This is a genomic window from Citrifermentans bremense R1 (genome assembly GCF_000426865.1).
Taxonomy (GTDB): Bacteria; Desulfobacterota; Desulfuromonadia; order Geobacterales; family Geobacteraceae; genus Geomonas; species Geomonas bremensis.
On sequence record NZ_KE384581.1, the window covers coordinates 1 to 57,671 of the forward strand.

The window sequence follows — 57,671 nt, forward strand, 5'->3', positions numbered from 1 at the left end:
AGCCCCTAAAGCCCCTAAAGCCCCTAAAGCCCCTAAAGCCCCTAAAGCCCCTAAAGCCCCTAAAGCCCCTAAAGCCCCTAAAGCCCCTAAAGCCCGCCGTGGCGGGGATGTTCGCCCCCTGCAGGATGATGCCGGCGTTCCTTGCGTGGATCACGTCTGGGGCCGCGGCCGGAACCAGTAAGTCGCCCATACTCGTTCTTTGGGTGATAGAGGTGTATCACTTTACTTGGGCTGAAATCATCAAACAGAATCTATGACATAAAATCCCTCCTCTTTGTTGATCGGCGGTCCTTTGAGCGAACCCGTAACGTCTATTATCTCAAATTGGTGTCGCAATGACTGCATTTCAGTTTTCTATGTCAGAGATGCCGGCTGTTTCTTTGAACACCCTCCTTTGATTTTGTTGTTTTCTCGATGTGAAATGGTACAGTGGGGGGCAGCTGAAATTACAGGGGTATTCAGATGAGTTCCACAAAGTGTTCCAGATGCGGAAGACAGATAGATGCCGGCCAGCCTCAGTGCATCTGGTGCGGTGCGCCGCGTCCAAGCTTCGGCGCCAGGTTCAGAGAAATGCTGCGAGGAGGGCTCGATGCCGGCTTTGTGGTGCAGGCGATCATCGCTGCCAACGTGCTCTTCTACCTTCTCTCGCTGCTGGTAAGCGGCAGACGCGGGTTCGACATGAACCCCCTGAGCTTCCTGTCGCCGGACCAGAACAGCTTGCTGCTTCTGGGTGCTACGGGCACGATACCGGTGCTGGAGCTTGGGCGCGTATGGAGCCTCATCTCCGCCAACTACCTGCACGGGGGGCTGCTGCACATCCTTTTCAACATGATGGCGCTGCGTCAGATCGGCCCTTGGGTCAGCGCGGAGTTCGGCGCGAGCCGCATGTTCGTCATCTATACCTTGAGCGGCGTTGCCGGCTACGTCGCCTCATTTTTCGCCGGGATCCAATTCACCATCGGCGCTTCCGCCTCCGTCTGCGGCCTGATCGGGGCCCTTTTCTATTTCGGCAAGAGCCGCGGCGGCAATTACGGCGCGGCCGTCTCACGCGAGGTGAGCGGCTGGCTGATCAGCCTGGTCCTCTTCGGCCTGATCATGCCCGGCATCAACAACTGGGGGCATGGCGGCGGCGTAGTGGGGGGGATCGTGCTGGCGAAACTCCTGGGGTACCAGGAGCGGAGCCGCGAGAACACCGCTCACCGCCTGCTGGCGCTAATCTGCGTGGTCGCCACCGTGGCCGTCCTTTGCTATGCCGCCTATTTTTCCCTCGCCTACCGGTTCAGCTGACAGGCTACTTTTTAAAAACAAAAAGTAGCCTGTCCCCCTTTTTTCGCCGCCCCTCCCGACTGTGCCCAATTGGTTGCGTCTAATGCGCAACTGCTTGTTTGTATGGATGAATTCCGGTATGGTTACATCAAAATTTTTGCCGGGAGATCCTGATGAGTGTCCACGAAGTAAACCATCCGTTGGTGAAGCACAAAATCGGCCTGATGCGCGAGGCCGGGATCAGCACCAAGAAGTTCCGCGAACTCACCTCGGAGATCGCCTGCCTGCTGGCTTACGAGGCCAGTAGGGATTTCCAGATCGAACCTAGAACCATCACCGGCTGGGACGGCAGCAAGGTAGCGATCCAGCAGTTGAAAGGGAAGAAGGTGACGGTGGTCCCGATTCTGCGCGCCGGCATCGGCATGCTGGACGGCGTCCTGGATATGATCCCCAACGCCAAGGTGAGCGTGGTGGGACTGGCCCGCAACGAGGAGACGCTGGAGGCGCACACCTATTTCGAGAGGTTCGTCGGGAGCCTGGACGAGCGCTTGGCCCTCATCATCGACCCCATGCTCGCCACCGGCGGTTCCATGGCCGCCACCATAGAGATGCTCAAGAAGAACGGCTGCCTCCAGATCCGCGTCCTCTGCCTCGTCGCCGCTCCGGAAGGGCTGGCGAAGATCACCGCTGCCTACCCGGAGATCGACATCTACGTCGCCGCGATCGACGAGCGGTTGAACGAGCAAGGGTACATACTCCCCGGGTTGGGAGACGCTGGCGACAAGATCTTCGGCACCAAGTAACGCACCCGGCTGCAACCAAAGCGGGGGCGTTCCCTCCCGTATCACTTTCCTAGCGAGGTCAACTGCATGTCAGAAGCAAAAGAACCGGTATGGCGCCAGGCGCTTTCCGGAGCGCAGATCCTTTTTGTCGCGTTCGGGGCGCTGGTGCTGGTGCCGATTCTCACCGGGCTCAACCCGAGCATGGCGCTTTTGGGCGCCGGCGTGGGCACCCTCATCTTCCAGCTCTGCACCAAGCGCGAGGTCCCCATCTTCTTAGGCTCCTCCTTCGCCTTCATAGCGCCCATCGTCTACAGCGTCCAGACCTGGGGGATGCCGGCGACCCTGGGGGGGCTCTTCGCCGCGGGATGGCTCTACCTCGCGCTATCCCTGGTGATCTACCTGCGCGGTGCGGATTTCATCCACCGCATCATGCCTCCCGTGGTGGTGGGCCCCATCATCATGGTCATCGGCCTGGGGCTTGCCGGCGTCGCGGTCAACATGGCGATGGGCAAAACCGGAGACGGCAAGGGTGTCCTGGTCGATTACGAGACCGCCATCCTGGTGGCGGCGGTCTCGCTTGCCACGACCGTCGCGGTGGCTGTGCGCGCCAAGGGGATCTTCCGGCTCTTGCCGGTACTCTCCGGCGTCGCCGTCGGCTACGTCCTCTCCATCTTCCTGGGGCTGGTCGATTTCACCAAGATCGCGGCCGCCCCCTGGATCGAGGTGCCGACCTTCGTGACCCCCCAGTTCAACTGGGCGGCTGTCCTGTTCATGATCCCTGTGGCGCTCGCCCCGGCCATCGAGCATGTCGGCGACATCGTCGCCATCGGGGCTGTGACCGGCAAGGATTACACCGTGAAGCCGGGCCTGCACCGCACCATGCTGGGGGACGGGCTCGCCGTCTGCACCGCCGCGCTGATCGGCGGCCCACCCGTCACCACCTACGCCGAGGTGACCGGGGCGGTGATGATTACCCGTTGCTACAACCCGGTCATCATGACCTGGGCCGCAGGCTTCGCCATCGTCATGGCCTTCTTCGGCAAGTTCAACGCCATCCTGCAGTCGATACCGGTGCCGGTTATGGGGGGGATCATGATGCTCCTCTTCGGCTCCATCGCATCGGTCGGTCTCAACACCCTGATCCACGCCCAGGTCGACATGCACCGCCCGCGCAACCTGGTCATCGTCTCGCTGGTTCTGGTCTTCGGCATCGGCGGCCTCAGCCTCAACGTTGCCGGGCAGCACCTGCACGGCGTCTCGCTCTGCGGCATCGCGGCAATCCTGCTCAACCTCGTCCTGCCCAAAGGCGAGGCACCACCGATGGGAGCCGAGACGGACGAGGCGGAGCCGGAGACGGTCCCCTGATTTCATTCATCCTGGCGCGCCGGCCTCTGCCGCCGGCGCGCCAGCGCTTTACCTGTGCCCCCTCCTTCCTGGTAACTTCCCCAACCCGTGTAGCGTGCCCCTCAGGTACCTCTATATTGCGATCTCCCCCATCTCTCCTGTGTTACGCTCCATCGCCTTCATTCTGTAACCATCCTTTATTGACAGCAGTGAATCCTCCCTCACAGCACCACCTATTGGCATTGCCAATCGGTTCTCGCTCGATATACTCGTATTCGCTTTAAATTAGAGTGTATTAATGTTTGCCGGGCGGCGTAACGCCAAGGGTGTCGAGGCGTCGAGCGGTCCGGCGGCTGTCAACTCGCAGATAAAAGGAGGTCTTCCATGAAGGGGAATGAAAGGGTGATTGAACAGTTGAACGTGCGCCTGGCCGAAGAACTGACTGCGACCAACCAGTACATGGTCCACGCGGAGATGTGCGAGAACTGGGGCTACAAGCGGCTGCACGCGAAGATCAGGGAGAGGGCGATCGTGGAGATGAAGCATGCCGAGAAACTGATCGAGCGGATACTCTTCCTGGAGGGGAGGCCCATCGTCAGCAGGCTGGACCCGATCCATATCGGAGGCGAGATCCCTAAGATGCACCAGTTCGACCACGCCCTCGAGGAGACCGCCATAAAGGGGTACAACGAGAGCATCAGGCTTGCGGCGGAGCTGGGGGACAACGGGACGCGCGAGTTGCTGCAGTCGATCCTGGACCAGGAAGAGGAGCACATCGACGATATCGAGGCTCAGCTGGACCAGATCGCCCAGATGGGCGTGCAGAACTACCTGATCGACCAGGTGGGGTGAAGACGCACCTCCTTACCATCTCGGCCGTAGAAAGGGCTCCGGAGTCAAACCCGGAGCCCTTTCTTTGTTGATGGCTCAAACGTGTTGTACCGGCCTCAGCTCTGGCCCAGTTCCTTTTCCAACTCGGCAACCCTCGCCCGCAGCGACTTTTCCTTTTGCCACTTGGCCGTAACGTCCCGCATCACCGCCGCAGTCCCGGCCACTCGGCCGTCTGCGTCCCTGATGATGGTCATGGAGAATTCCGACGAAATGCGGGTACCGTCCTTGCGCAGGGCGGGGGCCGCGAGGAGGTCGGTCTGATAGTGGGTGTAGCCGGTCTCCATCACCCTGAAGTACCCTTCCCAGTGGCGGGCGCGCTGGTTCTCCGGGATGAAGATGTCCAGCGAGCGGCCGAGCGCCTCCTCCGCAGTGAACCCGAGCATCCGCTCGGCTCCCTTGTTCCAGAGCCTGATTACCCCCTGCCGGTCAGAGAAGATGATGGCGTCGTTGCACTCTTGCACCAACTGCCGGTGCAGTTCATCGTCTTGTAACTGATTCATGGAACACCTCCGCGTGCTTTTATAAGAGCATATCACCACTTGCACTGGCAGGCCTTGATTCAGGTCAAATAGAGGAAAATAGCAGCGTCTGTCTGAAATAAGGCAAGAGAGAGTTGAGGCAAGGCAATTGTGGCGATTGTGCCTGAATCAAATCTGTCCGGAAGGAGCTTGTGATGATTAAAATAAAATAATTGTAAACGCAGTCTCTAAAGTAGAAAGACAGGTTGCCGATACTCCTACCAAAGAGGCATTGGAAAAGGATTATCCGGGGGAGGCCTGATGTTCAAGAACAAACTGATGCACAAAATCCTGTCGATAGTAGGGATCAACCTCTTTATCGGCATCACCATTGTCGGGTGCCTCGCCATTTGGCTGCAGTACCGATCGAGCATGGAGTTGCAGGCCAAAAACAGCCGTAACATGGAAGCCGTCATCGCGGAGGAGGTCGCAGCCTTCATGATGAAGGATGATTCCAAGTCGGTGGTGAACCTGGCCAAGGTGGCCAAGGAGAAGCAGTTCGGCTTCGACGTCAAGGTCTACAACAAGGAAGGGAAGGATAGCGTGTCGGAGAAGGTGGACCGGCAGGTTGCTGACAGTCTCGCCTCCGGGAAGCGGATCGAGGTCAGGCAGGTCCTGGACGGGATACATACGCTTCGCTCGGCGGTCCCGCTTCTGAACGAGGAACGCTGCAAACAGTGCCACGACGGCTCTGACAAGTACTTGGGTGCGCTGCTCCTCACTTCTTCCCTGGAGGAGGGGTACAAGAGCGCCGTCAGGATGATAGCGATCCTCCTCGTCGCCGGGATCCTGTTCTTCCTGGGCATGATGTTTTGCATGTACCTCTTCTTCAAGAAGACAGTGGTGCGCGATCTGCTCTTTTTCTCAGAGAAGCTCAAAGACATAGCCGAAGGGGAAGGGGACCTCACCAAGGAGATTGCGGTCCGCTCCGGCGACGAGATTGGGGATCTGGCGCGGCACATCAACCACCTGGTGCGAAAACTCAGGGAGACGGTCACGGTGCTGTACGACCTGGCCGAGAACATCTCCATCTCCCTTTGCCATGTCTCCAACCGGGCGCAGAAAACGGTGGGCTACTCGGCCGAGCAGAAGGACCGTTCCGAGACGGTGGCGGTGGCTACCGAGGAGATGGCTGCCACGCTCAACCTGGTCGCCGGCAACACGCACCAGGCTGCGGGCTTCTCGGCTGAGGTGGATGCGGCCGCCAGCCGGGGGATGTCGGTTGTGGACGATGCCTGCCGGAGCATCGTTTCGGTGCGGGAGAACGTGGTGCAGACCCTGGAAACGGTGGGGAAACTGGAATCCTCGTCGGCGCAGATCGGGGACATCATCAACCTGATCGAGGACATCGCGGACCAGACCAAGCTGCTCGCGCTCAACGCGGCGATCGAAGCGGCCCGGGCCGGGGAACATGGACGCGGCTTTGCTGTCGTCGCCGACGAGGTTAAGATGCTCTCGGAAAAAACGGCGACCTCCACCAAGGAAATCGCCAAGATCATCACCAACATCCAGCTGGAAAGCCGCGAGGCGGCAAGATCCATTTCGCAGGAACAGGAACGTGTGGAAGACGGCGTCGCCAAGTCGACGGCTGCCAGGGAGTGCCTGGAGAAGATCCTCGGTCTGGCAGGCGAGACGGCGCAGCTGATAAACCAGATCGCCTCGGCCACAGAAGAACAAAGCGCCACCACCAACGAGATCGCCGACAAGATCCACAACGTCTCCGAATCCGCCTCGAAGGTGCATTCGGACATGACTCAGAGCGAAAAGGCGTTCATGGAGCTGACCGGGGTGGCGGAGCAGATCTTCTCCACCGTCGGCAAGTTCAGCGTGGGCAACCGCCACGATGAGATGAAACGCGAGGTCTGCGAGTTGCGGGACCGGTTCCTGGCGGCCATAGAAGCGGGGGTCGCCGCCGGGAGGATCACCATGGCCGACCTGAGCGACAGGAACTACCGCCCCATCCCGAACACGTCGCCGCAAAAGTACAACACCGCCTTCGACAGTTTCTTCGACCAGTTCATCTCCCCGCTCCAGGAGGAGACGCTTGCCAAAAACGGGGACATATTCTTCGCCATCTGCGTCGACGACCGCGGCTACACAGCGAGCCACAACCTGCGCTATTCGAAGCCCCTGACCGGCGATCCGGATGTCGACAGGGTGAACAACCGTACCAAGAGGATCTTCGATGACAAGACCGGGCTCAAGGCGGCCCAAAACGCCGAGCCGTTCCTGCTGCAGACCTACATGAGGGACACCGGCGAGGTCATGAACGACATCTCCACGCCGATAAGCATCAACAACCGCCACTGGGGCGCCGTGCGCCTCGGTTACCGGGCGGAGTAGCTTTACCCCTGCAGGTAGGAAAACCGGGAATAAAACAGGCCGTACCTTCTTTTGGTGCGGCCTGTTTTTATGGCCAGAGGGGGCGCTGGCTGCGCTTCGTGGCCCTTTGGCAGCGTTTCTGTTCTATTTTGGAGTGGATCGGGCGCGCGTTGGTCGCGATACGGCGTTTGCTCTTTCCGATAAAGGTAACCCCTGCAGCATAGCCGCAGAGGCTGGTGCTGGATCTGACAACTGCGGCTTGTACTACGGTGGAAAAGAACACTCTTTGGCCGTAGTTTCAAGGGTGTAAATGCTATATGCCGGAGTGATACCTCGAAGGGCGAACTGTCTGGTATCACATAAAAAATGCACATGACTGGAAAGGAACGGTATCGCCGTAATACACGAAACATTTTTTTATTCTTGACTGCAACGGCGCGTTCAGATTAGATTGCATACTGTATACATCGTATACGGGTTAAGTTAAGACAGCATTAACCAGCTCCAGTCGCAGTCAAAGCTGGTAGCGGGGGCTGGGTAAAGCCTTGGGTTATTACCGCTTGACTCTCTTTGTTCTCTTCAGTAGAATCCGGTTCTAATTTTCCCCAGACACATGCCTGCGCGTCACAGGGTCAGTCAGTCAACCGGCTCGGCATCTGTGACAACCCCATATAATTTATCAGCTTAGCGGCTGATCGTAGTCGTAGACACCAAAACAGAACAGGAGGAAGTTATGTCCCAGTACGGCACACTGCAAGACCGGGTAAAATGCAAACAACTATTGAACAAGGTCATGGCTCCCGAGCAGACCATTGAGTTCTTCAAGAACGGGATGAACCTTGGCTGGTCCGGTTTTACCCCGGCTGGTTACCCGAAAGTGGTGCCTATCGCCCTGGCTGACCATGTTGAGAAGAACAACCTGCAGGGCAAACTGAGATTCAACCTCTTCATCGGCGCTTCCGTCGGCGCCGAGACCGAAGACCGTTGGGCGACTCTGGACATGATCGACCGCCGCTGGCCGTACCAGACCGGCAAGAACATCGCCGCAGGCATCAACGCCGGCCGCATCCGCATGGGCGACAAGCACCTCTCCCTGTTCGCGCAGGACCTGGGCTACGGCTTCTACACCAAGGACTCCGAAAGCGGCAAGCTCGACCTCGCCATCATCGAAGTCTCCGCCATCAAAGAAGACGGCTCCCTGGTTCCGACCTCTTCCTGCGGCGTCATCCCCGAAATCCTCATGATCTGCGACAAGATCATCGTCGAGGTGAACACCGGACAGCCCTCCTTCGAAGGGATCCACGACCTCTTGACCCCGCTCACCCCGCCGAACCGCCAGATCCTCGGCATCACCCATGCCGGCGAGAGGATCGGTTCGACCTCGATCCCCTGCGACCCGAGCAAGATCGTCGCCGTGGTTGAGTCCAAGCTGCGCGACCAGGGGCGTGCCTTCGCCGAGCAGGACGACACTTCCGAGGCGATCGCAAACCACATCATCGACTTCTTCACCCACGAGGTGAAAGCCGGCCGTCTGCCGAAGAACCTCCTCCCGATCCAGTCGGGCGTAGGCTCCATCGCCAACGCCGTTATCGGCGGCCTCGCCAAGGGCCCCTTCTCCAACCTGACCGTCTACACCGAGGTGCTCCAGGACACCATGCTCGACCTGTTCGATTCCGGCAAGCTCGACGCGGCCTCCTCCTGCTCGCTCTCCCTGTCGGCGACCCCGGGCTTCCCGCGCTTCTTCGAGAACATGGACAAGTACTTCGACAAGATCACCCTGCGTCCGCTCTCCATCTCCAACGCTCCTGAGCCGATCCGCCGTCTCGGGTGCATCGCGATGAACACCCCGGTCGAGATCGACATCTACGCGCACGCCAACTCCACCCTAGTCGGCGGTACCCGCATGATCAACGGCTTGGGCGGCTCGGGCGACTTCCTCAGGAACGGCTTCCTGAAGATGATGCACACCCCATCCTCCCGTCCGAGCAAGACCGACCCCAACGGCATCTCCTGCGTTGTGCCGCACTGCTCGCACATCGACCACACCGAGCACGACCTCGACTGCGTCATCACCGAGCAGGGGCTTGCCGACCTGCGCGGCATGGCTCCGAAAGAGCGCGCCCGCCGCATCATCGAGAAGTGCGCGCACCCGGACTACAAGCCGCAGCTCACCGAGTACCTCAACATCGCCGAGAAAGATTGCCTCGCCAGGAAGGTCGGCCACGAGCCGCAGCTTTGGGACCGCGCCTTCAAGATGCACCTCAACCTCGAGAAGAACGGCACCATGAAGCTCAAGAACTGGGACGTCAAGATCGACCTCTGCGAGTAATCGCTCCCACCTTGACTGCAGTAAAAAAAAGCCCCGCCGGTTTCCGGCGGGGCTTTTTGGGTCTCCGTGTCAGGGTCAGCCGCGGGTGAGCATCTCGTGTTTCATCCCCCGGCCGGTGCCGAGCAGGCGCCTGACCGCCAAGAGCAGGGGGCGCGGCTGGCAAGGCTTGGCGAGGAAGCTCCCCTCGGGCAGAACGGCCCGGCCGGCGTCGACCTCTTCGGGGGGGTAGGCGCTGGTGAAAAGGACCTTGAGGTCGGGGTTGCACTTAGCGATCGCGTCGAAGGCGTCGCGGCCGTTCATCCTCGGCATCACCAGGTCCATGATCACCAGCTTGATCTGGTCCTGGTGGGCCAGGAACTTTTCCAGCGCCTCGCGCCCGTCGGCCGCCTCGATAACGCGGTAGCCGTGCTGCTGCAGCAGTTCGGCCGTCACCCTCCTGACCTCCAGGGCATCTTCGGCCACGAGGATGGTTTCGCAGCCGGCGCAGGGGAGAAGCGCGGCTTGGGGCGCCTGTGCGGGCGCGGAGATCTCCTGCAGCAGGGGGAGGTGGATGAGGAAGCAGGACCCTTCCCCTGGGGTGCTTTCCACCTCTATGAACCCCCCGTTTTGCTGCACGATCCCCTGGACGATAGCGAGCCCCAGCCCCGTCCCCTGCCCGGTCTCCTTCGTGGTGAAGAAAGGCTCGAAGAGCCGGCCCCGCGTCGCCTCGTCCATTCCCCTCCCGGTGTCTCTGACCGAAAGCCTCGCGTAGCGCCCCCCCCTTTTTACGCCGTGCCCCCTGTCGGAGTCGGGGGTGAATGCCACTACCGCGGTTTCTATGGTGAGCACGCCTGCGTTGTTCATGGCGTCGCGTGCGTTGGTGGCCAGGTTCATCACTACCTGGTCCAACTGCCCGGGGTCGGCCAGGACCGTGGGCGACTCATGGCAGAGCGAAACCTTGAGCTCGATCTGCCTGGAGATGAGGCGCCCCAGCAGCTTCTCCATCTGCCCTACGATCCGGTTCAGGTCCACCGGTTGGGGATGGGCGGCCTGATTCCTGCCGAAGGCGAGGAGCCCCCGGGTAAGGTAGGTGGCGCGCTCGGAGGCGTTCAGCACCTCGTCGAGGTACTGGAAAGGTATGGTGCCGGGATCGAGGTTCGCCTGGGCCAGGCTGGCGAAGCCGATGATCGCGGTGAGCAGGTTGTTGAAGTCGTGCGCGACGCCGCTGGCCAACTCGCCTATGGCCTCCCTTTTCTGCGACTGCCGCAACTGCTCGGTCATGCTCCTCTCGTTATCGATGTAGATCGCGTTCCGGATGCTTATCCCGATTACCGGCGCCACCCCCATCAGCAGGCTCATGTCGCTGCCGACCAGGGGCCTCTTGGTCCGCACGTTGTCCATGGCGAGGACCCCAAGCGATTCCCCCTCGCAGACTATGGGGCAGCAGATGAACGACTGTGCCCCCATCTGCTGCGCGAAGAGCACGCTATGTGGGGAGTGCAGCGAGGCCACCCGGGAGAAGTCGTTGATCAGGTAAGGTTTATGCTGGGTGAAGCAGGTGGCGAAGACCCCCTGCGAATCGGGGTTGTCCAGGCTGAAGCAGGCCTCCTGCAGGGTCTTCAGCTGGGCCTCGTCGTAGCCGAAGCCGACGCGGAACTTGAGGGTCGCCCGGTTGGCGTCGGCCAGAAGTATCATCCCGCGGTCGTAGCCGAGCCTCATTTCCAGAGCCGCGACGATGTTGTCGAGCATTTGGTCCTTGTTCGTCTGCTTGCTGACTGCCTGGCCGACCTCGTTGACCATCAGGGCGTTCTGGTAATTGGTGGCAGTCTGTTCCAGGAGTTCGTCCGTAGACTCTTTAAGGTTGACCAGCGCCGCATGCAGTTCCCGTTTTTCCAGGTGCGAGGCCAGGTGGCTCAAGGCGAAGAAGAAGGCCAGGAACAGCGGGCCCAGCGACAGGGCGGTCCAGGGGAACGGATGATGGAAGACCAGGGCGAGGGCCACCATCCCCGCGGTGAATAGGTTCCGGGTCGTGCGCAGCCGCCGCGGCAGGCTGTTGCGCCACGAGATGACGTAGCGGCAGCAGGCGCCACCCTTGAAGGTGCACTCGGAGTGATCGATGAGGGGGGATTCGCAGTTGAAGCTCGCCAGTATGGCCTCGAAGAAACCGATGCGGTTCTCGCACTGGAACGGGCGCTCCTTAACCCCGGGAAGCGGGGTGACCGTGATCTCCACCTTGTTGGCTGCGAGTTTCCTACACTCGAAGCGCGAAGACCTGGTGAAGTTGGAGCTGGATTGGTTGATGGTGAAAAAGGCGTTGCCGGGACCGATCAGCCCTAGGACGTACTTTCCTATGAAGCCCAGCGAGTCGCGGGAGGCGGCGTACCTCCCCCCCTCGCGCGCGATGCCGGGATTCCCGGTCAACTGCACCAGCCGTTCGTTGAACCGGTCCACTTGGGACTGGGTGAACCAGTGGGCGGCGTCGGTCACTTGATATGGGCTGATTCCGGCGTAGTCGAGGATGTCGGCGTGGTCGACCTCGCCGTACCTGCTGTTGAGCAGATTGAGGTAAGTGAGCAGTATCCTGCTGTTGTAGAGCTGCTTCTTCGTCATTGGGGCGGGCTCCATCAGTGTTCTGCTGTTGGGTCCAGGCTGCGGATGGTGGGGGCTGCCTCATTCTGAGGCGCGCGCCGTGCAACTTACAACGTATTGCGACGCTGTGCAAGGTTCTGTTTACTTAAATATATGAAATTAAAGGTAATTAACCGCACGAGGGGTGGGAATTACTCGCGCGCCTTGGGGTGGGCCTTGTCGTAGACCTCCATCAGCTTGTCGATGCTGACGTGGGTGTATTTCTGGGTGGTAGAGAGCGAGGCGTGCCCCAATAGCTCTTGGATGGCGCGCAGATCGGCGCCTCCTTCCAGCAGATGGGTGGCAAAGGTGTGGCGCAGAGTGTGCGGTGAGGCCTTGCGCATGGCGGCGATCATGAGCATGTGGGCGTCGACGATGCGCGCCACGCTGCGCCGGGTGAGCCGCCCCCCCCGGGCATTCAGGATCAGCGGCTCGGCAGGCCCCGGGTTCGCGCGCTCGGAGAGGTAGGCGGCAAGGGCGCTTCTGGCGCAGGATCCAACCGGGACCAGCCGCTCTTTCCCCCCTTTGCCCATGACCCGTGCAAGGCCCGCTGCAAGATCCATGTCGCCCACGTTCATGCCGGTCAACTCGCTCACCCTGGTGCCGCAGGAGTAGAGCGTCTCCAGGACGGCGCGGTCGCGAAGCGGCAGTCCGGAATTGCCGGCGGGCGCGGTCACCAGCGCGCTGACCTGGTCGATGTTGAGATGGAACGGGAGCCGTTTCTCCTTCTTCGGGGTGTTCACCAGCTCGGCCGGATTTTTCCCCAGCCTCCCCTCGCGCATAAGGTACCGGAAGAACGCCCTGATGGCGGAGAGCTTGCGGCCGATGGAGCTCTTGGCGCATCCCTTGTGCAGCTGCGCCAGGTAGCGCCTGATGGCCAAGTGGTCCACCTCTTCTGCGCGCGGCTCCTCCCGCTCCCTGGCCAGGAACGAGAGGAACTGCTCCAGGTCGCTTCGATAGGCGGCGAGCGTGTGGGGGGAGACGTTGCGCTCGGTCTCCAGGTAGCTATAGAATTGCTCCAGTTCGGCTTTCATGGTATGGAATCTTACTCATGAAGGCGCCGCTTGACAACGAATTTCCGGAGGGGGCATGCACCAGGTTGCGGTAGAGGAGGTGGAGGATTACCGGCGGGAGCTGGTTCAGGAAGGGGTGGCGCGGCTTCTGGCAAGGCTCGGGGGGATGGAGCGCTTCGTGAAGCCCGGCGAGCGGGTGTTGATCAAGCCGAACCTACTTTCCGCGAAGCCCCCCGAGGCCGCCGTCACCACGCACCCGGAACTGTTGCGGGCCGTGATCCTGGAGGTGCAGCAGGCGGGGGGGATAGCGCTCGTCGGGGACTCCCCGGGAGTAGGGAGTGCCGCAAAGGTCGCCAAACGGTCGGGGATGCTGGCGGTGATCGAGGAGACCGGGGCCGGGTTCGTCCCCTTCGTGGAGAGCCGCGAGGTTCGAGGTTCCGGGGTTTACCGCCGCTTCGAGCTGGCCGCCCCCTACCTGGAGGCGGAGCGCCTGATCAACCTCCCCAAGTTGAAGACCCACGAGATGATGACCATGACCTGCTGCGTCAAGAACCTCTTCGGCGCCATAGTGGGGACGCAGAAGGCGGCCTGGCACCTGAAGGCCGGCGCGGACAAGGATCTTTTCGCCCGGATGCTTTTGGAGGTGTACCGGCTGCGCGAGCCGGACCTGAACATCGTCGACGCCATCGTAGGGATGGAGGGAAACGGCCCGGGTAGCGGGGACCCCTGCCAGGTCGGCCTCCTTCTGGCCGGGGATAACGCCCTCGCGGTGGACCAGGTCGCAGCGGAGGTCGCGGGCATCCCCAAAAAGCTTCTCTACGTGGAGAACGCCGCGCGCCGGATGAAGCTTCCCGGAGCCGAGCGTGCGGAGGTCGAGTGTCTGGGGGTGGATCCTAATGAAGTCCCTTACCGGAGCTTCCGGCTCCCCCATCTGTCCGACGTCCAGTTCGGACTCCCGCCCTTTTTGAAGCATCGGCTCAGAAACCAGTTGACCTCCCGCCCCGAGGTGGTGGAGGGGGCCTGCCGGCTCTGCGAAATCTGCGTAAAGACTTGCCCTCCGGGCGCGATCAGGGTGGAGGGGGGGAGGCTGCGCTTCGATTACCGGCGCTGCATCCGCTGTTTTTGCTGCCGCGAACTCTGTCCGCACGCGGCGCTGAGGCTAAAAGACGGCTGGCTTCTTTCTCTAATAAAAAAGAGTGGCACCTCCCTTTAATTCGCCCCGGGGGCAGGTTGACTTTGAAGAACCCGAGTATTATATTTGCAGCATCCTCCGGGAACCACACAGCGAGGGATGGAAATCCAACAGGGAAAAGGAGACTCATTATGTGGACTAATTTTTATATGATTCGCCCCGTAACCCACTGCAAAGAGGGTTGCCCTAGTCAGCCCGCCGGGTAAAAGCGGCGGGCGTTCCAGCAAAAAGCCCCCAGCCATGCCGGCAGGGGGCTTTTTCATTTTTAGCGGCGGTTGCCTTTGCTGCCGGCGCCTTTCCTCCGATTACCGATTGTTCCCTCCCCCTTGCCTCGTCTGCTTTTTTGCCTGCAGTTCCGCAGCTTCTTTCCGATAGGTTCCGGTAGCCGGCATCGCGCCGCCCCCCTTGGACCACCCTGCCGAGGCGGTACGGAAAGCCCGTTTGAATTGACAACTCCGCTAAATTCCGGTACTCTGCGCCCCTGTGTGTTCGCCAGCGGTACAACCCCGTAAACAGGTATTGAATGATCAAAACGACCCTTATCATACTGTCACTGTTGTTCTCTACCACCGCTTTCGCCGCGCCGGCCAGCACGGCCGCCGAACAGCGCGACCAGCGCGACCTGGCCCGGGCCATGCGGGTCGCCTCCAACTCCTCCGACGTCACGCTCTCCAAAGGGCTCGGCCTCACCCCTACGGATTTTTCCGACGACGAAGATTTCAGCGACGATTCCCAGGACTACGACCTTAAGCTGCCGGAGATGGACCTTCCCGACTCCGACATTCCGCTTACCTTCAACACCAAGGTGGACTATTTCGTCCGCTACTTCCAGGGACCGGCGCGCCCGGTCTTCGCCAAGTGGCTCTCCCGCAGCGAGCGCTACATCCCGATGATGAAGACCGTGCTCAAGAAGGAAGGGCTCCCCGAGGACCTGGTCTACCTGGCCATGATCGAAAGCGGATTCATGACCCACGCGGTGTCGGTGGCGAGCGCGGTCGGCCCGTGGCAGTTCATGCCGGCAACCGGGAAGCGCTATGCGCTGAGGATCGATCCCTGGGTCGACGAGAGACGCGATCCCCTGAAGGCCACGGTCGCCGCGGCGCTTTATTTAAAAGAGCTCTACGCCCTGTTCAACAACGACTGGTACCTGGCGGCGGCAGGGTACAACGCGGGTGAGAACAAGATCCTGCGCGCCATCAACATGTACAACACCCGCGACTTCTGGGAGATCTCCAAGGGGAGCTATCTGGCCCGCGAGACCAAGGATTACGTCCCGAAGCTTCTGGCCGCAGCCATCATCGCCAAGGAACCTGCCAAGCACGGCTTCGCAGACGTGGCCTACCTCCCACCCATCGAATTTGACGTGGTGAAGATCCCGTCGCGCACGGACCTGGAAGTGGTGGCGAAGGCCTGCGGGGTTTCGGTGCAGACCATCCGCGAATTGAACCCTGCGCTGCGCCGCGGCTCCACTCCGCCTGACTACCCGGGGTACCAGCTTAAGGTTCCCAGGGGGGCGGCAGCCTCCTTCGAGGCCGAGTACGCCAAGGTGCCCGAGTCCGAGCGCTACACCGAGAAGGTGAAGCACGTGCGCTACCGCGCCAAGAAGAAGGACACCCTCGTCTCCATCGCCAGACGCTTCAAGACCACGCCGCAGGCCATTGCCGAGCTGAACGACCTGGGGCGCAAGAAGGCCGCGAAGCTCCACGGCAAGGTGCTGACAGTCCCGGTGCTGGTCGCGGCTCAGGGCGAGCAGACATCGACTCCGGCCCTGGCTGAGGCGAAGGCGGAGGCCAAGGAGTTCCACAAGTACTACACCGTGAAGAAGGGCGATACACTTGCCTCCCTGGCCAAAAGGTTCAACGTCACGGCGCGGGTTCTGTCGGCCTGGAACAACCTGAAGACCAGGGTGGCGCTGAAACCCGGCAAGCGCATCATCGTCGCCAAGTACCAGGAGAAGAAGGGCGCCGGGGCACGGGACTCGGGCTAGCCGGCAGCGCACCAAAACCCACACCTAACAATTCACCCCTAAAGCAGCACGAAAGGACAAGCCAGACCATGTATAACCTTCTCATCTCCGCAGGCGCGGCCGTTGCAGTTTTCCTCATCGTCTCCCTCTCCGCAGGCTTCCAGTACTGGTGGGCCGCTGGCCTCGCCGCCCTGGTGATCTTTCTGGGGAGTTTCCTCGTCATCTCCCGGATCGTCACCAAGAAGCTCGAGGCGATCATGGAACCTGCCATGAAGGACATCCAGGCCCAGCGCTTTGAAAAAGGGATCCGCGACCTGAAAAGCGCTCTGCGCTTCGGCAAGTGGCAGATCTACGTGGAAAGCCAGATCAACTCCGCCATCGGCATGGTCTACTTCGTTAGGCGCGATTTCTCCACTGCGTTCCCCTACCTGGAAAAAGGCTTCTTCAAGAACTGGGTCACCATGGGGATGCTCGCCGTCACCTACATGAAGCGCAACAAGCAGGACAAGATGAAGGAGACCTTCGACAAGGCGCTGATGGGCTCGCCCAAGGAGTCGCTCCTCTACGCCCTCTACGCCTACTGCCTGAACGAGATCGGGGAAACGGTGAAGGGGTGCGAGGTGCTGGCCAAGGGGGTTTCCAAGCTCCCGGGGGACGAGAACTTGAAGCACAACCTGGAGCTTCTGCGCGAAGGGAAGAAGATGAAGATGAAGGGTTACGGCGAGATGTGGCTGCAATTCCACCTGGAAAGCCTCGGGACCATTCAGAAACAGCAGATGGCCGCGATGGGCGGAAGACGGCGTATCATAAGAAAATAACTTGTCAAGTGTGGCGAAACATGCCATATTGGGCTGTTTTTAAGACGGGCTCCATGCTCGTCTTTTTATTTTAGGTGTCCAAGCAAAGAGGAGCTGCAACCCATGCAGGAGAAGATCAGAAACATAGCGATCATCGCACACGTTGACCACGGCAAGACTACCCTGGTCGACGCGATGCTTAAGCAGTCCGGCGTATTCAGAGAAAACGAGGCGATCACCGAGAGGGTGATGGATTCCAACGACCTGGAGAAGGAACGCGGCATCACCATCCTCGCCAAGAACCTTTCCATCCACCACGGCGGCTACAAGATCAACATCGTGGATACCCCGGGCCACGCCGACTTCGGCGGCGAGGTGGAGCGCGTGCTGAAGATGGTCGACTCGGTGCTCTTGCTGGTGGACGCCCTCGACGGCCCGATGCCGCAGACCCGCTTCGTGCTCAAGAAGTCGCTCGACCTGGGCCTTAAGCCGATCGTCGTGATCAACAAGGTCGACCGTCCCGGCGCCCGCCCCGCCGAGGTCGTGGACATGGTGTTCGACCTCTTCTGCGAACTGCAGGCCTCCGACGCCCAGCTCGACTTCGCCATCTGCTATACCAGCGCCAAGATGGGTTACGCCATGCGCGAAATGGAGCATCCCTCCGAGAACATGGAGCCGCTTTTCGAACTGATCAAGGAAAACGTCCATCCCCCCGAGGGGGACGCGACCGCGCCCTTCCAGCTGCTGGTCACCAACATCGACTACAACGACTACATCGGCCGCATCGCCACCGGGAAGATCTTCAACGGCAAGGTGAGCTCCGGCGAGACCGTCGCCCTCATCAAGCGCGACGGCACCATCTCCAAGGCGCGCGTCACCAAGCTCTTGGGATACGAGGGGCTGAAGCAGGTCGAGATCGCCGAGGCGTTCACCGGGGACATCGTCACCATCGCTGGGTTCACCGAAGTGGGTATCGGCGAGAGCCTGGCTGCGGCCGACAACCCGATCCCGCTTCCCTACGTCGCCATCGACGAGCCGACCCTCTCCATGAACTTCATCGTCAACTCCTCCCCCTTCGCCGGGCGCGAGGGGAAGCTGGTCACCTCCAGGAACATCCGCGAACGCCTGGACCGGGAGCTTAGGACCAACGTGTCGCTGCGGGTTTCCGACACCTCCAACGCGGACACCTTCCAGGTTTCCGGCCGCGGCGAGCTGCACCTCTCCATCCTGATCGAGAACATGCGCCGTGAAGGGTTCGAGATGGCGGTCTCCAAACCCGAGGTAATCATGCGCATGGTGAACGGCGTGCGCCACGAGCCGATGGAATACCTGGTGGTGGACGTCCCCGCCGAGTACCAGGGGGCCATCATCGAGCGCATGGGACCCCGCAAGGGGGAGATGGCAGCAATGACGCCGATGGGCGATACCATCCGTCTTGAGTTCATCGTTCCGGCCCGCGGCCTGATCGGCCTCAGGGGCGAGTTCCTCACCGAGACCCGCGGCACCGCGGTGATCACCCACACCTTCCACGAGTACGCCCCCTACAAAGGGGAGATCCCCGGCAGGAAAAACGGGGTGCTGATCGCCATGGAGCAGGGGGAGACCACGGCCTACTCGCTCGACGCGCTGCAGCCGCGCGGCATCCTGTTCCTCGGCGCCGGCGTCGAGGTGTACGGCGGCATGATCGTAGGCCAGCACGCGAAGGACAACGACCTCGAGGTGAACCCCTGCAAGGGGAAGAAGCTCACCAACGTGCGCGCCTCCGGCTCCGACGACGCCATCAAGCTCACCCCGCCGAGGCTTCTCACCCTGGAACAGGCGTTGGAGTTCATCGACGAAGACGAGCTGGTCGAGGTAACCCCTATGTCCATCCGCCTCCGGAAGAAGTTTCTCGACCCCAACATGCGCAAGCGCGCCAACCGCAGCTAGAGAAAAATAGGTCCCCGGGGCACGAGCCGTCCCGGGGACCTTTGTCGCTGGGCCACCACCACCTGGAAAGGAGTCACCTCATGCAGCTTCGACCCCTGCGTCACCTTGCCCTTTGCTCCGCACTTTGCCTGATCAGCGCCTGCGCCTCGACCCCTGCACCGGTTAAAAGCGCGGACGCCCATTTCAAGGAAGGCGAGGCCGCCTACGCCTCGCGCAACTACGCCGAGGCGATCGAGAGTTGGAAGAAGGTGAAGGAGAGCGACACCGTCCCGGGGTTGACCAGCCAGGCGGAGCTGAAGATCGCCGACGCCCATTTCGAAAACAAGGCATACATCGAGGCGGCGGCAGCCTATGAAGACTTCCGCAAACTCCACCCGACCCATCCCCAGGCACCTTACGCGCTTTACCGGCTTGCCTTGAGCCACTACCAGCAGATAGCCGGCACCGATACCGACCAGACTCCGGTGAAAAACGCGGTGGCGACCCTGGAGGCTTTCCTGGGGCAATACCCGCGGTCTGAATATGCCCCCGAACTCTCCGGAAAGCTTGCCGACTGCCGCGACAAACAGCTCGCCTACGAAAACTACGTAGGGAACTTCTACCTGAGGACCGAGAAATACCAGTCGGCGATCAAACGGCTGAACGAGGCGCTGGTGCGTTTCCCGGGACTGACCAGGCTGGACGACACCCTTTTTTATCTGGGGAAGGCATATCTTAAGGCGGGTGATGTGAAGCAGGGGAAGGTTGTTTTACAGAGGCTGGCCGCCGAGCATCCAGGAAGCCCCAGGAACAAGGAAGCTGCCGCACTGCTGCAAAAAGGCTTCGCCGGCTACTCCTCTCAGGGGGGGTAGCCGGCCAGGTTCGGCCGCAGTGAAGCGGTGAGCGGCGATCAGCCTCAGACGCTTATGTGGCGCTGCCTGAAGTGGGGAGTGCCGGCGCTGCGCCCTTTTTTCTCACGGTACATCCTTTGGTCCGCAACGCGCCAGGCGGCGCAGAGCTCCTCGCCGTTTAAAGCGGTAGCCGCCCCTATCGAGAGGCTTAAGGGGAGGGGGAAGCCGTGGTGTTCCTTGTTGCTTAGCAGCAGTTGCTGCTGCAGCCGCTCCATCGCCTCGACCAGGGCCGCCTCGTCGGTGTTGGGGAGCAGCGCCGCAAACTCGTCCCCGCCGATCCTCGCCGCCACGTCCTCCCTCCTGAAAGCGCTCTTCAACACCTCGGCAGCTTGTTTCAGCAGCTCGTCCCCCGCGGCGTGGCCGTACCGGTCGTTGGCCTCCTTGAGGCAGTCCACGTCCGCCATGACGATGCTGACCGGGAACTTGCGCCCCTTCTTAAGGCGCTCCAGCTCCTCATCGAAATAGGCGCGGTTGTAGATGCCGGTAAGCATGTCGTGGGTGCTTAAGTAGCGGAGCTTGGTCTCGGCGCGTTTTCTCTCGGAGATGTCGAGCAGCGCGCCGACGACGCCGCCGTCTGTAGAGCCCGAGTTGCTGAAGGAAGCGCTGTAGAAGATGACGTCGCGCTCTTCGCCGTCGGCGCAGGTGATGGTCCCTTCGAAGCTGCGCGGTCCGCTACCGCTTTCTGCCACCTCTTCCCCCCGGGTGTACAATGCCGCCAGGTCCGGCGGGAGGATGTCATAGATGCTCTTGTTGATGCTCTCGCCACGCTTCATCCCGATCTGCTCCTCGAAGGCCTTGTTGCAACCCAGATAGAGGCCGTTGGGGTCGTTGTAGAAGATGGGGGTGGGGAGGGTGTCGATCAGTACCTGGATGAAGGAGAGTTTGTCCTTGAGTTCCTGCTCGTGGCGGCGGTTTTGTTCGCGCAGTGCCGCGTCAGCGAGCCCCCTCTGCACGGCGGGTACCAAGCCGGTGAGGTTCCCCTTGAGCAGGAATCCGTCGGCGCCGCAACGCATGGCCTCAGCCGCGGCCTCTTCCCCGACCTTGCCGGAGATCATCAGGAAGGGGATGTCGGTCCCTTTCTCCTTGAGGATTTTCAGAGCCTGCAGGCCGCTGAAGCCAGGCATGACGTAGTCGCAGATGATGATGTCCCACGGAGAGCCTTCCAAGGCGTCGCACATGGCCTGGGCGCTGTCGACCCGCTGGAACTGGACGTCAAAACCTCCCTGTTCCAGCCGGATCACGATGAGCTGCGCATCGTCAGGGGCGTCTTCCACCATCAAAACTCTGAGCAATCTTCCCATGGAATGCTTCTCCCTAGAACGCGATATAGACCCGAAACATCGGAGACACAGGATTGTACTTTATTAATGTGTAAAGGCAAGTGCTAATATTTATGTTCGTTAATGTAAAGGCTGCTGCGAAATCCGTAAGCACCTGGCTTATCATGGCTTGCTCCTCTGATGCAGGCTGAAGCATTGACTGAATTGACAATAATTTTTTAATTACCTCGGTTGATGAAAAAAATATTCAGCAAATGACGTGCCACCTCTCAGATGGGCGGGGTAGGACAGTGTTGCCTCCGTTGCAGAAATGGCGGCATTCGAGGAGTTCAGATGGATCAGGAGCGTTTTTTCGCCACCACTGCAAAAGGGGTGGAAGAGGTTCTCGCTGCCGAGTTGACGCGGCTGGGTGCAAGCGACGTGGCGGTCGACAGCGGCGGGGTCCGTTTCGGCGGGGGAATGGAAGCGGCCTACCGCGCCAATCTCTGGCTCAGGAGCGCGAGCCGCGTGCTGATGCCTCTGGGGGAGTTCCCTTGCGAGACGCCGGAGCAGCTCTACCAGGGGGTGCGGGGGCTGTCTTGGGTCAAGTATTTGACGCCGGCAATGACGCTGGCGGTCGACTGCAGCCTGAGGGATTCGGCGCTCACCCATTCAGGATTCGTGGCGCTGAAGGCGAAAGACGCCATCGTGGACGTTTTGCGGGACCATTTCGGCAGCCGCCCCAATGTCGACACCACGGACCCTGACCTGCGGGTGAACCTGCGGCTGTTCCGCAACCGCTGCACGGTGAGTCTCGACTGCTCCGGTACACCGCTGGACCGGCGCGGTTATCGCTTGGACCGGCACGAGGCGCCGCTCAAGGAGAACCTGGCCGCGGCCCTGGTCGAGCTTTCCGGGTGGGACGCAACCACGCCGCTCATCGACCCCATGTGCGGCACCGGCACCATCGTCATCGAAGCGGCCATGAAGGCGCTGCGCATCCCCCCCGGCCTGTCGCGCCAGGGGTTCGGCTTCCAGCGCTGGAGAGGGTTCGACCGGGCGTTATGGGAGCGCGTTGTCTCCGAGGCGCGCAGCGGCATGCTCACCTCTCTCCCCGCGCCGGTGCAGGGGACGGACATCTCGCATTCCGCCGTGGGGATGGCCGCCCAGAACGCCAAGCGCGCCGGCGTCCTGGAGCAGATCTCCCTGGGGCGGCAGCAGCTCTCCGAGCTCGCCCCCCCGCCGGGGCCGGGCGTCATCATTATGAATCCCCCCTACGGCAAGAGGCTTGGGGAGGAGGAGGCGCTCCGGCCGCTCTACAAGGAGATCGGCGACGTGCTGAAAAAGCGCTGCAAGGGATATACGGGCTACCTCTTCACCGGCAATCTTGAGCTTGCCAAAGCTGTAGGATTGAAGGCCGCCAGGCGCATCGTACTCTACAACGGGCCTATCGAGTGCAGGTTGCTCAAGTATGAGATGTATTAGCAAAAGCGGCGGTGATCATTATAAATTGAAGCTTGACACGTTAATCCTTTTACTATATGTTGAAATTTCGCTTTTCGGGCCTATAGCTCAGTTGGTTAGAGCTACCGGCTCATAACCGGTCGGTCCCAGGTTCGAGTCCTGGTGGGCCCACCACCTTACAATTAGGATGATGTAGGGATGCCCTTAAAGCACCTGGTCAGACGAAAAAATACACCTAAAGTGGGGAGAAAGAGTGCACACCAAGCGGTTGCACTCTTTTTCTTTTGTGTGCGATGATTACTCCGAGAGTTTCAGATATATCCGGAATCACTGGCAAAATTGCCCCATCCCACCTCGCCGAGTCCTGGGACAACGTGGGGCTGCAGCTTGGGGATCCCTCCAGCCAGGTCTCGCGGATCATGGTCGCCCTGGATCCCGGCCGCCCCGCCGTCGAGGCCGCGGTCGAGACCGGCTGCCAGCTTCTGATAACGCATCATCCCTTCATCTTCACCCCGCTCAAAAAGATCTCCACCGTCGATGAAACCGGCCGCCTCGCCATCCTCGCCCTCAAAAACGACCTCTCCATCATCTCGCTGCACACCAACTTCGATATAGCCCCGGGGGGCGTCAATGATCTCCTGGCCGGACTGCTCGGCATCCATGGGGCGCAGCCGCTCAGGATCACCGGCGGCGACGAGTACGTGAAGATGGTTCTTTTTGCGCCGCGCGGCTGCGAGGAGAAGCTTTTAGCAGCGATGTCCCCCTTCATGCCTCACATCGGCAACTACCGCGACTGCTCGTACCAGGGGGGGGGGACCGGGAGGTTCACCCCGCTTCCGGGGGCGCGCCCGTTCGTGGGGGAGGTTGGGGCAAGCCACGCCGAGCCCGAGAGCAGGCTGGAGTTCTTGCTGGTCAAGGAGCGCATCGCCCAGGCGGTCGCGGCGCTTAAGGGCGCGCATCCCTACGAGGAGGCGGCTTACGACCTCTACCCGGTGCTGAACCGGGGCGAGGCGTACGGGCTCGGTAGAATCGGGAAGCTGGCGGAGCCGGTCACTGCCGGCGCCTATGCGCTGCAGGTCAAGGAGCGGTTGGCGGCGACCGGGGTGCGCCTGGTGGGCGACCCGGCGCGGCTGGTGAAGAAGGTGGCACTTTGCGGCGGCTCCGGCGCGTCGCTCATCCACGAGGCGCAGCGCAAGGGGGCCGATCTTCTGGTCACCGCGGATGTGAAGTACCACGAGGCGCGCGAGGCTGAAGCGTTGGGGCTGGCTCTGCTTGACGCCGGGCATTTCTCGACCGAATACCCCATGGTTCAGGGGTTGGCCGGGCAGCTCAGAGCCGCACTGCAGGCAAAGCGGTTCGAGGCAGAGGTTTTGGAGTACCAAGGAGAGCGCGAACCTTTCAGTTTCTGGTAGGTCGCGCTCTTTGTGCACATAAAACAGGAAGTTGGGGAGGCGGATTTTGCGTAACAGTCTGAAGTCGTTATACGAATTGCAGGAAATCGACCTGAGGATCGACGGTCTGGACAGCGAGAAAGAGCAGCTTCTGAACGAAGCCCAGGCACTCGAAGCGAAGCTTGCCGATGCGCGCGAGAAGATCGCGGCCAGGCGCGAGGAGGCGCGTACCCTGGAAGAGGAGAAGGGGGCGCTGGAGGCGAATCTGCAGGCCGAGGGCGAGAACATCGCCAGGTCCGAGGCGCACCTCAAGGAGATCAAGACCCAGAAGGAGTACCAGGCGGTCTCCAAGGAGATCTCCACCGCGAAGAAGCTGATCGCCGAGTTGGAGGACCAGATCCTGCAGAAGATAAACGCGATCGAGGAAGTGAACGCCGACGTGACCAAGAAAGAGGCGGATCTCTCCGAGCTCGAGGGTAACGTTGCCGCTCAAAAAGGGGAAGTCGAGGCCAAGGTGCAGAGTCTCGACTCCGGCATCGCGCAGGACGTCGCCACCCGCGAGCAGACCGTCAAAGGGCTTCCCGCTTCCGTGATGAAGCGCTACAGCAGGCTGCGCGACCAGCGCCGCGGCGTGGCCGTCGTCGAGGCGAGAGAAGGGAACTGCATGGGGTGCAACATGCAACTGCCGCCGCAGCTCTACAACACCCTGTTCCGCGCCGACGACGTGATCACCTGTCCGCACTGCCAGCGGATCCTGATCATGAAGCAGGAAGTGCAGGACTGAGAAGCCGTTCAACGTTCAAGGTTCAAGGTTCGGTGATCCTGGCTGCGCTGTTCGTCAGCGCAGGTACGGCCCCCGTAGCTGTAGAGGCGGCCGGAGAGGAAAGCAGAGTCGAACGTTGAACATTGAACGTTGAACCGATTTTAGGCTTTGGCCGAAGCAGACCAGATGGCCGCCGTCCACCGTAGCCTTTGGCGAAGGTGGAGGGAGGAAAGTCCGGGCTCCACAGGGCATGGTGCTGGATAACGTCCAGCGAGGGTAACCTCAGGGAAAGTGCCACAGAGAGAAGTCCGCCCCCCACACCCTGGCGACAGGGTCCGCCGAAGCCTCGGCGAAGGCGGAAGGGGGGTAAGGGTGAAAGGGTGAGGTAAGAGCTCACCGGGTTCGGCGGCGACGCCGGATGCCAGGTAAACCCCACCAGGAGCAAGACCAAATAGGGAAGCGTTAAGGACGGCCCGTCCGTGCTTCCGGGTTGGTTGCTTGAGGGCGCCGGTAACGGCGCTCCTAGATGAATGACCATCGCCCGCCTCCGGGTAACCGGCTGCGGGAACAGAACCCGGCTTACGGGCTGCTTCGGCCAATTTTTTCAAAACCGGTTCTACGTTCTATGTTCTACGTTCGTCCAGCTCTTCTCTCCGGCCATCTTTCCGGTGACGGAGCCGTAGCTATGTTGACGATCAAGGAAACCAAGCCTCGCGAACATTGAACGTTGAACGTTGAACCCTTCAGGCGACAGCCTGAAGGGCTTTTTTTAAGGGTAGGTGCAGATGAAGTGGGAGAGGGAATGGGGCAAGGCTGTATCCGCGGTGAATGCGGGTTTCCTCGCCCTGCCGCTGGAAAAGGCGCACCGGTTGCGCGAACTCTCCCGCTCCATGGTCGCGCTAAAGGACAGGATGCAGCACCTGGTGGCGCAGGTGGACGCCGCGGAACTCTGCGCCGGTTGCGGCGGGGCCTGCTGCGTTTGCGGCAAGTACCACTTCACCGCGGTGGATCTCCTGGTCTACCTGGCGACGCAAGAGCCGCTTTTAACGCCCCGCTTCGACAACGGCCTCTGTCCTTACCTGGGGGAGCCGAACTGCCTGGTGCCGGCCGGCTACCGCCCTTTCAACTGCATCACCTTCAATTGCGAGCTGATCGAGGACCGGCTGGCGCATAGCGAGGTCTCCCGCTTCTACCTGATGGAGCGCGAGTTGAGGGAACTCTACGCCGAGATCCGCTCGTTGTTCCCCCGCGGAGCGATGGACGGCTCCCTGCTGAGGGACGCCGCCCCGTCCCCTATACTCCGCACCACTACCGCTTTCTGACCGGAGGAAACAACTGATGTCTACCGTAAACGACCTGGTGCTGGTCCACATCGACAACAAACCCTCTTTTTACGCGAGGATCGAGGACATTTCCCCGGATGTGAAGCAGGGATGGTGGAAGGTGCAGCTTCTCGTACTCACCGTGCCCCTGCAGGTCTACACCTGGATCCTCGATGAGAGCCAGGTGAACGGCTCCCCCTTCACCATGGCCGGCACCCCGATCATGCTGGAAAAAGTGGTCTCGCCGGAACCGCCCCCCAGACCGCTCGCCTCGGTCGGCAAGGAAGGCAAGGGCGCAGGCAAGGATGCTCCCCGCAAAGGGGGAAATGTCGTCTCTCTCTTCGACAGGAAAAAGTGACGCAAAGAACTCGGCCATACCCGGCGGAGGGTTCCTCCCTCCGCCCCCCTCTCCAACCACCCGAACTTGCAATTAGAAGAGCGACGCACCCCGTTCTGCCACTTCTTGCCACTTCCCCGCTGCAGCGCCGTTAAATCCCCGTAAAACCTCCAAAAAATTCCCTATTTGGCGCTAATTTTGCCTTGACAACCTGTATCCCCTACCGTATAGTTCGTGCACGAAAGTGGTATATTGTGGTATGAAGTGGCAACCGGTGCCGGGGTAAGCATGTTTAGAGGGAAATTCGATACTACGATCGACGCCAAGGGGCGCACCAGTATCCCCGCGAAATTTCGCGAGGTTTTGCTGGACACCTTTGGAGACGAGCGTTTTTTCCTCACCAAATCCAGCCCGGTGCGGCTGGACGGGGACGAGGTCTGCTATGGCCTGGTGATCTACCCCTACCACGAGTTCCTGGCGCTCGAAGAGAAGCTGAAGGACGGCACGGCCTTGGGGCTCACCGTAAACCAGCTTGCCGCGGTACGGCGCACCGTACTGGTCCCCGCCGTCGAGTGCGTGGCGGACAAGCTGGGGCGCGTGCTGGTTCCCAACGACCTGAGAAAAACGGCGCAGCTGGAGCGCGAGATTCATTTCGTAGGCATGCAGAACAAGGTCGACATCTACAGCCAGTCGGTCTGGGCCAGGGTCTGCGAGCAGGACGAGCAGAACTTCCCGGTGGATTCCGCAGCCCTTGCGGGACTCGGCCTCTAGATGGAAGACTTCCACCACATATCGGTACTGCCGGACGAGGTGCTGCAGGCGCTCTCCCCGAAGTCGGGGGGGGTGTACGTGGACGGCACCTTGGGGGGCGCCGGGCATGCGGGGCTCATACTCACCGCAAGCGCCCCGGACGGCCAGCTGATCGGATTCGACCGGGACGAGGAAGCCATAGCCGTGGCACGTGAGCGGCTCTCGGTTTTCGGCGGCCGGGTCCGGATCTTCCACCGCAACTTCGCAGGTATCGCTCAGGCACTGGCGGAAATAGGCGTGGACGGGATCGACGGGTTCGTACTGGACCTTGGGGTGTCGAGCCATCAGCTGGACCGCGACGAGCGTGGCTTCAGCTTCATGCACGACGCGCCGCTCGACATGCGCATGGACCGAAGCTCCGGCCAGAGCGCGGCGGACCTGGTGAACACACTCCCCGAGGCGGAGCTTTACCGGATCATCTCCGAGTACGGCGAGGAGCGCTGGGCCAAGCGGGTCGCCTCCTTCATAGTGAAGGCGAGGGACGGGCGCCCCATCGAGACCACGCTGGAGTTGGTGGACGTGATCAAGGGGGCGATACCGAAGGCAAAGTGGGAGGAGCGGCTCCATCCCGCGACCCGGACCTTCCAGGCCTTGAGGATCGCGGTAAACGAGGAGTTGAAGAGCCTGGAAGAAGGGCTTGAGGGGCTGCTCTCCCTGCTGAAGCCGGGTGGACGCGGCGCGGTGATCTCCTTTCACTCGCTGGAAGACCGTATCGTGAAGGAGGGCTTTCGCGCGGCGGCCGCCGGTTGCACCTGCCCCAAGGAACTCCCCATCTGCATCTGCGGACGGGTTCCGCGGTTCAAGCTGGTGACCAGGAAGCCGATAACGGCAGGCGAGGCCGAAGTGGCAGCGAATCCGCGCTCCAGGAGCGCGAAGCTGCGGGTAGTGGAGAAGATTTAGAGAGGTAGCATCATGTCGCAAAGCAAGGTTGCCTACGGCAAGGTCGCCGCACCGGCAAGGCCGGGCGCGGTCCCCAGGGAGAGCTGGATCAGCTTTCCCTATCTCACGGGAGTGATGGTGCTCCTGACGCTGGTCTCGATCTTTCATGTCTGGTCCCGGGTCGAGTTGATCGACATGAACCTGAAGATCGGAGAGGCGTCCAGGCAGTTGAAGGAACAGCAGCAGGAAAACAAGCGCCTTCGGGTCGAGGTGGCTTCGCTCAAGGCGCCGGCCCGGATCGAAGCGCTTGCCAAGGGTGAACTTGGCATGGCGCTCCCCTCCGATCAGCAGGTGGTCCTGGTCAAGTGATCGAGAAAAAGGAGAAATGGGCCAGAGTCCGCATGCGTTTCGTGGCCCTCCTGTTCGTGGTCGTCTTCGTGGCTACCACGGGTCGCGCCTTTTACCTCCAGGTGCTCAACAACGACCGGCTGGTGAAACTCGCGGAAAAACAGCACCAAAGGATCGTGGCGCTCACGCCCGCCCGCGGCGCCATCTACGACAGGACCAACGCTCCGTTCGCCGTCTCGATCGAGATGGATTCCTGCTACGCCGAGACGCGCAACATGGAAAACATCCCGCAGGAGGCGGCGCAGCTCGCGCCCCTTCTGGGGTACGGCGTGCAGGAGCTCGAGGCGAAGCTCAAGGGGGCCAAGAATTTCGTGTGGCTTGCGCGGCGCATCCCGCCGGAGCAGGCCCATAAGGTGAAGGCGCTGGGGCTTGAAGGGGTCGGCTTCGTCAAGGAAAGCAAGCGCTTCTACCCGAACTCCCAGGTGGCAGCCCACGTGGTAGGTTTCACCGGTGTCGATCCCGGCGGCCTGGAGGGGGTGGAGAAGAAGTACGACGCCACCATCCTCGGCAACACGGGATTCCTGGTCACCGAGCGCGACGCCCTCGGGCGCGACATAGCACTCAAGAAGGGGAGTGAGGGCAAAAGCGGTTCCAAGGGAAACAACGTCGTCCTCACCCTGGATAAGAACGTTCAGTACATAGCGGAGAAGGAGCTGACCAACGCGGTGGTGAAAAACGGCGCCAAGGCCGGCATCGCCATCGTGATGGATCCCGACACCGGGCGGGTTTTGGCCATGGCCAACTACCCCTCCTTCAACCCGAACAGCTTTGCCGAGTACGGGCAGGCGGCGCTCAGAAACCGCGCCATCGCCGACAGCTTCGAGCCCGGCTCCACCTTCAAGATCTTCCTGGTAGCTTCCGCACTCGAGGCGGGGGTGATCAGGCCCGGCGACATGTTCAACTGCGAAAACGGCAGCTACAGCGTGTACGGTAGGACCATTCACGACACGCACAAATACGGGGCGCTCAGCGTGCCCCAGATCCTCAAGTTCTCCAGCAACATCGGCGCCGCCAAGATCGGCAGCCGGCTGGGGCCCGAAAGGCTCTACGCGGCCCTTACCGGTTTCGGCTTCGGCGAGAAGAGCAGCATCGATCTTCCGGGAGAGGCCTCCGGGATGTTGCGGCCGCAGTCCAAGTGGTACGGCATCGATCTCGCCACCATCTCGTTCGGCCAGGGGGTGACGGCTACAGCGCTGCAGATCACCAACGCGGTGTCGGCTGTTGCCAACGGCGGCAACCTGATGAAGCCTTACCTGGTGGATAGGGTCGTCGACGACAACGGCGTGGTGCTGCAGCAGTTCGCACCCCAGGTGAAAAGGCGCATCATCTCGCCGGAGACGGCGAAGACGGTGGCCCGCATGCTGGAGGGGGTCGTGGTGGAAGGGGGGACCGGCACCGGGGCCGCGGTCGAAGGTTATCGCGTCGCTGGGAAAACAGGCACGGCCCAGAAGGTCGAGGGGCGCGGCTACTCGGCCAGCAAGCGCACCGCCTCCTTCGTCGGTTTCGTTCCCCTGGACAAGCCGCGGCTCGCCATAATGGTCGTGGTGGACGAGCCGACCACGAGCTCCTACGGCGGGGTCGTTGCTGCCCCGGCCTTCAGCGCCATAGCGCAGCAGACCCTCTGCTACCTGAACGTGGCACCGGACAAGAACGTCGTTGCCAAGAAGAAAGGCGGCGCAGCACCCGAGAAAAGCGCGCCCAAGCCGGAGCCGGTGGCCGAGGGGGGGAGCGTCGAAGGGGGGAGCGTGGAAGGGACGGCGGCCGGCGCCATGCCGAACTTCCGGGGTATGAGCATGCGGCAGGTGCTCAAGGTGATGGAAAAGCGCGGTCTCAACGTCAAGCTGCAGGGAAGCGGCAGGGCGGTCGAGCAGAACCCGGCCCCCGGGAGCCGCATCACCACGCAGGATCAGGTCTGGGTCAAGTTCGTCCCTTCGGCCTGACAATGGGGGTAGCATGAAACTCGCACAACTTCTGAATTGCCTCGCCTCGCCCGAGGTCTCCGGAGACGCCGGTATCGAGATAGAGTCGCTTTGCTACGACTCGCGAAAGGTGGCGCCCGGGGCTCTCTTCTTCGCCCTGCGCGGAGTGAAGAGCGACGGGACCGAATTCGTTGAAGCCGCAGTAAAGGGGGGGGCGGTCGCAGTCGTTGCGGACCGCCCCTGCGCTTGTCCCGGGGTGACGGTGGTCGTGGTCCCGGACGCAAGAGTCGCCATGAGCCTCATGGCCGCGGCCTTCTACGGCACACCGACCCGCGGCATCCCGGTGGTAGGGATCACCGGGACCAACGGCAAGACCACCACCACCTATCTCGTCGAGGGGATCATGGAGCAGGCGGGGGTGCCGGCAGCTGTCCTCGGCACCATCAGCTACCGCTTCGGAGCGACCAACATCCCCGCCCCCAACACCACCCCCGAATCGGTCGACCTGCAAGCCATCCTGAGGGAGCTGGTAGACCACGGCGCACGCGGCGCGGTGATGGAGGTATCCTCCCACGCCCTGGAACAGCACCGCGTCGACGGCTGCCTCTTCGACGTCGCCCTCTTCTCCAACCTGACCCGCGACCACCTCGATTACCACCTCGACATGGAGTCCTACTTCAAGAGCAAGCTGAGGCTCTTCACCGATCTCCTGGCGCCTACCGCGGAAAAGCCGCTCAGGCGCGCGGTGGTGAACCTGGACGACCCCTTCGGCCCCCGCATCGCGGAAAAGGCAGCCGCGCCGGTGTTGACCTACTCCATGGCCGGGAAGGCCGACATCAGCGTGGCAGAGGCGGAGTTCTCGGTCGACGGCATCCGCTGCCGCCTCAACACCCCGGTCGGGGAGATCTCCCTTGCCTCAGAGCTTTTGGGGCGCTTCAACCTCTACAACATCCTCTCCGCGGTAGGGGCGGGCCTTGCCCTTGGCTACTCGAAGGAGGCGATCCGCGCCGGCATCGAGGGGCACAAGCGGGTTCCCGGCCGCCTGGAGCGGGTGGAAACGGAAGAGAGAATCACAGTCCTCGTCGACTACGCCCATACCGGCGACGCCCTGGAGAACGTCCTTTCCACCCTCTCCGAGTTGAAGACGGACCGGATCATCACCATCTTCGGCTGCGGCGGCGATCGCGACAAAGGGAAACGCCCGGTGATGGGGGAGATAGCCGCCCGCTACAGCGACCTTGCCGTGATCACCTCGGACAACCCCCGCACCGAGGACCCGCAGGCGATCCTGGAGGACGTACGCGCCGGGATCCTGCCGCTCGGCCTGCGCGAGTACGGCCTGGAGGAACTCGCCGCAGGGTTCCACGAGAAGGGGTTCGCCACCATCGAGTCGCGCCGTGCCGCCATCCGGGCCGCGCTTTTGGCCGCGCGCCCCGGGGACATCGTGCTTCTGGCCGGCAAGGGGCACGAGGACTACCAGATCGTCGGGACCGAGAAGTTCCACTTCGACGACCGGGAAGAGGCTGCTGCGGCGCTGAAACTAAGAGGTTAGTAATTGGGGAAAATTAGGTTCCCTTTTCCGTATTTTTGCGGCACATTACGTAGTTTCGGTCCTGGACCGGGGCAGGTAAACAGCGCGCGTCGCGCGCCGGGAACAAAGGAAACCTAACTGAAAATGGCGATGTTCACGCTTAACGAAATAGCCGAGGCAACCGGCGGCAGGGTGATCGGTGAGGCGGGCTGCGAGGCCTCCGCGGTGAGCACCGACTCGCGCCAGGTAGCCCCGGGAGAGCTTTTCGTGGCACTGAGGGGCGAGCGCTTCGACGGCCACGACTTCATAATTCCCGCGGTCTCTAAAGGGGTAACCATCTTCCTGGCCGAGGAGAGCTGGACGGAAAAACACGAGCTCCCGAAGGGGGCCGGCGCCGTGCTGGTGCCGGACACGCTGCGCGCCCTGGGGGATCTGGCCGCCTACCACCGCCGCCGCTTCAATCTGAAGACGGTCTGCGTCACCGGCAGCAACGGCAAGACCACGACCAAGGAGATGCTGGCGCGGATACTGGCCCAGACAGGTCCCGGGCTCAAGACCGAGGGGAACCTCAACAACCTGATCGGTTTGCCGCTCACCATCTTCAGGCTCACCGGCCGCGAGCGCTGGGCCGTCTTCGAGATCGGGATGAGCGAGTTCGGCGAGATCGACCGCCTGGCGGAGATAGCTGAGCCCCAGGTAGGCATCATCACCAACGCCTTTCCGGCGCACCTGGAGACACTGGGGAGCGTGGAGGGGGTGGCGCGGGCCAAGGGAGAGCTTTTCCTGCGCCTGAAGCCAGGCTCAGTCGCCGTCTACAACGTGGACGACCCGCTGGTCTCCGCCTGCCCGACCCACCTGAACGTGACCCGGCTCACCTTTGGCCTCAGGGGGGCCGAGGTCTCCTCCGCCTCCATCCAGAGCCTCGGCAAGAGGGGGGAGAGCTTCACCCTCAGGCTTCCGGACGGCGAACAGCAGGTGACGCTTTCGGCCTACGGCAGGCACAACATCTACAACGCGCTCGCAGCAGCCGCTGCGGCGCACGCGCTCGGCGTACCGGGCGACCTGATCCGCCAGGGGCTGGAGGAGTTCTCCCCCTACGACAAGCGCTTCCAGCTGGAGGACGTGGCGGGGGTGACCCTGATCGACGACAGCTACAACGCGAACCCGGCCTCCATGGCGGCGGCGCTCACCACCTTGAAGGAGCTTCAAGGGGAGGGGCGTCTGGTCGCGGTTTTAGGCGACATGCTGGAGCTTGGGCTTGGCACCGAAGAGGCGCACCGAGACCTCGGGAAACTCGCCGCAGGCAACGTCGACCGGCTCTGCCTTCTGGGGAAACTGGTCGAGGAAACCGCACAGGGGGCGCTGGAAGCGGGGCTTCCTGCAGCCGACCTGGTGCTGGGCCAGGACCATGACCAGCTGGCCCAGGAGCTTCTCTCCTTCGTACAGCCGGGGGACTGCATTCTTTTCAAGGGATCTAGAGGCATGAAAATGGACAAGGTGGCGCAATTGGTACGGCAGGGAGTGGCATCCGCCGCAAAAGGGGGGAATGACTGATGCTTTACCATCTCCTTTACCCGCTCGCCTCCGATTACAAGCTCTTCAACGTATTCAAGTATTTAACCTTCCGCTCCATCTACGCCATGATCACAGCCCTCCTGCTCGCCTTCATCGTGGGCCCGTGGGTGGTGAGGAAACTGGAGGCGCTGCAGGCGCGCCAGGTGATCAGGACCGACGGTCCCGAATCGCACCTGAAAAAGCAGGGGACCCCGACCATGGGGGGGGTGCTGATCCTGGTCTGCATCGTGCTGCCGACGCTCTTATGGGCGGACCTGAAGAACGTCTTCATCTGGCTCACCCTGCTCATCATCGTGGGGTACGGCGTCCTCGGCTTCGTGGACGACTACAAGAAAGTGGTCGAGAAGAACCCCAAGGGGCTCTCACCGCGCCAGAAGATGTTCTGGCAGGTGCTCTTGGCGGGAGGGGTCGGTATCTTCCTCTTCTACCTCCCAGGTTTCTCGACCGAACTCTACCTGCCGTTCTTCAAGAGGGTGCACCCCGAGCTGGGCATCCTCTTTATCCCGTTTGTGACCTTGGTGATCGTAGGTGCCAGTAACGCCGTGAACCTGACCGACGGCCTCGACGGCCTCGCCATAGGTCCCGTGGCGATCAACGCCGCCACCTATCTCCTTTTCTGCTACATAGCGGGGAACGCGAAGCTTTCCGGGTACCTGCAGATACCGTACGTGCCGGGGGCGGGGGAGCTTGCCGTTCTTTGCGGCGCGATGGTGGGGGCGGGGCTCGGCTTTCTCTGGTACAACTCCTATCCGGCCGAGGTCTTCATGGGAGACGTCGGCTCCCTGTCGCTCGGGGGCGCGCTCGGGACCCTCGCGGTCCTGACCAAGCAGGAAATCCTCCTGGTGATAGTGGGCGGCGTCTTCGTGGTGGAGGCGCTTTCGGTCATTTTCCAGGTCGGCTCCTACAAGTACCGCGGCAAGAGGATCTTCAGGATGGCGCCGATCCACCATCACTTCGAACTGAAAGGGGTGGCGGAGCCGAAGATCATCGTGCGCTTCTGGATCATCACCATCATCCTGGCGCTGGTGGCCATCTCCACCCTGAAGATGCGCTAGCAGGACGCCACGCCGCGTACCAAGCGGTCGGCGGGCAGATAGACAACAGAAAAGGGTCCGTCATGGAACTAAAGGACAAGAAAATACTGGTGGTGGGACTGGCGAAGACAGGGGTGGCGGTTACCCGCTTCCTGGCCCGTGCCGGCGCCTTCGTCACCGTTACCGACATGCGGGAGGAAGAGGCGCTCTCCGACGTTCTGGCCGAGCTCTCCGACCTGGATATTACCTACGAACTCGGGCGCCATATCCCCTACAGCTTCCTCATGGCGGATCTGATCGTGGTCTCCCCCGGCGTCCCCATGGACATAAAGCCCCTGGAGATGGCGCGCGCGCAGAAGCGGCGCGTGGTGAGCGAGGTGGAACTCGCCTCCTGGTTCATCAAGGCCCCCATGGTCGCCATCACCGGGACCAACGGCAAGACCACGACGACGACCCTTACCGGCGAGATCTTCAAGGCCTGCGGCTTCGAGACCTTCGTGGGGGGGAACATCGGCAATCCCCTCATCGAGTTGGCCGAAAGCGGCCAGGAGGTGTCAAGGGTGGTGGTGGAACTCTCCTCCTTTCAGCTGGAAGGGGTGGAGAGCTTCCGACCGGACGTGGCGGTGCTTCTGAACATCACCGAGGACCACCTGGACCGCTACCACAGCTTCCAGGAGTACATCGACGCGAAGCTCCGCATCTTCGAGAACCAGACCGCGGACGACTTCGCCGTCCTGAACATAGACGACCCGCTGGTCGCCGCCTGTGCCTCCAAGCTCAAGGCGCAGCTCTTCCCCATGAGCCGCCTGCACGAGCTGGAAGAGGGGATCAGCTACCGTGACGGCTTCATCACCTTCTCCCACAAGGGGAAAGTGCTCCGCTTCGGCACCGAAGGGTTCAAGCTGAAGGGGGTGCACAACCTGGACAACATCATGGCGAGCCTTGCCTCCACCCTCCTCATGCGCTGCGACGGCGACTGCGCCTACGAGGCGGTGAAGAACTTCAAGGGGCTGCCGCACCGGATGGAACTGGTGGAAGAGATTGACGGCGTCGCCTACTACGAGGACAGCAAGGGGACCAACGTCGGGAGCGTGGTGAAATCGCTGGAGAGCTTCGACTCCGGCATCACCCTCATCGCCGGCGGCAAGGACAAGGGAGGCTCCTATGAGCCCCTGGCCCCCCTGGTCGAGAGCCGGGTGAGCCACCTGGTGCTGATCGGCGAGGCGAAGGCCCGCATGCGGGAGGCTCTCGGCGCACTCACCGACACCCATGAGGCCCAGACCCTCGAAGAGGCGGTGGAGATAGCGCGCAGGCTCACCAAGCCGGGCGGGGTGGTGCTCTTCTCGCCGGCCTGCTCCAGCTTCGACATGTTCAAGAACTACGAGGAGCGCGCCCAGCGCTTCAAGGCCGCGGTGCGCGCCGGCAAGAAGGGGGAGGCGTGAGGAAACTGGAGGGGTACGACATGATCGTGCTGCTGATGGCGGTGATCCTCACCTGTTTCGGTGTGGTCATGGTCTATTCGGCGTCCTCCGTGATGGCGGCCAAGAAATTCCACGACGGTTTTTTCTTCCTGAAGCGCCAGTCCCTCTACGCCCTGATGGGCTTCACCGGGATGGCGCTGGCGATGCACGTCGACTACCACCTCTGGAAAAAATACGCGGTGCCGCTATTTCTTGGCTGTTTCGTCCTGCTCCTCCTGGTGTTCGTCCCCGGCATCGGCGGGACCGCCAAGGGGGCCTCGCGCTGGATCAAGCTCCCCTTCTTCAACTTCCAGCCCTCCGAACTCGCCAAGGTGTCGCTCATCATCTACATGGCGTATTCGCTGGAGAAGCGGCAGGACAAGCTGAAGCAGTTTCTCTCCGGCTTTCTCCCTTACATGCTGATACTCGGGGTCTTCATCGCGGTCCTCCTGGCGCAGCACGACATGGGGGCTGCGCTCACCATGTTCGCCGTCGCCATCGTCATGCTCTTCGCCGCCGGGACCCGGGTGCAATACATCCTGGGGATGGGGCTCATAGCGCTTCCCGGCATCGTCTACCTGGTGGCGACCAAGGCCTACCGCATGCGCCGCATCACCGCCTTCCTCGACCCGTGGCAGGACCCGACCGACACCGGTTTCCAGATCATCCAGTCCTGGCTGGCGCTGGGGACCGGCGGCTTCTTCGGGCAGGGGCTGGGCGAAGGAAAGCAGAAGCTCTTCTACCTTCCCGAGGCGCACACCGACTTCATCCTTTCGGTCCTGGGGGAGGAGATGGGGTTCATCGGTGTGATCGTGATCGCCTGCATGTTCCTCGTGCTTGTGCAAAGGAGCATCCGGGTGGCCATCGCCGCCGAGGACAGCTTCGGGCGCTTTTTGGCCTTCGGCATCGCCGTGCTCTTGGGACTTGAGGCGTTCATCAACATGGCGGTCGTGACCGGGATGCTCCCCACCAAGGGGATCGCGCTTCCCTTTTTGAGTTACGGCGGTTCGTCGCTCATCATCTCCCTCACCGCAGTGGGGGTCCTCCTTAACGTATCGACCAGAATGAGGGGGAACCCGGCATGAGGCTCATCATCGCAGGCGGCGGGACCGGGGGGCATCTCTTCCCGGGGATAGCGGTCGCCGACGAGTTTCTGGCGCGCAGCCCCGAGAATGAGGTCCTTTTCGTCGGAACCGAGCGCGGCATCGAGGCGCGGCTCCTGCCGAAGCTCGGCTACAAGCTGGCCCTCATCTCGGCAAGCGGTATGAAGGGGATGGGGACCATCAAGAAGATCATGAGCGCGGGGCGTCTGCTCTACGGCTATTCGCAGTCGAGAAAGATCCTGAAGGAGTTCCGTCCCGACCTGGTGTTGGGGGTCGGCGGCTACGCCTCGGCGCCCATAGTCCTCGCGGCGCGCGGCATGGGGATCAGGCGCTTCATCCATGAGCAAAATGCGTTCCCCGGCCTCACCAACAAGGTCCTGGGGCGCTTCGTGGATGGCGTCTTCATCTCCATGCCCGAAGCAGAGAGCTTCTTTCCCAAGGAGATGACCCAGATGACCGGGAACCCGATCCGGAAGGAGATCCTCTGGGGGTTCCAGGAGCGGGTGCGGAGCGTCGGGGACACCTTCAGCATCCTCGTCTTCGGAGGGAGCGCCGGCGCCCAGCGGGTCAACAGCGCGCTTTTGGAGGCGCTGCCGCACCTGGAGGGGGTGAAGGGGAAACTGAGGATCACGCACCAGACCGGCGAGAAGGACGCGGCCCGGGTGCGCGAGGGATATCAGGCCCAGGGGTTCCAGGCCCAGGTGCTCAGCTTCATCGACGACATGTCCGCGGCCTACGGCGCCGCCGACCTCGTCGTCTGCAGGGCTGGCGCGACCACCATCGCCGAGGTCACCGCCTGCGGCAAGGGGTGCATCTTCATCCCCTTCCCGTATGCGTCGGACGACCACCAGAGGAAAAACGCCGAGTCGCTGGTGCACAAAAACGCCGGCGTCATGATCCTGGAAGAAGATCTCACCGGCGAGCGGCTGGCGGCGAAGATCCTCGAACTGATGGAGCACCCAGCCGAGCTTGCCGAGATAGAGAAGAACGCCCGTGCCCTGGCACAGTTAGACGCAGCCCAGGCCATCGTAGCGGCTATGGTGACGGGGTAAAGGCGAGATAAAGATAAAGATAAAGATAGAGATAAAGATAAAGAAAAGGCTTGAGCGTCTGAGAGTGGTTTGAGGCTGAAGAACAACGAGGGAGTGCCGCTGAGAGATTGACGATAGAGCGAGATTGAGAAGCTAGGGTTTTACTCAATCTTTATCTTTATCTTTATCTGCGACCGAAGGGAGCACAGAGTGTACGGAAAAATAGAGAGAATACATTTCGTCGGCATCGGCGGCATCGGGATGAGCGGCATCGCGGAGGTGCTCCTGAACCTGGGTTACAAGGTTTCGGGGTCGGACCTGCGCGGCTCGGAAATCACCCAGCGGCTGGAGAGCCTGGGGGGCGAGATCTTCTTCGGGCACGCCGCCGAGAACGTGGCGAACGCCGACGTGGTGGTCATCTCCAGCGCCGTCCACGACGACAACCCCGAGGTGGTCGAGGCGCATCTGAGGCTGATACCGGTGATCCCGCGTGCCGAGATGCTGGCCGAGCTGATGCGCATGAAGTACGGCATCGCCGTAGCCGGAACCCACGGCAAGACCACCACCACCTCCATGGTGGCGACCATCCTCTCCAAGGGGGGGATCGATCCTACCATCGTCATCGGCGGCAGGCTCAACTCGCTTGGTACCAACGCGAGGCTGGGACAGGGGCAGTTCCTGGTGGCCGAGGCGGACGAGTCGGACGGTTCTTTCCTGCTCCTCTCCCCCACCATCGCCGTGGTCACCAACATCGACGCCGACCATCTCGACTTCTACAGCGGCATCGAGGAGATCAAGGACACCTTCGTCGAGTTTATCAACAAGATCCCCTTCTACGGGCTTGCCGTACTCTGCCTGGACAACGGCAACATAGCCGACGTCCTGCCCCGGGTGAAGAAGCGCTTCACGAGCTACGGCCTGTCGGCCCAGGCGGACTTCAGGGCCACCGACGTGAAGCTCTCCGGGTTCTCGACGAGCTTCGTGGCGCATCACAAAGGGGTGCGGCTGGGAGAGATCACCTTCTCCATGCCAGGCGCCCACAACGTGCTGAACGCGCTCGCCGCGATCGCCGTGGCCATGGAGCTGGACATCCCGTTCGAGACCATCCAGGAAGGGTTCGCCGGGTTCGGCGGGGTGGGACGCCGCTTCCATCTGAAGGGGGAGGCCAACGGCGTCATGGTGGTGGACGACTACGGGCACCACCCGACCGAGATCAAGGCGACCTTGGGCGCCGCCAAGGCAGGCTTTGCCGAGAACCGTCTGGTCGTCGTGTTCCAGCCGCACCGCTATTCCAGGACCAAGGAGCTCTTCGAGGAGTTCGTCAAGGCGTTCCACGATGCCGACGTCCTGATCCTGACCGACATCTACCCGGCGGGGGAAGCCCCCATCGAGGGGGTGACCGCCGAGGCGCTGGCGAACAGGGTCCGCAGGCACGGCCAGAGGGACGTCACCTGGATCTCCGACCGCGACAAGCTCTGCGAGCACCTGGAGCGCGTGCTTGCTCCCGGCGACATCCTGCTGACCCTTGGGGCCGGCAACGTCTGGCAGGTGGGAGAGACCATGCTGCTGCGGCTCAAGGCCGCGAAGGAGAGCTGAAGTTGGCACGGGGCGAGCTCGAACAAGCGGCCCGGGGGGTGCGCGGCACGGTCAAGTGGGACGAGCCGATGTGGCAGCACACCTCCCTTAAAGTCGGGGGTCCGGCGGATCTTTACTTCGAGCCCGCCGATCTGCTCGACCTCCAGGAGACCGTGGAGAAGCTCCTCGCCGCGAAGATCCCTTACCTGGTGCTGGGAGGGGGGTACAACCTGCTGGTGCGCGACGGCGGCATCAGAGGGTGCGTCATCTCGCTCAAGAAACTGGACACCCTGGAGATGCAGCCGGGCGCGAGACTCGAGGCGGGCGCGGGGGTAACCAACTCCACCCTCTGCCGCTTCGCCGCCGAGCATTGCCTTGGGGGGATGGAATTTCTCAGCGGCATTCCCGGCAGCTTCGGCGGAGCGCTCACCATGAACGCCGGCGCCCAGGGTGGCGAGACGCTGCAGCGGGTCGAGACGCTCATCACCCTGCGTGAGGGAAAGCTCTTGGTGCGCAGAGCCGCCGAGCTGGAATTCGGTTACCGCTACTTGAGGCTTTTGCCGGGAGAGATCGTCCTGGGGGCGAAGCTCAGGCTCGAACCTGCCGAACGCCGCATCATCGAGGAGCGGATGCAGGCCAACATCGCCAGAAGAAGCGGGACGCAGCGGGTCACCTATCCCAATGCCGGGTCCTTCTTCAAGAACCCGTCGGGGCGGCACGCCTGGGAGCTGATCGACCAGGCCGGCATGCGCGGCGTCACCGTCGGCGGCGCTCAGGTCTCAGAGGCGCACACCAACTTCCTGGTCAATCGCGGCGGCGCGTGTGCCGCGGACTTCACTTCGCTCGCGGCGCTGGTGAAGCTGAGGGTGAAGGAGACCTCCGGCGTAGAGCTCGAGGAAGAGGTCCGCCTGGTAGGCGAAGAGTAAGGCCCCGTGCTCGCAGGTCGAGACGGGGAATAAAGTCCCCTCCCCTGGAGGGGGAGGGTTAGGGAGGGGGACCGCACTCTTCCCCCCACCCGACCTCCCCCCGCTGGGGGGAGGAGGCAAAACCGAAAGGATTATTGGCGATGACGGTAGAGGAGCTGAAAACAAAGAAGATCGCGGTGCTGATGGGTGGACTCTCCGCCGAGCGCGAAGTGTCCCTCAACAGCGGCAAGGCGGTCCTTGCCTCCCTGGTCAAGCAGGGGTTCCAGGCGGTGGGGATCGACGTCGGTCGCGACCTGCCGCAGCGGCTCGCCGAGGAAAAGGTGGACGTGGCCTTCATCGCGCTGCACGGCCGCTTCGGAGAGGACGGCTCGGTCCAGGGACTCCTGGAACTGATGGGCATCCCCTATACCGGCTCCGGGGTGCTCGCCAGCGCCCTCGCCATCGACAAGATCGCTTCCAAGGTCATCTTCGCCTCGGCCGGGCTGAAGCTCGCTCCCTACCAGGTGCTGCGCCGGGGCGAGGAACTTAAGCTCGCCAACCCGCTTCCGGTCGTGGTCAAGCCTTCCCGGGAAGGCTCCTCCGTCGGAGTCGGCATCGTGCGCGACACTTCCCGGATGCAGGCGGCGCTCGACGAGGCGTTCCGCTACGACTCCGAGATCCTCATCGAAGGGTTCATCGACGGCCGCGAGGTCCAGGTCGGCATACTGGACGGCAAGGCGTTCGGCGCCATCGAGATCATCCCCAAGGGGGAGTTCTACGACTACGAGGCGAAGTACACCGACGGCGGCGCGCAGCACATCCTGCCGGCGCGCCTCCCCGAGGCGGTCTACGCCGAGGTGCTTCGCCAGGGTGAGAAGGCGCACGCGGCGCTTGGCTGCGACTGCTACAGCAGGGTCGACTTCCTGGTCACCGAAACGGGCGACTGCTATCTGCTCGAGGTGAACACCCTCCCGGGGATGACGGACTTGAGCCTTCTTCCCGAGATAGCGGGGGGAGCCGGAATCTCTTTCGGCGAGTTGGTGCTGCGCATACTGCAGGCGGCATCGCTTAAGATCTAGCTAGCGGCACGAGTAACCTGCGATGTTATTCAATGCTTCCATGACTCAACTTTTTTGACGGTAAAAAAATGCGCGATCTTCATGCCAAAAAACAGCGGGTGCCCCATAACAGGGTCAAGAAACCGCCCAAGGAGCGTAAGCCCATCAACTGGGGCCCGATCCTGAAGTACGCCTCCAGGGGGTTCGGCGGCGCCGCTCTCTGCGCCGGCCTTGGCTTCGGAGGATGGCAGCTCTACAACCTGGTGTCGCGGACCACGCTGCTGCGGCTGGAGGCCATAGAGGTCTCCCCCCTGAAACGCGTATCCCGCGAAGAGATCATCACGCTCGCTGGGGTGAGGCCCGGGGACTCGATGTTGAAGGTCGACCTGAAGACCGTGGTCGCGAGGCTTTCCAAGAACCCCTGGCTCGAGCAGGTCCAGGTGCGGCGCTACTTCCCGCACACGCTGTCGATAACCGTTTCGGAAAGGGCGCCGCAGGCGGTGGCCAACGTCGGCTGCCTCTACTACCTGGACGACAAGGGAGTGCTCTTCAAATCGCTGGTCGAAGGGGACCGGCTCGACTACCCCCTCATCACCGGTTTCACCGAGGAGGAGTTGGCACAGGACCCCAAGGGTTGCCAGGACGCGCTGAAAAACGCCCTGGCCCTGATCGACACCCTGAAGAAAGGGGGCGTCTTCAGCCTGGAGGACATCTCGGAGATTCATTACAGCAAGGGGTACGGTTTCACCCTGTTCACCATGCAGGGGGGGGTGCCGGTGAAACTCGGCAACGGCGGGTTCAGCGAAAAGCTGACGCGACTGGCCGGCATCTACAAGGAACTTCAGCCGCAGATGCAGGCGCTCGACTACATAGATCTTGATTACGCTGACAAAATCATAGTTAAAAAAGTGTAGGGGAAAAGGGAGGGAGCATGTCCACTAGAAGGGATAATCTCATCGTAGGGCTCGACATAGGGACTACCAAGATCTGCGCCATCGTGGGGAACGTGACTGAGGAAGGCATCGACATCGTCGGTATCGGCACCAGTCCTTCCAAGGGGCTCAGAAAAGGGGTGGTGATCAACATCGAGAGCACCGTCGCCGCCATCAAAAAGGCTATCGAAGAGGCCGAGCTCATGGCCGGTTGCGAGATCAAGTCGGTCTACGCGGGGATCGCCGGCGGCCACATCAAGGGGTTCAACTCCCAGGGCGTGATCGCCATCAAGAACCGCGAGGTCTCCCCCGAGGACGTGAAACGCGTCATCGAGGCGGCGAAGGCGATCGCCATCCCGATGGACCGCGAGGTGATCCATATCCTCCCCCAGGAATTCATCATCGACGACCAGGACGGCATCCGCGAGCCGCTGGGGATGAGCGGGGTGCGCCTGGAAGCGAAGGTCCATATCGTCACCGGCGCCGTCGCAAGCGCCCAGAACATCGTCAAGTCCTGCAACCGGGCAGGCCTCGAGGTCGCCGACATCGTCCTTGAGCAGCTCTCCTCCTCCGAGGCGGTGCTCTCCTCCGACGAGAAGGAACTCGGCGTGGCCCTGGTCGACATCGGCGGCGGCACCACCGACATCGCCATCTTCGTGGACGGTGCCATCAAGCACACCTCGGTCCTGTCGCTTGGGGGGAACCACCTGACCAACGACATCGCGGTCGGTCTCAGGACCCCGATGGCCGAGGCCGAGCGCATCAAGCAGAAGTACGGCTGCTGCCTCTCCTCGCTTGTGGGCAAAGACGAGACCATCGAGGTCCCGAGCGTCGGAGGGAGAAAGCCGCGCATACTTTCCCGCCAGCTGCTCTGCGAGATCCTGGAGCCGCGCGTCGAGGAGATCTTCACCCTGGTGAACCGCGAGATCGTGAAGAGCGGCCTGGAAGATTCCATCGCCTCCGGCGTGGTCGTCACCGGCGGTTCCACCATCCTCGAAGGGATGCCGGAACTGGCCGAGCAGATCTTCAACCTCCCGGTGCGCCGCGGGCTTCCGCAGCGGATCGGTGGGCTCACCGACGTCGTTAATTCGCCCGTTTACGCCACCGGCGTCGGCCTTGTCGTCTACGGCAGCAAGAACCTCGGCGTGCACGAGTTCCCGACCCAGCAAAGCGACGAGACGGTCTTCCGCAGGGTGAGCCGCAGGATGAAGGATTGGTTTGGAGAATTTTTTTAAAATAAACACAAGATGTAGTGATTTAAGGCTTCCATTACACAACTAAACGTAGTATAAGACCGGCTAATATTTTTTTAGCCACCGCCGGGGGGCGCGACCAGGGAGGAGTTCATGTTTCACTTCGATGAGAGCATCGATCAAAGTGCGAAGATAAAGGTGATTGGCGTTGGCGGCTCCGGCGGGAATGCAGTCAACACCATGATGAGCGTGGGTATCGCGGGGGTCGACTTCATCGTCGCCAACACCGACGCCCAGGCGCTCAGGATGTCCAAGGCCCAGGTTAAGATCCAGATCGGCACGGAGCTTACCAAGGGACTCGGGGCGGGCGCCAACCCGAACGTCGGGCGCGACGCCGCCCTTGAGGACAGGGACAAGGTCCACGAGGCGCTGAAGGGCGCCGACATGATCTTCATAGCGGCCGGCATGGGCGGCGGCACCGGCACCGGTGCGGCGCCTGTCATCGCCGAGGTTGCTCGCGAGCACGGGGCTCTCACCGTGGGCGTGGTCACCAAGCCGTTTTCCCGCGAGGGGCGCCAGCGTCTGGCCAAGGGCGAGGACGGCATCAAGGAGCTGAAGAAACACGTCGACTCCCTGATCGTCATCCCCAACGACCGTCTGCTCGGCCTGGCCGGGAAGTCCATGTCCATCCTAGACGCCTTCAAACCCTCCGACGACGTGCTGCGCCAGGCGGTGCAGGGCATCTCCGACCTGATCACCCAGTCCGGCCTGATCAACGTCGACTTCGCCGACGTGAAGTCGATCATGAGCGAGCGCGGCATGGCGATGATGGGCATCGGCATCGGTTCCGGCGAGAACCGCGCCATCGACGCCGCCGTCAAGGCCATCTCCAGCCCGCTGCTCGAGGACATCGACATCTCCGGCGCCAAGGGCGTTCTGGTCAACATCTCCGGCTCCGCCTCCATGACCATGGACGAGTTCGACGCGGCCAGCAAGGTGATCCACGAGAAGGTGCACGAAGACGCGAACATCATCGTCGGTCTGGTCATCGACGAGACCCTGGGCGAGACCATCAAGGTCACCGCCATCGCCACCGGCTTCGGCGACCGTTTCGACCTGGAGAAAGGGCGCCACGAGATGAAGAGCGTGGCCACCATGGCCACCATGGTGAAGCCGGTCGAGAGCAGGCTGGAGATCCCGACCTTCATCCGCGAAAAGCAGCAGCGCGAGACCCAGGTGCGTCAGCGCAGCTTCCTCTCCGAGGACGAGGACCAGTACGACATCCCGACCTTCCTGAGGAAGTCCGTAGACTAAGGACCCCTCTGAAAAAGAATAAAAAGGCCCGGTCTCCGCAAGGGGAGCCGGGCCTTTTTATTTTCACGAGGACCAAGGACCAGGCGATGCTATTTCGTTCCCCCCTTTGATCTTCATCGCCAACTCGCCCCTAAAGAAAAACGACAAGTTACCGATAGGAGACAGTGGTCCTCATTAAATCTAAAAGGGCCACTGCCGTTACCTTACGGCTAGGGGACCTTGCCTGATGTCCGATCGACCACTTTACAACAGCAAGATAATCAACAACTTCGTCGCCCTGCTGAAGAAAAAGCATGCGGACGTGGACGTGCGCGAGCTGTTGAACTATGCGGAGATAAGCCCGTACGAGCTGAGCGACGAAGGGCACTGGCTTACCCAGCGGCAGGTCGACCGTTTTCACGACAAGATGTCCTGTCTCCTGGAGGGCAAAGACCTCGCCCGGGAAGGAGGGCGTTACGCCGCGTCCGAAGAGGCCTTAGGCGTGATGGCCAAATACACCTTCGGCTTCATCGGGCCGGCCAACACCCTGGTCGCCATAGGCAAATGCGCCTCCAACTTCACCCGTTCCGCCGTCTATCAATCCCGCAAGCTCGCCGACAACAAGGTAGAGATCACGGTAACGCCCCATTCCGACGTGGAGGAAAAGCCTTTCCAGTGCGAAAACCGCATCGGCTTTTTCGAGGCGATCGTCCAGATGTTCGACCACGACATCCCCTCCGTCGAACATCCCGAGTGCATCTTCAAGGGGGGCTCCTGCTGCAGGTACATCGTCTCCTGGAAAAAGACCTGGGCCGGCAAGATCCGGTTGGTCAGAAACCTCCAGGTGCCGGTCGTGCTCGTACTCTACGGGGTGCTCCACCACTTCTACCGAATCGGGCACCTGGCCGAGATGCTGGTAGCGCTCGCCTTCATGCAACTGGGCGCGTCTTACCTCGCCGAGCGGCTGGAGAAGAAAGAGATCCTCGCCACCCTGGCCGGCGTGCAGGAGTCGACGGAGCAGATGATCGACCAGATCGGCGTCAACTACAACAACGCCCGGATGGTAAACGAGGTGGGGCAGGCCCTGAGCACGCAAAGCGGCATAGACGAGGTGCTGGAGAATGTGATCGGCGCCATCGAGAAGAGGCTGGGGTATGACCGGTGCCTTATCATGCTGGCGGACAAGAGGAAGTCGTGCCTTAGGTTCCGCACCGGGTTCGGCATCAACGATAAGCAACTGAAAGCGCTGAAAAAGGCCTCCTTCGATCTCACCAACCCCGGCGCCAAAGGGGCTTTCGTAACCTGCTTCCGGGAACAAAGGACGATGTTCGTCGACTTTTCCGAAGTGACGCACATTCACTCCGAGCAGAGCATCAACCTCTCCGAGGTGCTGGAGGCGCACTCCTTCATCTGCTGCGCCATTGTCTTCGAGGGAGAGTCGCTGGGTATCCTGGCGGTGGACAACATGAAGACCCAGAGGCCGCTGACCCAAAGCGACATGAGCCTTTTGACCGGTCTCGCGCCGGTCATCGGCATGAGCCTTCGCAACGCCATGCACCTGGAGCGCGAAAGGAGGATGGCGGAGCAGATCAGGCAGTCGCAGAAGATGGAAGCCGTCGGGGTGCTGGCAGGAGGTATCGCGCACGATTTCAACAACCTGCTGACCGGCATGATCGGGTACGTCAGCCTGGCGCTGATGACGATGAAGGAGGAGGACCCCGCCGCGAAGTACCTGGACCAGGTCGTCTCCGCCGCCGACCGGGCCGCCGACCTCACCCAGAGGCTCCTGGCCTTCAGCAGAAAGCAGATCAATCACCCGGAACCGGTGGACCTGAACCAGATCGTGAACAACGTGAGAAAGCTCCTGAGCAGACTGGTTACGGCGAAAATCGAGCTGAAGGTCGAGACGTGCGCGGGGATGTTGCCGGTGGTCGCGGATTCGAGCCAGATCGACCAGATGGTGATGAACCTGGTCACCAACGCGCGGGACGCCATGCCCACCGGGGGGACGCTGACCATAACCACCGAAGCGATGGAGTTGACCGAGGAGTGGGTTGAGTCGCACGGATACGGCAGTATCGGCTCTTACGCCGTTTTATCCGTCACCGACACGGGGACCGGCATGGACGAGGCGACCAGGGCCCACGTTCTTGAGCCGTTTTTTACCACGAAGGAAGTGGGGAAGGGGAGCGGGTTAGGTCTGGCCATCGTGTACGGGATCGTGAAGCAGCACGAAGGGCACCTGGAGATCTACAGCAAGCCTGGCGCAGGGACCACCTTGAACGTCTATCTCCCGCTTATTGCACCTGCGCCCTAGCTTCCCTCACCCGTCCAGAAAACCGACCCACTTCACCCTGAGCGTCGCCACTCCGAACTCCTCTTCCACTATCCCTTTGAGCAGGTAGGGGCGCCGCTGCGAGAGCTTGCGGCAGAACCTGGCGTAGACGTCCGGAAAGAAGGTGGCGTCGAAGATCGCCGTCACATCCTCGAACGAGATAAATTCCATCGGCCTGCCGTGCTTGTCCTCCACCGTCTTCGTGGTGATCCACCATCCCACCATGGTCACCCATTTCCCCGTGTGCTTGATCAATTCCGTAGCCTTGATCGGCCGGTGCCGTTGCCACTGCTCCTTGTAGAGCGCCAGCGGGTGCCGCGACACCAGGAAGCCGAGCGCTTCCACCTCATGCCTGAGCACCAGCTGCGCGTCATAGGGAGGAGGGTGCGGCAGCTCGGTCTTTTGCTCGAACAAAAGGGCCGTCGCCTGCTGCTGAAAGTGGAGCAACTCCCAAAGCAGCGTCGGGCGCTTCTCCTCCCCTTCCAGCGCGTCGAAGCACCCGGCTTTTATCAGGCGCTCGGCATCGGCGCGCTGCAGCCGCGCCCGGCGCAGGAACTCCTTGAAAGAGGCGAAAGCGCCGCGTTCCCGGCGCTCCTTTAAGAGCCGGTCGGCGCCGTCCCGGGTCAGGCCGTCGATCTGCATCAGGCCGACCCTAAGGGTCTTCTCTTTGCCGGTGTACTGGTACTCGCTCTCGTTGATGTCCGGGGGGAGGATGGCAAGCCCCAGCCTGCGCCCCTCCGAGATGTAGGCGAAAGCCGAGTAGTACCCACCCTGGTTGGAGATTACCGCAGCGATGAACTGCGCCGGGTGGTTCGCCTTCATGTAGGCCGCCTTCCCGCTCAAAAGCGCGTAGCTCGCCGAATGCGGTTTGCAGAAGGAATAGCCGGCGAAGGAGAGTATCTGGCCCCAAATCCCGAGCAGCACTTTTTCCGAGACCCCGCGCACCGCGCCCCCTGCCATGAACTTGGTGCGGAAATCCGCCAGCCGCTTCTCCCGGTGCTTCTTGGTGATCACCTTCCTTAGCTGATCCCCTTCGCTTGCGGAGAAACCCGCGAGCTCCATGGCGATCTGGGTGATCTGCTCCTGGTAGATCGCTATCCCCAGCGTCTCCCCCAGTACGCTCTCCAAAAGCGGATGCAGGTGCGACCAGGGCTTTCCCTGGAGCCTCGCCACGTACTCCTGGATGAAGCTGTTCGCCGCGGGCCTGATGATCGACGACGCCTGCACCAGCACCTCGAAGAGGTCGTGCCGGAAGGTCTCCGGCGGGGCGGTGCTGCTCCAGATCTTGCGCAGCAGCAGGCGCACCGAAGGGGATTCCAGGTAGAAACAGCCGATGGTGAGGCCGCGGCGCAAAAGGCTCTGCGTCCTCTCATCCTCCAGCGGGCGCCAGGTCGCGTAATCGATCTCCACGCCCTTTTGCTCCTTCACCGCCGCCATTGCGTCGCGGATGACGGCGAGCGAGCGGTTCCCCAGGATGTCGATCTTCACCAGCCCCGCGTCCTCGGTCTGGTCCTTTTCCCACTGGATCAGCGGCAGCCCCTTGTGCGAGATTTCCACCGGGACGTACCTGCGGATCTCGTCGGGCACGATAACGAGCCCCCCGCAATGGAGCGACAGGTGGCGCAACTGCCCGTTCAGGCGCCGGGCCGTCGACATGATCTCCTGCCAGTCCGAGGAAAGCGACTCCCCCTTGAAGAGCGGGTGCCCGCTCATCGCCGCGGCGCTTTGCTCCGCGCGCCAAAAGCCCGAGATGCGCTCCGTCATCTCCTTGATCTCGTAGTCCGGCAGGCCGTAGACCTTAGCCACCTCGCGCAGCGCCGACCTTCCCTTGAAACCCACCTGGTTCGCCACCATGGCCGCCCGACGGGCTCCGTAGCGCGCGAAGGCGAAGTCGAGGATGGCGTCACGCTCGTCCCAGGGAAAGTCCACGTCGATGTCGGGGGGATCGCTTCTCCCCTCGTTCAGGAAGCGCTCGAAGAATAGGTTGTGCCTGATGGGGTCGACATGCGTGATACCGAGGCAATAGGCGACCAGAGACGCCGCCGCGCTCCCCCTGCCGCAGGTTCTTTCCGACTGTTTGGTCAGTTCCTCCACCACCAGGAAGTAGTGAGAGAACCCCTTGTCGCGGATGATTGAGAGTTCCTTGTCCAGGCGGGCCTGTACCCGGTCGGAGATACTGCCGTAGCGCCAGATTGCCCCTTGGCGAGCGCGTTCCAGCAGCGTTTCGAATGCCGCCTCCGTCCCCAGTTCCCGGAAGGCGGGGAAGATGGTACTGGAGAAATCCCAGTCCGTTTTGCAAAGAGAAGCGATGCGTATGGTGTTTTGCAGCGCCTCAGGGCAATGCGGGAAGAACTCCGCCATCTTCTCGGGCGGGTAGAGCGCGTCCGACTCCGCCGCCGTCATCTCCGGCGTAAGTCGCGAGAGCTTAGTGTTCAAATGAATCGCCCGCAGCACCCGATGCAGGTGGAAATCGCTCAGTCCATTCCCCCTCTCCCTCTGGGAGAGGGTCGGGGTGAGGGCGTCCGACGCAGCTGTGAAGGAACCGGGCGGAGCGCGGAGGAGGGCACGAGCTGTCGCCACCGGCGGCAGCCTGAGATCCCTTGCCAGCGTCAGAGCGTTGTGCATGGCGTGTCCCGGCGAGAGTTCCACGAACAGCCCCTCGTCCGAGTTCCGTTTGAGAGCCGAGAGTAGTTTCCGGTCGTCGCTAAGCACGATGATGCCGCGGCGGTATTCCGAAAGTGCCGGGATGAGGTCGAAGTTCTTTTGGCAGTGCAAGTCCGAGATGAGGCGGGAGATGTTGGCGTACCCCTCCTCGTTGCAGGCGAGAAGCACCGCGCGGTTATTTTGTGTAACCGCCTCCGTGCCGATGATAGGCGAGATGCCGGCCTCCCTTGCCGCATCGAGAAAGCGCGGCACACCGTACAGCCCGTTGCGGTCCGTGATGGCGAGCGTATTGAAGCCCAGGAGAGCCGCGTGAGAGCAGAGCGCCTCAGGCGAGTGCACCCCCCAGTTGGGCGAGAGCGAAGAATGTGCGTGAAGATGGATGAACATATGTCACTAAAACCTTATAGGCTTTCACCACAGAGGACACAGAGGTACACGGAGGAAAATCTGAGGAAGGCAAAAGCAAAAAAGATCTTTTTGGGGGGGCCAAAGTCTTTCGGTTTCCTCTGAGACCTCCGTGATCCTCAGCGACCTCTGTGTTCCGCCTTTCAAGGTTTCCTCTGTGGTTCCTCTGTGGTGAGTGCTTTTAGCTTCTACTGGTCAAAGTCATATATTTATTCTGCTCCGGATCCCACTCCGGCGGCGGCTCACTGGCCATAGTCGCCTCACGGCGTGCCGCCAGCCCCTTGCCCCAGCGCACCGCGTCCCGCCCATGCTTTTCCCGCAAGAGGTCCAGCGTCTCCTGCAGATCGGCCTGCTTCTGCGACACCTGGGCCGTCGCCGGCGCGAACAGGTCCATCTGTCCCGCATCCTCCGCCACCTGGTCGCAACTAAGCCGCAATCCCTTAACCCGCTGCCGCCTTTTGCAGGTGGTGAAAAAGAGCTCCTCCACCGCCGCCAGCAACTGCAGGTCCAGCGAAGTCGGCACCGTCAGCACCTTCTTCCCCTGCTGGCTCACCCCGTCCGCGTACATCACCGAAAGCGTCAGCTTGCGTGCTCCCTTCCTAAGCCGCCGCAACCGAAGCCCGCATGCCTCCACCAACCGCAGCAGCTCCGACAGCAGGATCGCGTCGTCGTTCTCTTCCTGGTCCAGCAGCCCCTCCTCCACGATCTCCGTGGAGAGCCTGGGAGGTTGAACCGGAGACCTGTCGATGCCGCAGGAGCGGTCATGCAAAAGAGGCGCAAAAGGTCCGACAGCAAGGCGCAGTTGCGGCACCGACAGCGACGCCACCTGCTCCACCCGTTGCAGGTTCAGATCCCGGAAGAGCAGAGCCTGCCGAGATTCCCCCACCCCGGGAAGCACCGAAACAGGAAAGGGCGCCAGAAAGCTACGCTCGGCGCCATGGAAGACGTCGTACACCCCCGGCTCCTGCATCACATCCGCAGCCACCCTCGAAACGAGCTTGTTCACCCCCGCCCCGGCCATCGCCTCCAGCCCCATCCTGTTGGCTATCGCCTTTTCCAGCCTGGCCGCAACGTCCCGTGCCGGTCCGAAGAGTCTGCGCGAAGCGGTCAGATCCAGGAACGCCCGTCCGGCCCCCGGTTCCACGATAGGGGTGAATTCGGCAGAAAGATCCTGTAGCGCCTGGCTTCCCTTCGCCATCAGGTGAGGGGCGGGAGCGATCACGATGAGCGCGGGGCAGGACTTGCGTGCGTGGTAGATGGGAGTCCCCGCGTGCACCCCCTCCGCCGCAGCCTCCGCAGAGATGCACTGCAGCAGCGCCCGTTCCGAGTTGAGCGGAGCCACCGCCACCGGCCGGCCGCGCAGGGTAGAGTCGACAACCCGGGCCAGCGCGATCGGAAAAGCGGGAACAGTTATGTGGAGGATTTCCCGGTCCACTTCTTATAAAACCTCATGGAGCCCACCAGCACCCCCCTGATATGAAACTCGTCGTCTTCCGTCACCATGATGGGGCTCATCGCCGAGTTCGCCGGCAGCAACTGGATCGAGTTTCCCTTCCGGACGTACTTCTTGATGGTGATCGAGCCATTCACCTCCGCGATCACCGTCTGGCCCGTCTCCGCCACCGCCTGCGGGTGCACCGCCACGTAGTCGCCGTCCATGATTCCCATCTCCACCATCGAATCGCCGCGCACCTCGTACACCACGTTGCCCGGTCCCGCCATTGCCGAAGGAACCTCGATGGCGTCAGCCAGTTGGAAAGCCTGCACCGGCCGTCCCGCCGCCACGATCCCCACCAGCGGCAGCTCCATTCCTATGATCGGTGTCAGAGCCGGCGTTTGCAGAGTTCCAGCTTTTGTAAAAAGCTGCCGCTCAACTTGTCCCTCAGCAAAAGCCTGCCGCTCAATCCCCCCCGCAGTAAGAGGCTGCCGTCCAACTTCAGGATTTGTAAAAGGTTCTTCCAGAAATCCCGTCGAGCCTGGGGACGTTTCCACGAAGCGCTGCACGAGACCTTGCGTCCCCCCCTTTGCGAAGGGGGGACAGGGGGGATTTGCCAGTTGCAGTCCCCGTTTCGCGTTCCACTGACGCGTCAGGTGCCCATCTTTCTCCAGAGCGCGCAAGTAATGCTGCACCGTCCCCAGCGAGCCGAAGCCGCATCCAGAGGCAATCTCCTGTTGCGAAGGCTGGAACCCGTGCCGCTCCGCGAAGGAAACAATAAAATCAAGAACCCTCTTCTGCTTAGGCGTCATCCCGTCCTCCTTCCTTGGATCAGGTGCCAGAGGGTACTCGTAAGTTTGTCGTAAGTCAAGAGGTGAGAAGTCGGGCAAATGGGGGGGGTGGGTAAAACCACCAAGTGGATCCCACGGGCTACAAGAGGATCCAAATGGCAGGTGGTAAAAGTGGATGCGACTATAAAAAAGAGCGGGGGTGAACATGCAGCGAGCCCACAAAGCCTTTATTCCGTTAAAAAACACTTCGATTCGCGGAGGTCGATGTGCTATCGGTGCTGTTTATGAGAAAAGAATAACGACATGCACGTGTGTCACTTCCCAGACCAAGAAACGGCAGAAGAGCTCATCGCTGCAGACCCAAGACGGTACCTTGTAAGCATCAATGACTTGCACAACGCAGCCCGCCAACTAACTGATGCCCAATGGCGTGACCTCAAGTTCTTTCCGCTTGACATCTTCAGCCTACTCATGGTTTTATTCGCGCATGTCTATGCTGGGCCATCGCCATAAATCCGCCTCCCGGATGCCTGCCCTGAGAGCCATTGCCTTGGTGCAGCTGATAGTAATGCTGGTTCTTGTATTGCCACTCTGCTGTTCTGCAACGGAGTCGGAACATGCCGAATCATGCGTCAGCCTCACTGCGGGGGCGGTTGATGGTGGACAAGATACCTGTCCTTGCTGCCCTGGCGACGCCGGATCAGATTCCGACAACTGTTCGAAATGCGGTTCCTGCTCAACCTACACTTTTTTACTCCCCACTTTCCCCATGAAGTATCTCCCTGCCGAGACGCAGCTCGTGTCGCGGGACGGCGCCACCAGTCTTCTTGAAGTCCACATCCCCATCTTTGTACCCCCGCAAAATCACGCCTAGTCACGTCATCTGTACCTGTAAGTAAATTCCTTAGGCACCCTTTCGTGCGCTCGGGCGAACATTTATTTTGTTCCTGGAGCACATGATGGGTCACTGCCTTGCCAAAGGCATTTTTCAAATGTCCATCTGAGGCACTACTCGGCTCCACCCGGATCTGTGTCTTGGGCGCGGATGCTGCAGCTTTATGCGCATCAGCTAACTTCTTGCGACACGGGAGTTTTGATGAAAACAGGCATGTTACGGGCCCTTACGGTTACTGCGTTTTGCATGATGCCAACGGCGGTTGTCGCGTCGGATAGGGGCGGGGAGCCTCTTACCCTCGTCCGGGTAATACAACTCTCTTCGGCCGGCGCACCTGATGTGCGCCTTGCACTTAACCGCGTTGCGGAAGGAGAGGCAAAACTTGCCGGGGCTCAAGTCCGCACCTTGGAAAACCCGCAGTTGGAACTGAATGCCGGACCACGTACCGGCACCGAGAGCAGCTTAGACGTTGAGGTCGGCATGGAGATTCCCATCGAGCTTGGCGGCCGCCGCAACAAGCGGGTGGCTTTGGCCCAGGCCGGTATCCAGCGTGAAAAACGAGCGGTCGAAGATGTCCGCCGACAGGCTGTGACCGCTGCAGTCGGCGCTTATTACCGGGTGCTGCAAGCAGAGGAACAGCTCGCTTTGGCTGTAGACCGCAGAAAGCTGGCCGAGGAGTTGCTGCAAATCGCCAAAGAGCGGCATACCGCAGGCGATGTTGCCAAATTCGAGGTGAACCTGGCTCTTACCGAAGCTGCACGTGCCCAAAGCGATGTTTCTTCTGCACAGGGCCGTATCGCCTCGACCAGGGCGGCACTGGCACGAGCCCTCGGATTGCCGTCGGCCGCGGGCCTTCAGGTTGGCGGCAGTATCAAGGAGCGGAGCTTCTTCGATAGCATCGGTTCCGCTCAGGGGGGGGCAAAACGTGCGGACCTCCTGACGGCCCTGGCTGACGTCGAAGCCTCCCGCGCTGCAATCTCCCTGGCTGAAGCCGACCGGCTTCCCGATGTCGCCTTCAGGATCGGTTATAAACGCGAAGGCGACGATAACGTCGTCCTGGGCGGCATCAGCGTCAGCCTTCCCTTTATGAACCCCCGCCAGGCACCGGTTCAGGAGGCGCGGGTGCAGCATCAACGGGCACAGTTGGCCGCCGAGATCAGTCAATCGAGTATCGCAGCAGAAATCGAAGGAGCTCGCGTCGCCTATGCGGCTGCGGTCGAAGCTGTGCGCAGAATAGAGACCTACGGGCTCGTCTTGCAGCAGGAAAATGAATCACTGGCCCGCGAAAGTTATAAAGCCGGCAAGATCAACCTCTCCACCTTGCTCCAGTTGCGTCGGGATGCACAGCAAACACGTAAGGAGTACCTGGAATTGTTATTGGAAGCCGCTGAGGCTGGTGTCGAGCTAGCCTCTGCTAACGGCCTTTGGACCACTGCAAACTAACACACCAAAAGGAGTCACATCATGCGTCGTTCCATTCTGCTCTCTCTCACCCTGCTCTTTTCCCTCACCTTTTCCGCCTTCGCGGCCGAGTCCGCGAAAAAGGACGCGCACGGCGCCAAAGGCGCCAAGGTCGGTTCCTACGAGGACTGGTGCGGCGAGCACGGCGTTCCCGAGTCCCAGGACACCCGTTGCGACAAGTCCCTCATTCCCGCCTTCAAGGCGACCGGCGACTGGGACGAGAAGCACGGACTTCCCAAGTCCCAGTGCAAGAAGTGCAACCCGAAACTGAAGATCGTTCGCCCGCCCAAAGGGAGCAAGTGACATGCATCGGATTCTTACACTGGTGACCGTGGCAGCTCTTGCCGTGGCCTCGGGCTGCGGCAAGAGCGACCAATCCAAGGCGCCTGCAGCCGCCAAACAGGCGGCTTCCGATCTCAAGGCCACCCGTGAGGCGGCCGGGCTTTGCCAGGAGCACGGCGTGCTGGAGGCTCTTTGCACCAAGTGCAACCCGAAGCTCGCCCCCATCTTTCAGGCCAAAGGCGACTGGTGCGCCGAGCACGGCTTCCCGATGTCGGTATGCCCGATCCACTTCCCGGAGCGCGGCGGCAAGCCGGCAGTTGACGTGTCGGCCGACAACGCACCGGCGGACGGGACCAAGATAATCCTGAAGGGAAAGGACACGGCTCGCCTGGCCGGGATTGAGACCACCAGGGCCGTAGCAGGCCGGGGGAGAGCTGAAATCCTGGCGCCGGTCATGGTCACCTATGATGCCGCCAGGGTGGCACAGGTGACTGCCCGTGCCCCCGGAGTCGTCAAGCAGGTCTCAAGGGAGATCGGGGCCTGGGTATCGGCGGGCGCCACGCTCGCCGTCATAGAAAGTGCTGCGGTAAGCGGCGATCAATCGAGGCTGGCTGCGGCTCGCTCCCGGGTACAGACGGCGGAGTTGAATTATCGTCGCGAGGCGGAGTTGGAAAAAAAGGGGATCTCTGCCAGCAAAGAGGTGCAGGCCGCACAGCAATCCATGCGCGAGGCGAGTGCCGAATTGGATTCGCTGCAGGCATCACTGCGCGGAGTGGGTGCTACCGGCAGCGGCGGCCGTTACAGCGTTAAGGCACCGCTTTCCGGGATCGTCACCCAGCGTAGCGTCTCGCTGGCTGCCTACGTCGATTCCCACACGCCGCTCTTCGAGATCGTGGATACCTCAACCATGTGGGGTGAGGTGGCCATCCCCGAGGCGGAACTGGGCAACGTGAAAACAGGGATGCCGGTGGTCATCGTCATCGATGCCTTGGCGGGTCGAGAGTTCCGCGGCAGCATCGCCAGCATCGCGCCCATCGTCGATCCCCAGACCCGTACAGCGAAGGCACGCGTCAGGCTCCCAAACACAGGCGGTATGCTGCGGGCCAACATGTACGGCCAAGCCCGGATTGCGGTGGGAGGGACACGGACCTCGTCTCTCGTGCCGCAGGGGGCCATACAGCGGGCCAAGTCCGTGAAGCTTGCCTTTGTCCGCCTGAAACCGGACGAGTTCGAAGCCAGACGCGTGCAGGTTGCGTCGAGCAGTGGCGGCAACATGGTGGAGCTTACCTCCGGGGTCGAGGTGGGCGAAGAGATCGTCGTCGCCGGAAGTTTCCTGCTCAAGACGGAAACGCTTAAGGACTCCATCGGTGCAGGCTGCTGTGAAGTTGAAGCGGAGAGAAAATAGGAGGGAGTAATGCTGAACAAGGTTATCCGTTGGTCCCTCAACCACAGGCTTATAGTCATTCTCGCCTGGTGCTTCATAGCCGTCCTTGGCGCTGTCGCTTTCCTGCGGCTGCCGCTCGACGCTTTTCCCGACACTACGCCGGTCCAGGTACAGGTTAACACGGTGGCGCCGGCTCTCTCCCCGCTCGAGATCGAGCGCCAGATTTCGGCGCCGCTTGAACAGGCGATTTCCGGGTTGCCCAAGCTGAAAGAGGTGCGTTCGGCCTCCAGGTTCGGCATGTCCCAGGTGACCGTGATTTTCGAAGACGGCACCGACATCTACCGCTCGCGGCAGGTGGTTATGGAGCGGGTGCAGGGAGTGGCGCTGCCTGAGGGGATAGAGAAGCCGCAGCTAGGCCCGGTTGCCACAGGCCTGGGCGAGGTTTTCCATTACCTGCTGACAGCCAAAGACAAATCGCTGGCCGAACTGCGCACGCTGCACGACTGGGTGGTGAAGCCCCAGATGCGCTCGGTGCCGGGAGTGGCCGAGGTGAATACCTGGGGGGGAGACGAGCGGCGCGTCGAGATAATGGTCGATCCTGGGGAGTTGGGCAAGCGCGGGCTCACCATGGACCGACTCATCGAGGCGGTGGAGCGCAACAACGCCAACGTGGGAGGCGGCACCGTCGACAGTGCGGGCGAGTCGACCGTGGTGCAGGGGGTAGGGATCGTCGGTTCACTGCAGGACATCGAATCGATCATCATCACCGCCAAGGAGGGGGTCCCGGTCCGGGTTGCAGACGTGGCCCGCGTGGTTGAGGGACGCGAGATCCGCCGCGGCGCGGTTACGGCCGACGGCAAGGGCGAGGCGGTGCTGGGCCTTGGCTTCATGCTCATGGGCGAGAACAGCCACGACGTCACCACTAGGCTCA

Annotated in this window: 45 protein-coding genes, 1 tRNA gene and 1 other RNA gene (1 of these 47 running past the window's edge); 39 read left to right on the forward strand and 8 right to left on the reverse strand. The window is 61.8% G+C overall.

All coding sequences use genetic code 11. The annotated features are described in order from the left end of the window. Nucleotides 1-190: hypothetical protein (locus K419_RS24210; RefSeq protein WP_035497624.1), on the reverse strand; the 190-nt coding region annotated here is incomplete at its 3' end. A gap of 272 nt (nucleotides 191-462) precedes the next feature. Between K419_RS24210 and K419_RS0118940 the strand changes: the two genes are divergently transcribed. The 4 genes from K419_RS0118940 (at nucleotide 463) to bfr (ending at nucleotide 4,244) form a co-directional block, all read left to right on the forward strand. Beyond that, nucleotides 463-1,287: a rhomboid family intramembrane serine protease gene (locus tag K419_RS0118940; protein ID WP_026842910.1), complete on the forward strand. Its 825-nt coding sequence runs from the start codon at nucleotides 463-465 to the stop codon at nucleotides 1,285-1,287. A 152-nt stretch (nucleotides 1,288-1,439) separates the two neighbouring features. Next, the gene (gene upp, locus K419_RS0118945) at nucleotides 1,440-2,069 is read left to right on the forward strand and encodes a uracil phosphoribosyltransferase (RefSeq protein ID WP_026842911.1); all 630 of its coding nucleotides are present in this window, start codon (nucleotides 1,440-1,442) and stop codon (nucleotides 2,067-2,069) included. A 66-nt stretch (nucleotides 2,070-2,135) separates the two neighbouring features. Next, entirely contained in the window at nucleotides 2,136-3,413 is a 1,278-nt protein-coding gene (locus K419_RS0118950) for a uracil-xanthine permease family protein (RefSeq protein WP_026842912.1), read from the forward strand. Nucleotides 3,414-3,776: 363 nt separating this feature from the next. Next, complete coding sequence (gene bfr, locus K419_RS0118955) at nucleotides 3,777-4,244, forward strand: bacterioferritin (RefSeq protein WP_026842913.1); 468 nt, start codon at nucleotides 3,777-3,779, stop codon at nucleotides 4,242-4,244. A 95-nt stretch (nucleotides 4,245-4,339) separates the two neighbouring features. Here the strand turns inward: bfr and K419_RS0118960 are convergent, their stop codons facing one another. After that, nucleotides 4,340-4,783, reverse strand: coding sequence for a PAS domain-containing protein (locus tag K419_RS0118960; protein WP_026842914.1), 444 nt, complete (start codon nucleotides 4,781-4,783; stop codon nucleotides 4,340-4,342). Between the two features lie 279 nt (nucleotides 4,784-5,062). On the opposite strand from K419_RS0118960, the gene K419_RS0118965 reads away from it, so the two are divergent. Further along, nucleotides 5,063-7,144 carry a methyl-accepting chemotaxis protein gene (locus tag K419_RS0118965; RefSeq protein ID WP_026842915.1) on the forward strand — a complete coding sequence of 694 codons (2,082 nt, stop codon included), beginning with the start codon at nucleotides 5,063-5,065 and terminating at the stop codon, nucleotides 7,142-7,144. 712 nt (nucleotides 7,145-7,856) lie between these two features. Next, complete coding sequence (locus tag K419_RS0118970; protein WP_026842916.1) at nucleotides 7,857-9,452, forward strand: acetyl-CoA hydrolase/transferase C-terminal domain-containing protein; 1,596 nt, start codon at nucleotides 7,857-7,859, stop codon at nucleotides 9,450-9,452. A 75-nt stretch (nucleotides 9,453-9,527) separates the two neighbouring features. Here K419_RS0118970 and K419_RS0118975 read toward each other — a convergent pair whose 3' ends face one another. Continuing rightward, entirely contained in the window at nucleotides 9,528-12,041 is a 2,514-nt protein-coding gene (locus K419_RS0118975; RefSeq protein ID WP_026842917.1) for a GAF domain-containing hybrid sensor histidine kinase/response regulator, read from the reverse strand. Nucleotides 12,042-12,211: 170 nt separating this feature from the next. Next, entirely contained in the window at nucleotides 12,212-13,093 is an 882-nt protein-coding gene (xerC, locus tag K419_RS0118980) for a tyrosine recombinase XerC (RefSeq protein WP_026842918.1), read from the reverse strand. A gap of 55 nt (nucleotides 13,094-13,148) precedes the next feature. On the opposite strand from xerC, the gene K419_RS0118985 reads away from it, so the two are divergent. The 5 genes from K419_RS0118985 to K419_RS22500 all read left to right on the forward strand — a co-directional run bounded on the left by K419_RS0118985 (nucleotide 13,149) and on the right by K419_RS22500 (nucleotide 19,807). After that, nucleotides 13,149-14,285: a DUF362 domain-containing protein gene (locus K419_RS0118985; protein ID WP_026842919.1), complete on the forward strand. Its 1,137-nt coding sequence runs from the start codon at nucleotides 13,149-13,151 to the stop codon at nucleotides 14,283-14,285. Nucleotides 14,286-14,787: 502 nt separating this feature from the next. Next, nucleotides 14,788-16,251, forward strand: coding sequence for a lytic transglycosylase domain-containing protein (locus K419_RS0118990; protein WP_026842920.1), 1,464 nt, complete (start codon nucleotides 14,788-14,790; stop codon nucleotides 16,249-16,251). 68 nt (nucleotides 16,252-16,319) lie between these two features. Beyond that, a complete protein-coding gene (locus K419_RS0118995) occupies nucleotides 16,320-17,048 on the forward strand; it encodes a hypothetical protein (protein ID WP_026842921.1) in 729 nt (242 codons plus the stop codon). A gap of 102 nt (nucleotides 17,049-17,150) precedes the next feature. Further along, the gene (gene typA / locus K419_RS0119000) at nucleotides 17,151-18,956 is read left to right on the forward strand and encodes a translational GTPase TypA (protein ID WP_026842922.1); all 1,806 of its coding nucleotides are present in this window, start codon (nucleotides 17,151-17,153) and stop codon (nucleotides 18,954-18,956) included. Nucleotides 18,957-19,036: 80 nt separating this feature from the next. Then, complete coding sequence (locus tag K419_RS22500) at nucleotides 19,037-19,807, forward strand: outer membrane protein assembly factor BamD (protein WP_035497627.1); 771 nt, start codon at nucleotides 19,037-19,039, stop codon at nucleotides 19,805-19,807. Nucleotides 19,808-19,851: 44 nt separating this feature from the next. On the opposite strand, the gene K419_RS0119010 is transcribed toward K419_RS22500, so the two are convergent. Beyond that, nucleotides 19,852-21,147, reverse strand: a complete 1,296-nt coding sequence (locus K419_RS0119010; protein ID WP_026842923.1) for a GGDEF domain-containing response regulator — start codon at nucleotides 21,145-21,147, stop codon at nucleotides 19,852-19,854. Between the two features lie 312 nt (nucleotides 21,148-21,459). Here K419_RS0119010 and K419_RS0119020 point away from each other — a divergent pair, with 312 nt between their 5' ends. The 24 genes from K419_RS0119020 to K419_RS0119130 all read left to right on the forward strand — a co-directional run bounded on the left by K419_RS0119020 (nucleotide 21,460) and on the right by K419_RS0119130 (nucleotide 47,405). After that, on the forward strand, nucleotides 21,460-22,590 hold the full coding sequence (locus K419_RS0119020; protein ID WP_026842924.1) for a THUMP domain-containing class I SAM-dependent RNA methyltransferase: 1,131 nt from the start codon (nucleotides 21,460-21,462) through the stop codon (nucleotides 22,588-22,590). Nucleotides 22,591-22,666: 76 nt separating this feature from the next. After that, nucleotides 22,667-22,743: transfer RNA gene (locus tag K419_RS0119025), tRNA-Ile, on the forward strand. A gap of 119 nt (nucleotides 22,744-22,862) precedes the next feature. Further along, nucleotides 22,863-23,981: a Nif3-like dinuclear metal center hexameric protein gene (locus K419_RS0119030; RefSeq protein ID WP_026842925.1), complete on the forward strand. Its 1,119-nt coding sequence runs from the start codon at nucleotides 22,863-22,865 to the stop codon at nucleotides 23,979-23,981. A gap of 46 nt (nucleotides 23,982-24,027) precedes the next feature. Continuing rightward, the gene (locus K419_RS0119035; protein WP_026842926.1) at nucleotides 24,028-24,744 is read left to right on the forward strand and encodes a zinc ribbon domain-containing protein; all 717 of its coding nucleotides are present in this window, start codon (nucleotides 24,028-24,030) and stop codon (nucleotides 24,742-24,744) included. 153 nt (nucleotides 24,745-24,897) lie between these two features. Continuing rightward, an RNA gene (gene rnpB / locus K419_RS22915) (RNase P RNA component class A) lies at nucleotides 24,898-25,320 on the forward strand. Between the two features lie 188 nt (nucleotides 25,321-25,508). Beyond that, entirely contained in the window at nucleotides 25,509-26,045 is a 537-nt protein-coding gene (locus tag K419_RS0119040) for a hypothetical protein (RefSeq protein WP_026842927.1), read from the forward strand. Between the two features lie 16 nt (nucleotides 26,046-26,061). Then, the gene (locus tag K419_RS0119045; RefSeq protein ID WP_026842928.1) at nucleotides 26,062-26,403 is read left to right on the forward strand and encodes a hypothetical protein; all 342 of its coding nucleotides are present in this window, start codon (nucleotides 26,062-26,064) and stop codon (nucleotides 26,401-26,403) included. Between the two features lie 267 nt (nucleotides 26,404-26,670). Beyond that, nucleotides 26,671-27,153, forward strand: coding sequence for a division/cell wall cluster transcriptional repressor MraZ (gene mraZ / locus K419_RS0119050; protein ID WP_012528918.1), 483 nt, complete (start codon nucleotides 26,671-26,673; stop codon nucleotides 27,151-27,153). After that, the gene (gene rsmH / locus K419_RS0119055) at nucleotides 27,154-28,092 is read left to right on the forward strand and encodes a 16S rRNA (cytosine(1402)-N(4))-methyltransferase RsmH (protein ID WP_026842929.1); all 939 of its coding nucleotides are present in this window, start codon (nucleotides 27,154-27,156) and stop codon (nucleotides 28,090-28,092) included. It begins immediately after the preceding gene. A 12-nt stretch (nucleotides 28,093-28,104) separates the two neighbouring features. Beyond that, a complete protein-coding gene (gene ftsL / locus K419_RS0119060; protein WP_012528920.1) occupies nucleotides 28,105-28,440 on the forward strand; it encodes a cell division protein FtsL in 336 nt (111 codons plus the stop codon). After that, nucleotides 28,437-30,419, forward strand: a complete 1,983-nt coding sequence (locus K419_RS0119065) for a penicillin-binding protein (protein WP_026842930.1) — start codon at nucleotides 28,437-28,439, stop codon at nucleotides 30,417-30,419. The genes ftsL and K419_RS0119065 overlap by 4 nt, the downstream gene beginning before the upstream one ends. A gap of 13 nt (nucleotides 30,420-30,432) precedes the next feature. Next, a complete protein-coding gene (locus tag K419_RS0119070; protein ID WP_026842931.1) occupies nucleotides 30,433-31,950 on the forward strand; it encodes a UDP-N-acetylmuramoyl-L-alanyl-D-glutamate--2,6-diaminopimelate ligase in 1,518 nt (505 codons plus the stop codon). Nucleotides 31,951-32,073: 123 nt separating this feature from the next. Further along, nucleotides 32,074-33,483, forward strand: coding sequence for a UDP-N-acetylmuramoyl-tripeptide--D-alanyl-D-alanine ligase (locus K419_RS0119075; RefSeq protein WP_084154290.1), 1,410 nt, complete (start codon nucleotides 32,074-32,076; stop codon nucleotides 33,481-33,483). Beyond that, on the forward strand, nucleotides 33,483-34,559 hold the full coding sequence (gene mraY, locus K419_RS0119080) for a phospho-N-acetylmuramoyl-pentapeptide-transferase (protein ID WP_026842933.1): 1,077 nt from the start codon (nucleotides 33,483-33,485) through the stop codon (nucleotides 34,557-34,559). Before K419_RS0119075 ends, mraY begins: the two co-directional genes overlap by 1 nt. Before the next feature lie 62 nt (nucleotides 34,560-34,621). Further along, nucleotides 34,622-35,980 (forward strand): UDP-N-acetylmuramoyl-L-alanine--D-glutamate ligase, encoded by a 1,359-nt coding sequence (murD, locus tag K419_RS0119085; RefSeq protein ID WP_026842934.1) that lies wholly within the window; start codon nucleotides 34,622-34,624, stop codon nucleotides 35,978-35,980. A 20-nt stretch (nucleotides 35,981-36,000) separates the two neighbouring features. Next, complete coding sequence (gene ftsW, locus K419_RS0119090) at nucleotides 36,001-37,083, forward strand: putative lipid II flippase FtsW (protein ID WP_051293150.1); 1,083 nt, start codon at nucleotides 36,001-36,003, stop codon at nucleotides 37,081-37,083. Further along, a complete protein-coding gene (gene murG, locus K419_RS0119095) occupies nucleotides 37,080-38,153 on the forward strand; it encodes an undecaprenyldiphospho-muramoylpentapeptide beta-N-acetylglucosaminyltransferase (RefSeq protein ID WP_026842936.1) in 1,074 nt (357 codons plus the stop codon). The genes ftsW and murG overlap by 4 nt, the downstream gene beginning before the upstream one ends. Before the next feature lie 189 nt (nucleotides 38,154-38,342). Continuing rightward, nucleotides 38,343-39,728: a UDP-N-acetylmuramate--L-alanine ligase gene (gene murC, locus K419_RS0119100; RefSeq protein ID WP_026842937.1), complete on the forward strand. Its 1,386-nt coding sequence runs from the start codon at nucleotides 38,343-38,345 to the stop codon at nucleotides 39,726-39,728. Between the two features lie 2 nt (nucleotides 39,729-39,730). Further along, entirely contained in the window at nucleotides 39,731-40,633 is a 903-nt protein-coding gene (gene murB / locus K419_RS0119105) for a UDP-N-acetylmuramate dehydrogenase (RefSeq protein WP_026842938.1), read from the forward strand. A gap of 140 nt (nucleotides 40,634-40,773) precedes the next feature. Then, on the forward strand, nucleotides 40,774-41,691 hold the full coding sequence (locus K419_RS0119110) for a D-alanine--D-alanine ligase (protein ID WP_026842939.1): 918 nt from the start codon (nucleotides 40,774-40,776) through the stop codon (nucleotides 41,689-41,691). A 68-nt stretch (nucleotides 41,692-41,759) separates the two neighbouring features. Next, nucleotides 41,760-42,584, forward strand: a complete 825-nt coding sequence (locus K419_RS0119115) for a cell division protein FtsQ/DivIB (RefSeq protein ID WP_026842940.1) — start codon at nucleotides 41,760-41,762, stop codon at nucleotides 42,582-42,584. Nucleotides 42,585-42,601: 17 nt separating this feature from the next. After that, nucleotides 42,602-43,837: a cell division protein FtsA gene (gene ftsA, locus K419_RS0119120; RefSeq protein ID WP_026842941.1), complete on the forward strand. Its 1,236-nt coding sequence runs from the start codon at nucleotides 42,602-42,604 to the stop codon at nucleotides 43,835-43,837. 111 nt (nucleotides 43,838-43,948) lie between these two features. Beyond that, nucleotides 43,949-45,109, forward strand: a complete 1,161-nt coding sequence (gene ftsZ / locus K419_RS0119125) for a cell division protein FtsZ (RefSeq protein ID WP_026842942.1) — start codon at nucleotides 43,949-43,951, stop codon at nucleotides 45,107-45,109. 226 nt (nucleotides 45,110-45,335) lie between these two features. Continuing rightward, the gene (locus K419_RS0119130) at nucleotides 45,336-47,405 is read left to right on the forward strand and encodes a GAF domain-containing sensor histidine kinase (RefSeq protein WP_026842943.1); all 2,070 of its coding nucleotides are present in this window, start codon (nucleotides 45,336-45,338) and stop codon (nucleotides 47,403-47,405) included. Nucleotides 47,406-47,411: 6 nt separating this feature from the next. Here the strand turns inward: K419_RS0119130 and K419_RS0119135 are convergent, their stop codons facing one another. From K419_RS0119135 to K419_RS0119145, 3 genes are all read right to left on the reverse strand, one after another. After that, nucleotides 47,412-50,474 carry a DNA polymerase III subunit alpha gene (locus K419_RS0119135; protein WP_026842944.1) on the reverse strand — a complete coding sequence of 1,021 codons (3,063 nt, stop codon included), beginning with the start codon at nucleotides 50,472-50,474 and terminating at the stop codon, nucleotides 47,412-47,414. 199 nt (nucleotides 50,475-50,673) lie between these two features. Further along, nucleotides 50,674-51,927 carry a DNA polymerase Y family protein gene (locus K419_RS0119140; RefSeq protein WP_026842945.1) on the reverse strand — a complete coding sequence of 418 codons (1,254 nt, stop codon included), beginning with the start codon at nucleotides 51,925-51,927 and terminating at the stop codon, nucleotides 50,674-50,676. Further along, the gene (locus K419_RS0119145) at nucleotides 51,903-52,739 is read right to left on the reverse strand and encodes a LexA family protein (RefSeq protein ID WP_026842946.1); all 837 of its coding nucleotides are present in this window, start codon (nucleotides 52,737-52,739) and stop codon (nucleotides 51,903-51,905) included. Before K419_RS0119145 ends, K419_RS0119140 begins: the two co-directional genes overlap by 25 nt. A gap of 1,075 nt (nucleotides 52,740-53,814) precedes the next feature. Between K419_RS0119145 and K419_RS0119160 the strand changes: the two genes are divergently transcribed. The 4 genes in view from K419_RS0119160 to K419_RS0119175 are tightly spaced (at most 21 nt apart) and all read left to right on the forward strand, a layout consistent with a single transcriptional unit that may run on beyond the window. After that, the gene (locus K419_RS0119160; RefSeq protein WP_026842948.1) at nucleotides 53,815-55,056 is read left to right on the forward strand and encodes a TolC family protein; all 1,242 of its coding nucleotides are present in this window, start codon (nucleotides 53,815-53,817) and stop codon (nucleotides 55,054-55,056) included. A gap of 21 nt (nucleotides 55,057-55,077) precedes the next feature. Continuing rightward, complete coding sequence (locus tag K419_RS0119165; protein WP_026842949.1) at nucleotides 55,078-55,377, forward strand: hypothetical protein; 300 nt, start codon at nucleotides 55,078-55,080, stop codon at nucleotides 55,375-55,377. A gap of 1 nt (nucleotide 55,378) precedes the next feature. Continuing rightward, entirely contained in the window at nucleotides 55,379-56,761 is a 1,383-nt protein-coding gene (locus K419_RS0119170) for an efflux RND transporter periplasmic adaptor subunit (protein WP_026842950.1), read from the forward strand. 9 nt (nucleotides 56,762-56,770) lie between these two features. After that, nucleotides 56,771-57,671, forward strand: the 5' end (the start) of a protein-coding gene (locus K419_RS0119175) for an efflux RND transporter permease subunit (RefSeq protein WP_026842951.1). The gene runs 2,207 nt beyond the window's last position; the window shows 901 of its 3,108 coding nt (coding positions 1-901); the start codon lies at nucleotides 56,771-56,773; its stop codon lies off the right edge, out of view.

Excerpts from the sequence above, each read along its gene's own strand:
- murG (WP_026842936.1), top strand. The coding sequence starts at position 37,080 with ATGAGGCTCATCATCGCAGGCGGCGGGACCGGGGGGCATCTCTTCCCG.
- K419_RS0119160 (WP_026842948.1), top strand. The coding sequence starts at position 53,815 with ATGAAAACAGGCATGTTACGGGCCCTTACGGTTACTGCGTTTTGCATG.
- K419_RS0119045 (WP_026842928.1), top strand. The coding sequence starts at position 26,062 with ATGTCTACCGTAAACGACCTGGTGCTGGTCCACATCGACAACAAACCC.
- K419_RS0119135 (WP_026842944.1), bottom strand. The coding sequence starts at position 50,474 with ATGTTCATCCATCTTCACGCACATTCTTCGCTCTCGCCCAACTGGGGG.
- mraY (WP_026842933.1), top strand. The coding sequence starts at position 33,483 with ATGCTTTACCATCTCCTTTACCCGCTCGCCTCCGATTACAAGCTCTTC.
- K419_RS0119115 (WP_026842940.1), top strand. The coding sequence starts at position 41,760 with ATGCGCGATCTTCATGCCAAAAAACAGCGGGTGCCCCATAACAGGGTC.
- murD (WP_026842934.1), top strand. The coding sequence starts at position 34,622 with ATGGAACTAAAGGACAAGAAAATACTGGTGGTGGGACTGGCGAAGACA.
- K419_RS0119145 (WP_026842946.1), bottom strand. The coding sequence starts at position 52,739 with ATGACGCCTAAGCAGAAGAGGGTTCTTGATTTTATTGTTTCCTTCGCG.
- ftsZ (WP_026842942.1), top strand. The coding sequence starts at position 43,949 with ATGTTTCACTTCGATGAGAGCATCGATCAAAGTGCGAAGATAAAGGTG.
- K419_RS0119020 (WP_026842924.1), top strand. The coding sequence starts at position 21,460 with ATGGATCAGGAGCGTTTTTTCGCCACCACTGCAAAAGGGGTGGAAGAG.
- K419_RS0119110 (WP_026842939.1), top strand. The coding sequence starts at position 40,774 with ATGACGGTAGAGGAGCTGAAAACAAAGAAGATCGCGGTGCTGATGGGT.
- K419_RS0118950 (WP_026842912.1), top strand. The coding sequence starts at position 2,136 with ATGTCAGAAGCAAAAGAACCGGTATGGCGCCAGGCGCTTTCCGGAGCG.
- K419_RS0119170 (WP_026842950.1), top strand. The coding sequence starts at position 55,379 with ATGCATCGGATTCTTACACTGGTGACCGTGGCAGCTCTTGCCGTGGCC.
- K419_RS0119075 (WP_084154290.1), top strand. The coding sequence starts at position 32,074 with ATGGCGATGTTCACGCTTAACGAAATAGCCGAGGCAACCGGCGGCAGG.
- ftsL (WP_012528920.1), top strand. The coding sequence starts at position 28,105 with ATGTCGCAAAGCAAGGTTGCCTACGGCAAGGTCGCCGCACCGGCAAGG.
- K419_RS0119070 (WP_026842931.1), top strand. The coding sequence starts at position 30,433 with ATGAAACTCGCACAACTTCTGAATTGCCTCGCCTCGCCCGAGGTCTCC.
- K419_RS22500 (WP_035497627.1), top strand. The coding sequence starts at position 19,037 with ATGCAGCTTCGACCCCTGCGTCACCTTGCCCTTTGCTCCGCACTTTGC.
- typA (WP_026842922.1), top strand. The coding sequence starts at position 17,151 with ATGCAGGAGAAGATCAGAAACATAGCGATCATCGCACACGTTGACCAC.
- K419_RS0118965 (WP_026842915.1), top strand. The coding sequence starts at position 5,063 with ATGTTCAAGAACAAACTGATGCACAAAATCCTGTCGATAGTAGGGATC.
- K419_RS0119010 (WP_026842923.1), bottom strand. The coding sequence starts at position 21,147 with ATGGGAAGATTGCTCAGAGTTTTGATGGTGGAAGACGCCCCTGACGAT.
- ftsA (WP_026842941.1), top strand. The coding sequence starts at position 42,602 with ATGTCCACTAGAAGGGATAATCTCATCGTAGGGCTCGACATAGGGACT.
- bfr (WP_026842913.1), top strand. The coding sequence starts at position 3,777 with ATGAAGGGGAATGAAAGGGTGATTGAACAGTTGAACGTGCGCCTGGCC.
- rsmH (WP_026842929.1), top strand. The coding sequence starts at position 27,154 with ATGGAAGACTTCCACCACATATCGGTACTGCCGGACGAGGTGCTGCAG.
- K419_RS0119040 (WP_026842927.1), top strand. The coding sequence starts at position 25,509 with ATGAAGTGGGAGAGGGAATGGGGCAAGGCTGTATCCGCGGTGAATGCG.
- upp (WP_026842911.1), top strand. The coding sequence starts at position 1,440 with ATGAGTGTCCACGAAGTAAACCATCCGTTGGTGAAGCACAAAATCGGC.
- K419_RS0119130 (WP_026842943.1), top strand. The coding sequence starts at position 45,336 with ATGTCCGATCGACCACTTTACAACAGCAAGATAATCAACAACTTCGTC.
- K419_RS0118975 (WP_026842917.1), bottom strand. The coding sequence starts at position 12,041 with ATGACGAAGAAGCAGCTCTACAACAGCAGGATACTGCTCACTTACCTC.
- mraZ (WP_012528918.1), top strand. The coding sequence starts at position 26,671 with ATGTTTAGAGGGAAATTCGATACTACGATCGACGCCAAGGGGCGCACC.
- K419_RS0119165 (WP_026842949.1), top strand. The coding sequence starts at position 55,078 with ATGCGTCGTTCCATTCTGCTCTCTCTCACCCTGCTCTTTTCCCTCACC.
- K419_RS0118995 (WP_026842921.1), top strand. The coding sequence starts at position 16,320 with ATGTATAACCTTCTCATCTCCGCAGGCGCGGCCGTTGCAGTTTTCCTC.
- K419_RS0118970 (WP_026842916.1), top strand. The coding sequence starts at position 7,857 with ATGTCCCAGTACGGCACACTGCAAGACCGGGTAAAATGCAAACAACTA.
- K419_RS0118990 (WP_026842920.1), top strand. The coding sequence starts at position 14,788 with ATGATCAAAACGACCCTTATCATACTGTCACTGTTGTTCTCTACCACC.
- K419_RS0118960 (WP_026842914.1), bottom strand. The coding sequence starts at position 4,783 with ATGAATCAGTTACAAGACGATGAACTGCACCGGCAGTTGGTGCAAGAG.
- xerC (WP_026842918.1), bottom strand. The coding sequence starts at position 13,093 with ATGAAAGCCGAACTGGAGCAATTCTATAGCTACCTGGAGACCGAGCGC.
- K419_RS0119030 (WP_026842925.1), top strand. The coding sequence starts at position 22,863 with ATGATTACTCCGAGAGTTTCAGATATATCCGGAATCACTGGCAAAATT.
- K419_RS0118940 (WP_026842910.1), top strand. The coding sequence starts at position 463 with ATGAGTTCCACAAAGTGTTCCAGATGCGGAAGACAGATAGATGCCGGC.
- K419_RS0118985 (WP_026842919.1), top strand. The coding sequence starts at position 13,149 with ATGCACCAGGTTGCGGTAGAGGAGGTGGAGGATTACCGGCGGGAGCTG.
- ftsW (WP_051293150.1), top strand. The coding sequence starts at position 36,001 with ATGATCGTGCTGCTGATGGCGGTGATCCTCACCTGTTTCGGTGTGGTC.